This window comes from Streptomyces sp. NPDC051578, assembly GCF_044454045.1.
Lineage (GTDB): Bacteria > Actinomycetota > Actinomycetes > Streptomycetales > Streptomycetaceae > Streptomyces.
This window is the reverse complement of the sequence record NZ_JBITDH010000001.1, coordinates 1365337-1423007: the sequence shown is the minus strand read 5'-3', so window position 1 is coordinate 1423007 and position 57671 is coordinate 1365337. Positions and strand designations below refer to the sequence as shown.

At 71.8% G+C, this 57671-nt stretch carries 46 protein-coding genes and 1 riboswitch (2 of these 47 only partly in view); of the genes, 21 read left to right on the top strand and 25 right to left on the bottom strand.

The window, feature by feature from the left end; genetic code table 11:
• Both ACIA6C_RS06270 and pta read right to left on the bottom strand, forming a co-directional pair.
• Window positions 1–1136, bottom strand: partial view of an acetate kinase gene (locus ACIA6C_RS06270; protein ID WP_399273280.1) — the 5' portion only. The gene continues 79 nt to the left of window position 1, outside the view; the window shows 1136 of its 1215 coding nt (coding positions 1–1136); it begins with the start codon at window positions 1134–1136; the stop codon falls past the left edge of the window.
• A 64-nt stretch (window positions 1137–1200) separates the two neighbouring features.
• Window positions 1201–3360, bottom strand: a complete 2160-nt coding sequence (gene pta / locus ACIA6C_RS06265; RefSeq protein WP_399273278.1) for a phosphate acetyltransferase — start codon at window positions 3358–3360, stop codon at window positions 1201–1203.
• Window positions 3361–3594: 234 nt separating this feature from the next.
• Between pta and ACIA6C_RS06260 the strand changes: the two genes are divergently transcribed.
• Window positions 3595–4620 carry an ATP-dependent 6-phosphofructokinase gene (locus tag ACIA6C_RS06260; protein ID WP_399273277.1) on the top strand — a complete coding sequence of 342 codons (1026 nt, stop codon included), beginning with the start codon at window positions 3595–3597 and terminating at the stop codon, window positions 4618–4620.
• 61 nt (window positions 4621–4681) lie between these two features.
• Here ACIA6C_RS06260 and ACIA6C_RS06255 read toward each other — a convergent pair whose 3' ends face one another.
• Window positions 4682–5407 carry an XRE family transcriptional regulator gene (locus ACIA6C_RS06255; RefSeq protein WP_399273275.1) on the bottom strand — a complete coding sequence of 242 codons (726 nt, stop codon included), beginning with the start codon at window positions 5405–5407 and terminating at the stop codon, window positions 4682–4684.
• A 288-nt stretch (window positions 5408–5695) separates the two neighbouring features.
• Here ACIA6C_RS06255 and ACIA6C_RS06250 point away from each other — a divergent pair, with 288 nt between their 5' ends.
• Entirely contained in the window at window positions 5696–6085 is a 390-nt protein-coding gene (locus ACIA6C_RS06250) for a MerR family transcriptional regulator (RefSeq protein ID WP_361128463.1), read from the top strand.
• 56 nt (window positions 6086–6141) lie between these two features.
• On the top strand, window positions 6142–6495 hold the full coding sequence (locus ACIA6C_RS06245; protein ID WP_366078882.1) for a thioredoxin domain-containing protein: 354 nt from the start codon (window positions 6142–6144) through the stop codon (window positions 6493–6495).
• Here the strand turns inward: ACIA6C_RS06245 and glgB are convergent.
• The 4 genes from glgB to ACIA6C_RS06225 form a co-directional block, all read right to left on the bottom strand.
• Window positions 6485–8770: a 1,4-alpha-glucan branching enzyme gene (gene glgB / locus ACIA6C_RS06240; protein ID WP_399273272.1), complete on the bottom strand. Its 2286-nt coding sequence runs from the start codon at window positions 8768–8770 to the stop codon at window positions 6485–6487. The two genes, ACIA6C_RS06245 and glgB, sit on opposite strands and share 11 nt — an antisense overlap.
• Window positions 8767–10218, bottom strand: a complete 1452-nt coding sequence (locus ACIA6C_RS06235) for a maltokinase (RefSeq protein WP_399273270.1) — start codon at window positions 10216–10218, stop codon at window positions 8767–8769. The genes glgB and ACIA6C_RS06235 overlap by 4 nt, the downstream gene beginning before the upstream one ends.
• A 172-nt stretch (window positions 10219–10390) precedes the next feature.
• The gene (gene treS / locus ACIA6C_RS06230) at window positions 10391–12085 is read right to left on the bottom strand and encodes a maltose alpha-D-glucosyltransferase (RefSeq protein ID WP_366078879.1); all 1695 of its coding nucleotides are present in this window, start codon (window positions 12083–12085) and stop codon (window positions 10391–10393) included.
• Complete coding sequence (locus ACIA6C_RS06225) at window positions 12082–14076, bottom strand: alpha-1,4-glucan--maltose-1-phosphate maltosyltransferase (RefSeq protein ID WP_399273268.1); 1995 nt, start codon at window positions 14074–14076, stop codon at window positions 12082–12084. The genes treS and ACIA6C_RS06225 overlap by 4 nt, the downstream gene beginning before the upstream one ends.
• A gap of 499 nt (window positions 14077–14575) precedes the next feature.
• Between ACIA6C_RS06225 and glgP the strand changes: the two genes are divergently transcribed.
• Entirely contained in the window at window positions 14576–17224 is a 2649-nt protein-coding gene (glgP, locus tag ACIA6C_RS06220) for an alpha-glucan family phosphorylase (protein ID WP_399273266.1), read from the top strand.
• 136 nt (window positions 17225–17360) lie between these two features.
• Here glgP and ACIA6C_RS06215 read toward each other — a convergent pair whose 3' ends face one another.
• The gene (locus tag ACIA6C_RS06215; protein ID WP_366078876.1) at window positions 17361–18362 is read right to left on the bottom strand and encodes an AsnC family transcriptional regulator; all 1002 of its coding nucleotides are present in this window, start codon (window positions 18360–18362) and stop codon (window positions 17361–17363) included.
• Window positions 18363–18490: 128 nt separating this feature from the next.
• Here ACIA6C_RS06215 and ACIA6C_RS06210 point away from each other — a divergent pair, with 128 nt between their 5' ends.
• Entirely contained in the window at window positions 18491–20011 is a 1521-nt protein-coding gene (locus ACIA6C_RS06210; RefSeq protein WP_399273264.1) for an MFS transporter, read from the top strand.
• A 193-nt stretch (window positions 20012–20204) separates the two neighbouring features.
• Window positions 20205–21164, top strand: a complete 960-nt coding sequence (locus tag ACIA6C_RS06205; protein WP_399273262.1) for a hypothetical protein — start codon at window positions 20205–20207, stop codon at window positions 21162–21164.
• A 230-nt stretch (window positions 21165–21394) separates the two neighbouring features.
• Here ACIA6C_RS06205 and ACIA6C_RS06200 read toward each other — a convergent pair whose 3' ends face one another.
• Window positions 21395–23665, bottom strand: coding sequence for a M4 family metallopeptidase (locus ACIA6C_RS06200; RefSeq protein ID WP_399273260.1), 2271 nt, complete (start codon window positions 23663–23665; stop codon window positions 21395–21397).
• Window positions 23666–24046: 381 nt separating this feature from the next.
• On the opposite strand from ACIA6C_RS06200, the gene ACIA6C_RS06195 reads away from it, so the two are divergent.
• The gene (locus tag ACIA6C_RS06195) at window positions 24047–25531 is read left to right on the top strand and encodes a sugar transferase (protein WP_399273258.1); all 1485 of its coding nucleotides are present in this window, start codon (window positions 24047–24049) and stop codon (window positions 25529–25531) included.
• Window positions 25532–25547: 16 nt separating this feature from the next.
• Here ACIA6C_RS06195 and ACIA6C_RS06190 read toward each other — a convergent pair whose 3' ends face one another.
• Window positions 25548–26501 carry a GDP-L-fucose synthase gene (locus ACIA6C_RS06190; RefSeq protein ID WP_366079999.1) on the bottom strand — a complete coding sequence of 318 codons (954 nt, stop codon included), beginning with the start codon at window positions 26499–26501 and terminating at the stop codon, window positions 25548–25550.
• Between the two features lie 320 nt (window positions 26502–26821).
• On the opposite strand from ACIA6C_RS06190, the gene gmd reads away from it, so the two are divergent.
• The 4 genes from gmd (at window position 26822) to ACIA6C_RS06170 (ending at window position 31991) form a co-directional block, all read left to right on the top strand.
• Window positions 26822–27835, top strand: coding sequence for a GDP-mannose 4,6-dehydratase (gmd, locus tag ACIA6C_RS06185; RefSeq protein ID WP_361128431.1), 1014 nt, complete (start codon window positions 26822–26824; stop codon window positions 27833–27835).
• 246 nt (window positions 27836–28081) lie between these two features.
• Complete coding sequence (locus ACIA6C_RS06180; RefSeq protein WP_399273255.1) at window positions 28082–30862, top strand: LamG-like jellyroll fold domain-containing protein; 2781 nt, start codon at window positions 28082–28084, stop codon at window positions 30860–30862.
• 97 nt (window positions 30863–30959) lie between these two features.
• Window positions 30960–31637: a hypothetical protein gene (locus ACIA6C_RS06175; RefSeq protein ID WP_399273253.1), complete on the top strand. Its 678-nt coding sequence runs from the start codon at window positions 30960–30962 to the stop codon at window positions 31635–31637.
• A 135-nt stretch (window positions 31638–31772) separates the two neighbouring features.
• Window positions 31773–31991: a hypothetical protein gene (locus tag ACIA6C_RS06170; RefSeq protein ID WP_329198438.1), complete on the top strand. Its 219-nt coding sequence runs from the start codon at window positions 31773–31775 to the stop codon at window positions 31989–31991.
• Between the two features lie 16 nt (window positions 31992–32007).
• Here the strand turns inward: ACIA6C_RS06170 and ACIA6C_RS06165 are convergent, their stop codons facing one another.
• Window positions 32008–33135 carry a glycosyltransferase gene (locus ACIA6C_RS06165; RefSeq protein ID WP_399273251.1) on the bottom strand — a complete coding sequence of 376 codons (1128 nt, stop codon included), beginning with the start codon at window positions 33133–33135 and terminating at the stop codon, window positions 32008–32010.
• Window positions 33132–33671 carry a WcaF family extracellular polysaccharide biosynthesis acetyltransferase gene (locus ACIA6C_RS06160; RefSeq protein ID WP_399273249.1) on the bottom strand — a complete coding sequence of 180 codons (540 nt, stop codon included), beginning with the start codon at window positions 33669–33671 and terminating at the stop codon, window positions 33132–33134. Before ACIA6C_RS06160 ends, ACIA6C_RS06165 begins: the two co-directional genes overlap by 4 nt.
• Before the next feature lie 109 nt (window positions 33672–33780).
• Here ACIA6C_RS06160 and ACIA6C_RS06155 point away from each other — a divergent pair, with 109 nt between their 5' ends.
• Window positions 33781–35286, top strand: a complete 1506-nt coding sequence (locus tag ACIA6C_RS06155) for a hypothetical protein (RefSeq protein WP_366079989.1) — start codon at window positions 33781–33783, stop codon at window positions 35284–35286.
• Window positions 35287–35435: 149 nt separating this feature from the next.
• Here the strand turns inward: ACIA6C_RS06155 and ACIA6C_RS06150 are convergent, their stop codons facing one another.
• The 3 genes from ACIA6C_RS06150 to ACIA6C_RS06140 are packed head-to-tail and all read right to left on the bottom strand — an operon-like array spanning window position 35436 to window position 39630.
• Window positions 35436–36668, bottom strand: a complete 1233-nt coding sequence (locus ACIA6C_RS06150) for a hypothetical protein (protein ID WP_399273247.1) — start codon at window positions 36666–36668, stop codon at window positions 35436–35438.
• Window positions 36665–38428, bottom strand: coding sequence for a lipopolysaccharide biosynthesis protein (locus ACIA6C_RS06145; protein ID WP_399273245.1), 1764 nt, complete (start codon window positions 38426–38428; stop codon window positions 36665–36667). The genes ACIA6C_RS06150 and ACIA6C_RS06145 overlap by 4 nt, the downstream gene beginning before the upstream one ends.
• Complete coding sequence (locus tag ACIA6C_RS06140) at window positions 38425–39630, bottom strand: glycosyltransferase (protein WP_399274496.1); 1206 nt, start codon at window positions 39628–39630, stop codon at window positions 38425–38427. The genes ACIA6C_RS06145 and ACIA6C_RS06140 overlap by 4 nt, the downstream gene beginning before the upstream one ends.
• A gap of 172 nt (window positions 39631–39802) precedes the next feature.
• On the opposite strand from ACIA6C_RS06140, the gene ACIA6C_RS06135 reads away from it, so the two are divergent.
• Window positions 39803–40285, top strand: a complete 483-nt coding sequence (locus ACIA6C_RS06135) for an adenylyltransferase/cytidyltransferase family protein (protein ID WP_361128408.1) — start codon at window positions 39803–39805, stop codon at window positions 40283–40285.
• Here ACIA6C_RS06135 and ACIA6C_RS06130 read toward each other — a convergent pair.
• Entirely contained in the window at window positions 40266–41006 is a 741-nt protein-coding gene (locus ACIA6C_RS06130) for a CDP-alcohol phosphatidyltransferase family protein (protein WP_399273243.1), read from the bottom strand. The two genes, ACIA6C_RS06135 and ACIA6C_RS06130, sit on opposite strands and share 20 nt — an antisense overlap.
• 102 nt (window positions 41007–41108) lie before the next feature.
• Window positions 41109–43379 (bottom strand): glycogen debranching protein GlgX, encoded by a 2271-nt coding sequence (gene glgX, locus ACIA6C_RS06125; protein ID WP_399274494.1) that lies wholly within the window; start codon window positions 43377–43379, stop codon window positions 41109–41111.
• A 335-nt stretch (window positions 43380–43714) separates the two neighbouring features.
• Between glgX and ACIA6C_RS06120 the strand changes: the two genes are divergently transcribed.
• The 6 genes from ACIA6C_RS06120 (at window position 43715) to ACIA6C_RS06095 (ending at window position 50300) form a co-directional block, all read left to right on the top strand.
• Window positions 43715–44935, top strand: coding sequence for an Ig-like domain-containing protein (locus ACIA6C_RS06120; protein ID WP_399274492.1), 1221 nt, complete (start codon window positions 43715–43717; stop codon window positions 44933–44935).
• A 129-nt stretch (window positions 44936–45064) separates the two neighbouring features.
• Window positions 45065–46306, top strand: a complete 1242-nt coding sequence (locus ACIA6C_RS06115; protein WP_399273241.1) for an Ig-like domain-containing protein — start codon at window positions 45065–45067, stop codon at window positions 46304–46306.
• 104 nt (window positions 46307–46410) lie between these two features.
• On the top strand, window positions 46411–47178 hold the full coding sequence (locus ACIA6C_RS06110) for an enoyl-CoA hydratase-related protein (protein WP_361128403.1): 768 nt from the start codon (window positions 46411–46413) through the stop codon (window positions 47176–47178).
• 251 nt (window positions 47179–47429) lie between these two features.
• Window positions 47430–47933 carry an ATP-binding protein gene (locus ACIA6C_RS06105; RefSeq protein WP_361128400.1) on the top strand — a complete coding sequence of 168 codons (504 nt, stop codon included), beginning with the start codon at window positions 47430–47432 and terminating at the stop codon, window positions 47931–47933.
• A 403-nt stretch (window positions 47934–48336) separates the two neighbouring features.
• Window positions 48337–49116, top strand: coding sequence for a polysaccharide deacetylase family protein (locus tag ACIA6C_RS06100; protein ID WP_399273239.1), 780 nt, complete (start codon window positions 48337–48339; stop codon window positions 49114–49116).
• Window positions 49113–50300 carry a YncE family protein gene (locus tag ACIA6C_RS06095; protein WP_366079981.1) on the top strand — a complete coding sequence of 396 codons (1188 nt, stop codon included), beginning with the start codon at window positions 49113–49115 and terminating at the stop codon, window positions 50298–50300. Before ACIA6C_RS06100 ends, ACIA6C_RS06095 begins: the two co-directional genes overlap by 4 nt.
• Window positions 50301–50369: 69 nt before the next feature.
• Here ACIA6C_RS06095 and ACIA6C_RS06090 read toward each other — a convergent pair whose 3' ends face one another.
• Window positions 50370–51623 carry a cytochrome P450 gene (locus ACIA6C_RS06090; protein WP_399273236.1) on the bottom strand — a complete coding sequence of 418 codons (1254 nt, stop codon included), beginning with the start codon at window positions 51621–51623 and terminating at the stop codon, window positions 50370–50372.
• A complete protein-coding gene (locus tag ACIA6C_RS06085) occupies window positions 51604–52353 on the bottom strand; it encodes a tRNA-dependent cyclodipeptide synthase (RefSeq protein WP_399273234.1) in 750 nt (249 codons plus the stop codon). The genes ACIA6C_RS06090 and ACIA6C_RS06085 overlap by 20 nt, the downstream gene beginning before the upstream one ends.
• 250 nt (window positions 52354–52603) lie before the next feature.
• On the opposite strand from ACIA6C_RS06085, the gene ACIA6C_RS06080 reads away from it, so the two are divergent.
• A complete protein-coding gene (locus tag ACIA6C_RS06080) occupies window positions 52604–52816 on the top strand; it encodes an EF-hand domain-containing protein (RefSeq protein WP_190183507.1) in 213 nt (70 codons plus the stop codon).
• 45 nt (window positions 52817–52861) lie between these two features.
• On the opposite strand, the gene ACIA6C_RS06075 is transcribed toward ACIA6C_RS06080, so the two are convergent.
• From ACIA6C_RS06075 to ACIA6C_RS06055, 5 genes are read right to left on the bottom strand one after another with little or no spacing between them, the layout of a single operon-like run.
• Window positions 52862–53413, bottom strand: coding sequence for a PadR family transcriptional regulator (locus ACIA6C_RS06075; RefSeq protein WP_399273232.1), 552 nt, complete (start codon window positions 53411–53413; stop codon window positions 52862–52864).
• 45 nt (window positions 53414–53458) lie between these two features.
• On the bottom strand, window positions 53459–54292 hold the full coding sequence (locus tag ACIA6C_RS06070) for an energy-coupling factor ABC transporter ATP-binding protein (protein ID WP_399273230.1): 834 nt from the start codon (window positions 54290–54292) through the stop codon (window positions 53459–53461).
• Window positions 54289–55038, bottom strand: coding sequence for a cobalt ECF transporter T component CbiQ (gene cbiQ / locus ACIA6C_RS06065; protein ID WP_399273228.1), 750 nt, complete (start codon window positions 55036–55038; stop codon window positions 54289–54291). Before cbiQ ends, ACIA6C_RS06070 begins: the two co-directional genes overlap by 4 nt.
• A 3-nt stretch (window positions 55039–55041) precedes the next feature.
• A complete protein-coding gene (locus ACIA6C_RS06060; protein ID WP_399273226.1) occupies window positions 55042–55407 on the bottom strand; it encodes an energy-coupling factor ABC transporter substrate-binding protein in 366 nt (121 codons plus the stop codon).
• Window positions 55404–56099 (bottom strand): energy-coupling factor ABC transporter permease, encoded by a 696-nt coding sequence (locus ACIA6C_RS06055; protein WP_399273224.1) that lies wholly within the window; start codon window positions 56097–56099, stop codon window positions 55404–55406. The genes ACIA6C_RS06060 and ACIA6C_RS06055 overlap by 4 nt, the downstream gene beginning before the upstream one ends.
• 28 nt (window positions 56100–56127) lie before the next feature.
• A riboswitch (cobalamin riboswitch) is annotated at window positions 56128–56355 on the bottom strand.
• Window positions 56356–56437: 82 nt separating this feature from the next.
• Here ACIA6C_RS06055 and ACIA6C_RS06050 point away from each other — a divergent pair.
• The gene (locus ACIA6C_RS06050) at window positions 56438–57169 is read left to right on the top strand and encodes a flavodoxin family protein (RefSeq protein ID WP_361128372.1); all 732 of its coding nucleotides are present in this window, start codon (window positions 56438–56440) and stop codon (window positions 57167–57169) included.
• A gap of 21 nt (window positions 57170–57190) precedes the next feature.
• On the opposite strand, the gene ACIA6C_RS06045 is transcribed toward ACIA6C_RS06050, so the two are convergent.
• A protein-coding gene (locus ACIA6C_RS06045; RefSeq protein WP_399273222.1) for a hypothetical protein crosses the window boundary here: on the bottom strand, window positions 57191–57671 show its 3' portion. Its footprint extends 11 nt past the window's final position; only the last 481 of its 492 coding nucleotides appear in the window; its start codon lies off the right edge, out of view; its stop codon occupies window positions 57191–57193.

Below are 57671 nucleotides of genomic sequence, written 5' to 3'. Positions count from 1 at the left end.
GCGTACTCCGCCGAGACCAGCCGCGGCCGCGACGAGCGCGCCGCGTTGGCCTCCGGGTCGAGCGCCAGGCCCAGCGCGGCCAGCCCGTCCACCGCAGCTTCCCGGACCTGGTGGGCGTTCTCGCCGACCCCGGCCGTGAACGTCACCGCGTCCACCCGGCCGAGCACCGCCGAGTAGGCGCCGATGTACTTCTTCAGCCGGTGCACGTACGCGGCGAACGCCATAGACGCCGCCTCGTCCCCCTCGCCCGCGCGCCGCAGCACCTCCCGCATGTCGTTGTCGCCGCACATGCCCAGCAGACCGCTCTTCTTGTTCAGGAGCGAATCGATCTCATCCACCGAGAGGCCGCCTACCCGCGCGAGGTGGAAGATCACGGCCGGATCCAGGTCGCCCGACCGGGTTCCCATGACCAGCCCTTCCAGCGGGGTGAGCCCCATCGACGTCTCCACGCAGACCCCGCCCCGCACGGCCGAGGCCGAGGCCCCGTTGCCCAGGTGCAGGACGATCACGTTGACGTCCTCCACCGGCCTGCCGAGCAGGGCGGCAGTCGCCCGCGAGACGTAGGCGTGGGAGGTGCCGTGGAATCCGTAGCGCCGGATGGAGTACTTGCGGGCGGTCTCGGCGTCGATCGCGTACCGGGCCGCGTACTCCGGCACCGTCGCGTGGAACGCCGTGTCGAAGACGGCGACCTGCGGGAGATCGGCGCGCAGCGAGCGCGCCACCTCGATGCCGGTCACGTTCGCCGGGTTGTGCAGCGGGGCCAGCGGGATCAGGCTGCGGATCTCCGCCAGCACCTCGTCGTCGATCACCGTCGGCCGGGTGAACCGGGTACCGCCGTGCACCACCCGGTGGCCGACCGCGGCCAGTTCGGGGGAGTCCAGGCCCAGCCCGTCGGCGGCCAGCTCCGCCGAGACGGCCCGGAGCGCGGCCCCGTGGTCGGCGATCGCCCCGGTGCGTTCCCGCTTGCCGCCCGCGGCACCGGGTCCGGTCAGCGGCTCGTGCACGAGCCGGGACGTCTCCTCGCCGATGCGCTCGACCAGGCCGACGGCGAGGCGGGAGGAGTCCGCCATGTCGAGGAGCTGGTACTTGAGCGAGGAGGAGCCGGAGTTGAGGACGAGGATGCGTGATGCGGTCACCGGTGCGGATGCCTTCTCTGGTGGATGGGGGAGGGCGGGGGGGAAGGGGAGGCGGACGTGCGGGTCAGCCGGCCGACGGCTGCGGCACGGCGGGCGACCGGCCGGGCGACTGGGCCTGAATCGCGGTGATCGCCACCGTCGTGACGATGTCCTGGACCAGGGCCCCGCGCGACAGGTCGTTGACCGGCTTGCGCAGCCCCTGGAGCACCGGACCGACCGCGACGGCGCCCGCCGAGCGCTGCACCGCCTTGTACGTGTTGTTGCCCGTGTTCAGGTCGGGGAAGATCAGCACGCTCGCCCGCCCCGCCACCTTCGACCCGGGCAGCTTCGTCGCGGCGACGGAGGGCTCGACCGCGGCGTCGTACTGGATCGGCCCCTCGATGAGCAGGTCGGGCCGCCGCTCGCGGACGATCTCGGTGGCCTTGCGGACCTTTTCCACGTCCGCGCCGGTCCCGGAGGTGCCGGTGGAGTACGAGAGCATCGCGATCCGCGGCTCGACGCCGAAGGCGGCGGCGGTGGCGGCGGACTGGACGGCGATGTCGGCGAGCTGCTCGGCGCCCGGATCCGGGTTGACCGCGCAGTCCCCGTACACCAGGACCTGGTCGGCCAGGCACATGAAGAAGACCGAGGAGACGATGGACGCCTGCGGCTTGCCCTTCCCGTCGCCTGCCGCCTCCGTGCCTGACGCGCCTCGCGCGGCCGCCTCCGTCTTGATGATCTCGAAGGCGGGGCGGATCGTCGCGGCGGTGGAGTGCACGGCGCCGGAGACCATCCCGTCGGCCAGGCCTTCCTGGACCATCAGCGTGCCGAAGTAGTTGACGTCGGTGACCACGTCGTTGGCCAGCTCGACGGTCATGCCCTTGTGGGCCCGGGCCTTGGCGTAGTACTCGGCGAAACGTTCACGCAGGGGCGAGGTCGCCGGGTCGATCAGCTGGGCGTCCGAGATGTCGATGCCCAGGTCGGCGGCCTTCTTGAGGATCGCCGGCTCCTCGCCGAGCAAGGTCAGGTCGCAGATCCCGCGCCGCAGCACCACGTCCGCGGCGCGCAGCACGCGCTCCTCGGTGCCCTCGGGCAGCACGACCCGGCGGCGCTCGGCGCGGGCCCGCTCCAGCAGCTCGTTCTCGAACATCATCGGCGTGACGCGCTCGGAGCGGGCCACCGACAGCAGGTCACGCAGCTCGGCGGTGTCCACGTGCCGCTCGAACAGGCCGAGCGCGGTCTCCAGCTTGCGCGGGGTCGCGGAGTTCAAACGGCTCTGGAGCGAGAAGAGTTCCGCGGCCGTCGGGAAGCTGTTCCCGGCCACCGACACCACGGGAGTACCGGGAGCCAGCTTCGAGGCCAGCGTCAGGATGTCCCGGCCCGGGCGCTCGTTCAGGGTCAGCAGCACCCCGGCGATCGGCGGGGTGCCGGAGGTGTGCGCGGCCAGTGCGCCGATCACCAGGTCGGAACGGTCCCCGGGGGTGACGACCAGGCAGCCGGGGGTCAGGGCGCCGAGGAAGTTCGGCAGCATCGCGCCGCCGAACACGAAGTCGAGGGCGTCGCGCGCGAGCCCGGCCTCGTCTCCGAGCAGCACCTCGCCGCCGAGCGCGCGGGTGATCTCGGCGACGGTCGGGGCGGAGAGGGACTTGTCGTCCGGCAGGACGTAGCAGGGCACGGGGAGGCGGGCGGCCAGCCACTCGGCTATGACGTCGCGGTCCCCGGGGGCCACCCGGTTGACCGCCATGGCCACCACGTGGCAGCCCAGGCCCTCGTACGCCCGGTAGGCGTTGCGGGCCTCCGCGCGGACCGCCTCGGCGGAGTGCTTCGTGCCGCCCACGACGGGCACGACCACGGCCCCCAGCTCGTTGGCGAGGCGGGCGTTCAGCGCGAGCTCGTCCGGCAGGTTGGTGTCGGCGTAGTCGGTGCCGAGCACCAGCATGACCTCGTAGTCCCGGGCCACCCGGTGGTAGCGCTCGACCAGCCGGGACACCAGCTCGTCGGTGCCCTTCTCGGCGAGGACGGCCGAGGCCTCGTGGTACTCCATGCCGTACGCGGACGCCGCGTCCTGGTCTATCCGGTAGCGGGCCTTCAAGAGGTCGAAGAGCCGGTCGGGGCTGTCGTGCAGCAGCGGACGGTAGACGCCCACCCGGCCCGTCCGCCGGGCCAGCAGCTCCATGATCCCCAGTTCGACGACCTGCCGGCCGTCCCCCCGCTCGATACCGGTCACGTACACGCTGCGCGTCACGCGTGCTCTCCGTCCATGTTCATCGATCTCTTCGGGTCGGTTGTCCCAGTTAGGGTGGGCTTGACCTCTTGACAATACCTCTGAGCGTAGCTACGACACCTGCCGGGAAAGAGCGCCCGGCCCCGGCCCCGTGGAACAATCGGACAAGGGCCCCAGTAATACGCCTTTCATATGTACGGCCGCCCGCCCGCACGCGTACGGCCAGGTACGACCAGGAGCAGGAGACACACCACGATGCGTATCGGAGTTCTCACCGCAGGCGGCGACTGCCCAGGACTGAACGCCGTCATCCGGTCGGTCGTACACCGAGCGCTGGTCGGACACGGGGACGAAGTCATCGGCTTCGAGGACGGCTTCAAGGGTCTGCTCGACGGCCACTACCGCCCCCTGGACATCAACGCCGTCAGCGGCATCCTGGCCCGCGGCGGCACCATCCTCGGCTCGGCGCGCATGGAGCGCGCCCGGCTGCACGAAGCCGCCGAGCACGCGCAGGAATTGTCGACCCGGTACGGCATCGACGCGCTGATCCCGATCGGCGGCGAGGGCACGCTGACCGCCGCCCGGATGCTCGCCGACGCCGGGATGCCGGTCGTCGGCGTACCCAAGACCATCGACAACGACATCTCCTCCACCGACCGCACCTTCGGGTTCGACACCGCCGTGATGGTCGCGACCGAAGCCATCGACCGTCTCAAGACCACCGCCGAGTCCCACCAGCGCGTCATGGTCGTCGAGGTCATGGGCCGGCACGCGGGCTGGATCGCCCTGGAGTCCGGCATGGCCGGCGGCGCCCACGGGATCTGCCTGCCGGAGCGCCCGTTCGAGGTGGACGCCCTGGTCAAGATGGTGGAGGAGCGCTTTTCCCGTGGCAAGAAGTTCGCGGTGATCTGCGTGGCCGAGGGCGCGCACCCGGCCCAGGGCTCCATGCCGTACGAGAAGGGCGAGATCGACGCGTACGGGCACGAGCGCTTCGCCGGCATCGGCAACCGCCTGGCCGTCGAGCTGGAGCACCGCCTGGGCAAGGAGGCCCGCCCGGTCATCCTGGGCCACGTCCAGCGCGGCGGCACACCCACCGCGTACGACCGCGTCCTCGCGACCCGGTTCGGCTGGCACGCCGTCGAGGCGGTGCACCGCGGCGACTTCGGCAACATGACCGCCCTGCGCGGCACCGACATCGTCATGGCCCCCCTGGCCTCCGCCGTCACCGAACTCAAGCGGGTCCCGGACCACCGGATGTACGAGGCCGAGTCGGTCTTCTGACCGGTCCCGCCGGCGCGGGGGCGGGCGGGGTTCCGCGCGGTGTCGTACCCCGTGCGGGGCCTTACACCGTGCCGACGGCCACCGCCCAGAAGCGCTCCACGATCTGCGAGAGGTACTCCCGGCCGGAGTCGCCCGTCGCCGTCGCGCCCCCGCCACCCCAGCTCAAGGTCGCCAGCATCAGCGACTGGTACTCGCCGTGCATCTTCTCCAGCACCCGGTCCAGGTCCGCCCGGGGCACCGGCAGCAGCTTGGCGAGCGGCTTCGCGTACGCCTGCCAGCGCGTGGTCACCGCGCTGCGCAGCAGCTCGGCGAGCTCCTGCTCCTTGCCGGTGGCCCGCACGAACTGGGCCAGGTTCAGCCCCAGCGTCGCGGCGAGGGCGGCCGACTGCCGCTCGTTGCCCTTCCAGCGGCCCGAGTCCTCCATCTTCTGGTACGCGTTCGTCTCCATCCCGATGCGCCGGGCCAGGTCGTCGGGGGCCAGGCCCCGGGCCAGCCGGTGCTCCCTCAGGGTCACCGGCTCCGCGAGCAGTTCACCGGGGGCGCACCACAGCACCCCGGCAAGCGCCGTGAGTTCGGCGGAGGACGGCGAGATCTCGCCACGCTCCCATGCCATCACCGTCTCGGGCGCGACCGTCAGGCCGTACTGGGCGCGCAGGCCGAAGGCGACGTGACCGGGAGCCATGCCCAGGGCAGCGCGGAGACGACGCGCGGCGGGGGCATTGAAAGGGGGGCTGGAATGCACAGGGCACACGGTAGGAGTTGCCAAGGCATGGCGACTACAGACCATTCAAACAAGCTCATAACTCGTAGGAATGTCCTATTGAGTTCGCCGCTTTGGGTGGGTTTCCCGGCGACCGTCCGGTAATCGGATGGAGTGAAGATCCAATTCCAGCGTACGGATTTCGCCACTCGATTTCAGGGTTACCGGAACAACGGCCGAGTGATCCCCGTCACGACCTTGAACCGGCCATCCACCGCCCACGTGATCCGTACCGGGGGCCCTCGCCTACGGGGGTGGCGAGGGCCCCGAACGCCTCCTTGCCTTGACCTCGACGTCAAGGCTTACGGTCGCGGCATGCGAATCGGCGAACTGGCGGAGCGGGCCGGGACCAGCACGCGGACCCTGAGGTACTACGAGTCGCGCGGGCTGCTGCCCGCCCGGCGGACCGGCAACGGCTACCGCACCTACGACGAGGAAGACCTGCGCCTGCTGCGTCAGATCCGGGTGCTCCAGGACTTCGGCTTCGAGCTGGAGGAGACCAGGCCCTTCGTGGAGTGCCTGCGCGCCGGACATCCGGCCGGGGACTCCTGCCCGGCCTCGCTCGCCGTCTACCGGCGCAAGCTCGCCGAGCTCGACGCGGTCATCGGCCGGCTGGCCGACGTACGGGAGACGGTCGCGCGCCAGCTGGCCGAAGCCGAGGAGGCGGCCGGGGAGGCCGCCGCACCCCGCTGTGAACTGACCTGACCAGGGGCCCCGGCCGGGAGGCCGGCCGGGGCCCGGCAAGAGGACCGACCAGAGGAATGGGGAAGAAGATGAAGGCTCAAGGCGTCGCCGAAGTGACCGACGCGGACTTCGAGGCCGAGGTGCTCGGCGAACGGGGCCGCCCCGTGCTCCTGGAGTTCACCGCGGGCTGGTGCGGCCCCTGCCGGCAGATCGCGCCCGTGATCTCCGCGATCGCCGCCGAGGAGGCCGACCGGCTCAAGGTCGTGCAGATCGACGCGGACAGCAACCCCGCCACCGTCATCCGGTACGGGGTGCTGTCCCTGCCGACCCTCATCGTCTTCCGCGACGGCGAACCCGTCCGGCAGATGGTCGGGGCCCGCGCCAAGCGCAAGCTCCTCCAGGAGCTGGAGCCCGAGCTCGCTACGGCTTGAACCAGACCGTCGCCATCGGCGGCAGCGTGAGGCGCAGGCTCACCGGGCGCCCCTGGGCCGCGACCGGCTCGGGGCGCAGCGGCTGGAGGTGGCGCACCCCGCTGCCGCCGTACGCCTCGGAGTCCGTGTTGATCACCTCGTGCCACTGTGCCACCTGCTCCGGCACCCCGATCCGGTAGCCGTGCCGGACCACCGGGCAGAAGTTGGACACCGCCAGCAGCGGCGAGCCGTCCTCGGCGTACCGCAGGAACGCGAAGACGTTGTCGTCCGAGGCGTCCGCCTCCACCCACGCGAACCCCTCCGGTACGGTGTCCCGCTCCCACAGCGCGGGCGTCGCCGTGTAGGTGCGGTTCAGGTCCCGCACGAGGTCGCGCACGCCCCGGTGGTCACCGGCCGCCGAGTACCCGGGGTCCACCAGCCACCAGTCCGGCCCGTGCTCCTCCGACCACTCCGCCCCCTGCGCGAACTCCTGTCCCATGAACAGCAGTTGCTTGCCCGGGTGGGCCCACATGAAGCCCAGGTACGCGCGGTGCGAGGCCCGCTGCTGCCACCAGTCGCCGGGCATCTTCGACACCAGCGCGCCCTTGCCGTGCACCACCTCGTCGTGCGAGATCGGCAGCACGTAGTTCTCGCTGTACGCGTAGATCATCCCGAACGTCATGTCGTGGTGGTGGTACTTGCGGTGCACCGGCTCCTTCGACACGTAGCGCAGCGTGTCGTGCATCCAGCCCATGTTCCACTTGAGGCCGAAGCCCAGCCCGCCCGCGTCCGTCGGCCGGGTCACGCCCTCCCATGCCGTGGACTCCTCCGCGATCGTCACCACGCCCGGGCAGCGCCGGTACACGGTCGCGTTCATCTCCTGGAGCAGCGCCACCGCGTCCCAGTTCTCCCGCCCGCCGTGCTCGTTCGGGAGCCACTGGCCTTCCTCGCGCGAGTAGTCGAGGTAGAGCATCGAGGCCACCGCGTCCACCCGCAGCCCGTCGATGTGGAACTCCTCGCACCAGTACACGGCGTTGGCGACGAGGAAGTTGCGCACCTCCTTGCGGCCGTAGTCGAACTCCAGCGTCCCCCAGTCCGGGTGGGCGGCCCGCCGCGGGTCGTGGTGCTCGTACAGCGGCCTGCCGTCGAACTCGGCCAGCGCCCACTCGTCGCGCGGGAAGTGCGCCGGGACCCAGTCGACGATCACGCCGATCCCGGCCCGGTGCAGCGAGTCCACGAGGAACCGGAAGTCGTCCGGGGTGCCCATCCGCGAGGTCGGCGCGTAGTAGCCGGTGACCTGGTAGCCCCAGGACCCGCCGAACGGGTGCTCGGCGACCGGCATCAGCTCCACGTGCGTGAAGCCCAGCTCCCGCACGTACGCGGGGAGCTGCTCGGCGAGCTCGCGGTACGAGAGCCCGGGCCGCCACGACGGCAGGTGCACCTCGTAGACGGACATCGGCGACAGGTGGGCCGGCCGGGCGCCGCGCGTGGCCATCCACTCGGAGTCCTGCCAGGTGTGGTGGGAGTCGGTGACGATCGAGGCGGTCGCCGGCGGGACCTCCGCGCGCCGGGCCATCGGGTCGGCGCGTACCGTGTGGCCGCCGTCGGGGCGGGTGATGTCGTACTTGTAGAGGGTGCCCTCGCCGACCCCCGGCAGGAACAGCTCCCACACCCCGGTCGAGCCGAGCGAGCGCATCGGGTACGCGCCCGAGTCCCAGTACGAGAAGTCCCCCATCAGCCTCACGCCCTGGGCGTTGGGCGCCCACACCGTGAAGCGGGTGCCGCTCACGCCCTGGTGTTCCATGACCCGGGACCCCAGTGCCGTCCACAGTTCCTCGTGGCGGCCCTCGCCGATCAGGTGGAGGTCCAGCTCGCCCAGCGCCGGCAGGAACCGGTAGGGGTCGTGTACCTCGGCCCCGTCGCCGTCGTACCCGACGAGCAGGCGGTACTCGGGCACCTCGGGCAGGGGCAGCAGCCCGGAGAACAGGCCGTCGCCCTCGTCGTCGAGCTCGGCCCGCAGCTCGCCGGCGAGGACGGTGACGGACTTCGCGTACGGGCGCAGCGCGCGGAAGACCACCCCGCCGGGCCCGGGCCGGGCGCCCAGTACGGCGTGCGGGTCGTGGTGGCGGCCCTCCAGCAGCCGGGCCCGCTCCCCGGCGTCGAGCACGGGCGCCGGCGAGACGCCCTGGGGCGCGGCGGGCCGCCGGGCGCGGGGGGCACGAGCCTTCCTCGCGGGCTCGGGGGCGGTAGCGGCTTCGTCGCGGACGGTCGGTGACGGCTGTCGTGCGGCGCTCACGCGAGCGGCCTCCTCGGGGGCTTCGGATGGGGCTGGGGGTGGGCGGCGCCGCCCGGGACGGGCGGCAGCCGGTGGGCCGGCCGCTGGGGCTCCGAAAGCCGCCGGATCGCCGCCATCGGGACGTGCAGCCAGTCGGGGCGGTGCCGGGACTCGTAGCGGGCCTCGTACACCGCCTTGTCGGTCTCGTACGCCCGCAGCAGGACGGGGTCCTCCCGCGGGTCGCGCCCGGTGGTGCGCGCGTAGCCCTCGCAGAACGCGGCCCGGCAGTCGTCGGCCCACGCGGGGGCGAACGGCCGGTGCGAGCGGGCGGCGTAGTCGAAGGAACGCAGTATCCCGGCGATGTCGCGCACCGCCGGTTCGGGGCGGCGGCGGTCGGCCAGCGGCCGGGCCGGTTCGCCCTCGAAGTCGATCAGCGCCCAGCTGCCGTCGGGGGTCCGCAGGGTCTGCCCCAGGTGCAGGTCCCCGTGGATCCGCTGGGCGGCGACCCCGGCGCCCCGGGAGGCGGCCAGCGCGTCGAACGCCCCGCGCAGCCCCGCCTCGTAGGGCAGCAGCGCGGGCACCTCGCGGGCGGTGGCGGCCAGCCGGGCCGTCATCCCGGCGGCGAGCCGGGCGGTCTGCTCCGGATCCAGGGCCACGGTGGGCAGGGCGTCGGCGAGCGCGCTGTGGACCTCGGCGGTGGCCCGGCCCAGCGCGTGCGCCTCGGCGGTGAAGTCGGCCCCTGCGCCGAGCCGGCGCAGGGCGAGCTGCCACCCGTCGTCGGAGCCCCGCAGGTACGGCTGGAGCACGCCCAGGGTCAGCGGTTCGGAGCCGGGCAGTTCGGCCTCGTACCAGGCGACGGGCGCGGGTACCCGGGCGCAGCCGACGGCGGCCAGGGCCCGGGGCAGTTCCAGATCGGGGTTGACCCCGGGGCCGACCCGGCGGAACACCTTGAGGATGTGTGAATCCCCGTAGATCAGCGAGGAGTTGGTCTGTTCTCCGGACAGCGGCCGGGGCGCGGGCGCCGCCGGGATCAGCGCGTGCGGGTCCCGCTCGAAGCGCAGCGGGCCGAGCGCGCCCGGCGAGCGCAATCGTTCCAGCAGCAGCGCCGCGAGCCTCGGATCGCCGAGGCCCTCGTAGACGGCGTGCCCCGCGTACGGGCCCTGCTCGGCGTACCCGATCAGCGCGGGCGCGAGCGCCGGAGGCAGGTTGGGGCGTACCCCGAGCAGCAGCTGGTAGCAGTCCGAACTGCCCTCGGCGTCCACCCCGACCAGCAGGTGGAGCAGCCCGGGCGAGGCCCCGGGCGGCAGCAGTTCGACGGCCGAGACCAGCCGGAGCCGGGTGATGGGGCGTCCCTTGCCGGCGAACCAGCGCTGTTTCGGCAGCCAGGCCCGCAGCATGGGCTCCAGCGGTCCGAGCGGGACTCCTGCCAGGCTTCCCTGGCGGCTCCGGGCGGATGCAGCCTCCGACATGGCGTCGCGTCCTTTCCCCGGGCCGTCACAGAATGCGCAGAGTGTCCCGGATGGCGATGGTTGCTGTCCGGCGGTGTGCGAGTGTCGGGTCAGGATGATCCGTACAGGGGCGGGCGATTGACCCATTCGCGCGCCCGCCCCGTACCGCCGTTACCCGCTTTTCGGTGCCGGACTACTCAGTGCGCAGGCGGAACCACAGAAAGCCATGGCCCGCGAGCGTGAGCAGGTACGGCCATTCGCCGATCGGCGGGAACCGCACATCGCCCGTGAGTTCGACGGGCACCCGCCCGTTGAACGAGCGCAGGTCCAGCTCGGTGGGCTGGGCGAAGCGCGAGAAGTTGTGCACGCACAGCACGAGGTCGTCTCCGTACTCGCGCAGGAACGCGAGCACCGCCGGGTTGGTCGACGGCAGTTCGGTGTACGACCCGAGCCCGAAGGCGGGGTTGGCCTTGCGGACTTCGATGAGCCGGCGCGTCCAGTGCAGGAGCGAGGAGGGCGATGCCATCGCCGCCTCGACGCTGGTGACCTGGTACCCGTAGACGGGGTCCATGATGACCGGCAGGTTCAGCCTGCCCGGATCGCAGGAGGAGAAACCGGCGTTGCGGTCCGGCGTCCACTGCATGGGCGTGCGCACGCCGTCCCGGTCACCCAGCCAGATGTTGTCGCCCATGCCGATCTCGTCGCCGTAGTAGAGCACCGGTGATCCGGGCAGCGACAGGAGCAGGGCGGTGAACAGCTCCATCTGGTTGCGGTCGTTGTCCAGGAGCGGGGCGAGCCGGCGCCTGATGCCGATGTTGGCCCGCATCCGCGGGTCCTTGGCGTACTCGGAGTACATGTAGTCGCGCTCTTCGTCCGTGACCATTTCGAGGGTGAGCTCGTCGTGGTTGCGCAGGAAGATGCCCCACTGGCAGTTCGCCGGGATCGCCGGGGTCTTGGCCAGGATTTCGGAGACGGGGTAGCGGGACTCTCTTCGCACCGCCATGAAGATGCGCGGCATGACGGGGAAGTGGAACGCCATGTGGCACTCGTCCCCGCCCTTGGTGAAGTCCCCGAAGTAGTCGACCACGTCCTCGGGCCACTGGTTGGCCTCGGCGAGCAGGACGGTGTCGGGGTAGTGCGCGTCGATCTCGGCCCGGACCCGCTTGAGGAGCGCGTGGGTGCGCGGCAGGTTCTCGCAGTTGGTTCCCTCCTCGGCGTACAGGTAGGGCACGGCGTCGAGGCGGAAGCCGTCGATGCCGAGGTCCAGCCAGAAGCGCAGCGCCGAGATGATCTCCTCGACCACGGCCGGGTTCTCGTAGTTGAGGTCCGGCTGGTGCGAGAAGAAGCGGTGCCAGTAGTACTGCTTGCGCAGCGGGTCGTACGTCCAGTTCGAGGTCTCGGTGTCGACGAAGATGATGCGGGCGTCCTGGTACTGCTTGTCGTTGTCGGCCCACATGTAGTAGTCGCCGTACGGCCCGTCCGGGTCCTTGCGCGACTGCTGGAACCACTCGTGCTGGTCGCTCGTGTGGTTCATGACGAAGTCGATGATCACCCGCATGCCGCGCTGGTGCGCGGCGTCCACGAACTCCACGAAGTCGGCGAGGTCGCCGAACTCGGGCAGCACCGACGTGTAGTCGGACACGTCGTAGCCCCCGTCGCGCAGCGGCGAGGCGAAGAACGGCGGAAGCCAGAGGCAGTCCACGCCCAGCCACTGGAGGTAGTCGAGTTTGGACGTGAGTCCCTGCAGGTCGCCGACGCCGTCGCCGTTGCTGTCCTGGAACGAGCGGACGAGGACTTCGTAGAACACCGCCCGCTTGAACCAGTCGGGGTCGCGGTCCTTGGCGGGGGTGTCCTCGAACATGTCGGGGACGGGATCGTTGATCATCATGTGATGGGTGACCCTCCGGTGGGCGGGGACGGTCGCAGAGCGGCCAGCACGTGCGCGGGCGTCCTGCCCGGCTCTAGGCGCACGTAGTTCGCCCTGCCCCAGTGATAGGTCTCGCCGGTGAGCTCGTCGCGCACCGCGAGGGACCCGTGCCAGTCGAGGCCGAGTACCGGCATGTCCAACGAGACGGTCGCCTCCTGGGTGTGGTGCGGATCGAGGTTGACGACCACCAGTACGGAATTGGCTCCGGCGTGCTTCGAATAGGCGATCACCTGTTCGTTGTCGGTCGAATGGAAGTGGAGGTCGCGCAGCTGCTGGAGGGCGGGATTGCGGCGGCGGACCCGGTTCAAGGTGGTGATCAGCGGGGCGATGGTGCGGCCCTCACGTTCGGCGGCGGTCCAGTCGCGTGGCCGGAACTCGTACTTCTCGGAGTTCAGGTACTCCTCGCTGCCCGGCCTGACCGGCTCGTTCTCGCAGAGCTCGTACCCGGCGTAGATCCCCCAGGTGGGGGACAGGGTGGCGGCGAGCACGGCCCGCACCTCGAAGGCGGGACGTCCGCCGTGCTGAAGGTACTCGTGCAGGATGTCCGGCGTGTTGACGAAGAAATTCGGCCGCATGACGGCCGCCGAACGGTCGTCGGTGAGCTCGGTCAGGTACTCCGTCAGCTCCGCCTTGGTGTTGCGCCAGGTGAAGTACGTGTAGGACTGCTGGAAGCCGACGGCGGCCAGGGCGCGCATCATCGCGGGGCGGGTGAAGGCCTCCGCCAGGAAGATCACGTCGGGGTCGGTCTTGTTGATGTCCGCGATCACCTTCTGCCAGAAGACGACGGGCTTGGTGTGCGGATTGTCGACGCGGAAGATCCGGACGCCGTGGTCCATCCAGTGCCGCAGGATCCGGACCGTCTCCTCGACGATCCCGGCCATGTCGGTGTCGAAATGGATCGGGAAGATGTCCTGGTACTTCTTCGGAGGGTTCTCGGCGTACGCGATCGTCCCGTCCGCGCGGTGACGGAACCACTCCGGTCGCTTCTCCACCCACGGATGGTCCGGCGAGCACTGGAGCGCGAAGTCCAGGGCGATCTCCATCCGGAGCTCACGGGCCCGCGCCACGAAGGCGTCGAAGTCCTCGATGGTGCCCAGCTCCGGGTGGACGGCGTCGTGGCCGCCCTCGGTCGACCCGATGGCCCACGGCACACCCGGATCCCAACTACCCGCTGAGAGAGTGTTGTTGGGGCCCTTGCGGTAGGTGCTGCCGATGGGGTGGATCGGCGGCAGGTACACGACGTCGAAGCCCATCGCGGCGATCGCCGGCAGCCGCTCGGCGGCCGTCCGGAAGGTCCCGCTCACCGGGGCCGAGCCGGGCTCCACCACCGCTCCCTCGGAGCGGGGGAACATCTCGTACCAGGAGCCGAAGAGGGCCCGCTTGCGCTCGACCAGCAGCGGCAGCGGCTTGGCGGCGCTGACCAGCTCCCGGTACGGGCGCCGCGCGAGGGCCTCGGTCACCGGCGCCGCGAGGGCCGCCGCGTACCGTACGGAGACCTCCCGGTCCTCGTCGCGCATCGCCTCGGCGGCGGCCAGCACGTGCGCGCGCCCGTCCTTCTTGGGGATCTTCGCACCGGCCCGCGCGTACAGCTCCGCGCCTTCGAGCAGCATCAGCCCGGTGTCGATCCCCGCGGGGATCTTGATGGCGGCGTGCGAGCGCCAGGTGGCGATGGGGTCGCTCCACGCCTCGACGGTGTACGTCCACCGTCCCTCCGTGTCGGCGCAGACCCGGGCGCCCCACCGGTCGGTACCGGGAGCGAGTTCGTGCATCGGCACGGGTGGCCGCAGCCGTCCGCTCGGGTCTCGGAGTACGACGTGGGCGGAAACGGCGTCGTGGCCCTCGCGGAACACGGTGGCCGAGATCCGGAAGACCTCGTCCACGACCGCCTTGGCGGGTCTGGCGCCGCAGTCGACGGCAGGGCGGACGTCCAGCACGGGAATGCGACCGATCATGATGGGATCACCTGGGGGCAGTTCGCGGGGCTAGGTGTGGGCGGTCCGGCAGACGGGGCAGCCGGCAGTGCACGCTCTGTTCGCTCTGTTTCTAGCCGTTCAGAAGACGGCTGGGCTGCGGGCATGGCCGCTCCTGTCCGCGTTCACTCGGGTGGCGGGAGAGGTGGTGGGCGGTGTGCGCCGTGCGTGTACCCGGGGAGCCCTTCCCACTCTCGTCCCGCCCAATCCGCGTGCTTGGTTAACTACTCGTACGTAGTGGCACGCCGATAACCAAGCCCCGGCTCGACATCCGCCGAGGCTCCGTCAAGTCGGTTGGAAACTCCCGGACCTACACCGGTATACCCCCTTCGCGGCCCGCCCGCCTGTTGGCGTCGTGGCCGCGCGGCGCCTTCGCGGGCTAGCCTCGTGGCTCCGGAAGTGGATCCAAAGTGGACGGATGCGCGGGTGCACAGCGTGGTGCGGCCGCTCCGATCCGCAATCCCCTGCGAAGGTGGAACACGTGAAGGCTATCCGTCGATTCACCGTGCGCCCCGTCCTCCCCGAGCCGCTGCTGCCACTCGCCGACCTCGCGCGCAACCTGCGCTGGTCTTGGCACGCGGAAACCCGCGAACTCTTCCAATCCGTCGACCCCGAGGGCTGGCAGGCCGCTGCCGGCGACCCCGTGCGACTGCTCGGGGCCGTGTCAGCCGGCCGCCTGGAGGAGCTCGCCGGCGACCGGCGGTTCCTGCGGCGGCTGGCCGTGGCCGCCGCAGACCTCGATGACTACGTCCACGGCGGGAGGTGGTACCAGACCCACGAGAACGGCGGGGACCTGCCCGCCGCCATCGCCTACTTCTCGCCCGAGTTCGGGATCACCGCAGCCCTGCCGCAGTATTCCGGCGGGCTCGGGATCCTCGCCGGCGACCACCTCAAGGCCGCCAGCGACCTCGGCGTCCCCCTCATCGGCGTGGGACTGCTCTACCGCCACGGCTATTTCCGCCAGTCCCTCTCCCGTGACGGCTGGCAGCAGGAGCACTACCCCGTCCTCGATCCCAACGAGCTCCCCGTCGCCCTCGTCCGCGAGGCCGACGCCACGCCCGCCCGGGTGACCCTGAGCCTTCCGGGCGGCCGGTCGTTGCACGCGCACATCTGGCAAGCCCGCGTGGGCCGGGTCCCGCTGCTGCTGCTCGACTCCGACGTCGAGGACAACGACACCGCCGCCCGCGAGGTGACCGACCGGCTCTACGGCGGCGGCAGCGACCACCGGCTGCTCCAGGAGATGCTGCTCGGCATCGGCGGCGTCCGCGCCGTGCGGACGTACTGCCGGCTGACCGGTCACGCCGACCCCGAGGTGTTCCACACCAACGAGGGACACGCCGGATTCCTCGGCCTCGAACGCATAAGGGAACTCGAAGGTGACCGGGGGCTCGGCTTCGACGCCGCCGTGGAGGCGGTCCGCGCCGGCACCGTGTTCACGACGCACACCCCCGTCCCCGCCGGCATCGACCGCTTCGACCGCGCCCTGGTCGCCCGGCACTTCGGCGAGGGTGGCGAGCTGCCCGGCGTACCCGTCGAGCGGATCCTCGAACTGGGCGCGGAGTCCTACCCCGGAGGCGACCCCGGGGTGTTCAACATGGCCGTCATGGGCCTGCGCCTCGCCCAGCGCGCCAACGGCGTCTCCACCCTGCACGGCGCCGTCAGCCGGGGCATGTTCGCCGGACTGTGGCCCGGCTTCGACCCCGTCGACGTGCCGATCACCTCCATCACCAACGGCGTCCACGCGCCGACCTGGGTGGCGCCCGAGGTCATGCGGCTCGGCGCGCGCCAGATCGGGGCCGGCCGGACCGAGGACGCGCTCTCCGTCGGCGGGTCCCCGCGCTGGGACGCCGTGGCGGGCATCCCCGACCAGGAGGTCTGGGACCTGCGCCGGGTGCTCCGCGAGCAGCTGGTCCAGGAGGTGCGCGACCGGCTGCGGGCCTCCTGGAAGCAGCGCGGGGCCGCGGACGCCGAGCTGGGCTGGGTGGACGGCGTACTCGACCCCGACGTGCTGACCATCGGCTTCGCCCGCCGCGTCCCCTCCTACAAGCGGCTCACGCTGATGCTGCGCGATCCGGAGCGGCTGCGCCGGCTGCTGCTGGACCCGGACCGGCCGGTCCAGATCGTGGTGGCGGGCAAGGCGCACCCCGCCGACGACGGCGGCAAGCGCCTCGTCCAGGAACTGGTGCGGTTCTCCGACGACCCGCGGGTGCGCCACCGCATCGTCTTCCTGCCCGACTACGGCATGGCCATGGCGCAGAAGCTCTACCCGGGCTGCGACATCTGGCTGAACAACCCGCTGCGCCCGCTGGAGGCCTGCGGTACGAGCGGGATGAAGGCCGCGCTCAACGGCTGCCTCAACCTCTCCGTGCTCGACGGCTGGTGGGACGAGTGGTTCGAGCCCGACTTCGGCTGGGCCATCCCCACCGCCGACGGGGCCGGGACGGACATCGAGCGGCGCGACGACCTGGAGGCGAACGCCCTCTACGAGCTGATCGAGAGCCGGGTCGCCCCCCGCTTCTACGACCGGGCCGGGCGCAGCGGACTGCCCGAGCGGTGGATCGAGATGGTCCGGCGCACCCTGGTCTCCCTGGGGCCGAAGGTGCTCGCGGGGCGGATGGTGCGGGAGTACGTGGAGCGGCTCTACGCCCCCGCGGCGCTCGCCCACCGCGCCCTCGACCCGGAGGCGGCCCGGGACCTCGCCTGGTGGAAGGGCCGGGTCCGCGCGGCCTGGCCCCGGGTCACCGTCGAGCACGTGGAGGCGCTCGCCGCAGCGCCCGTCGGCGGGACCGCCGAGCTCGGGGCCACGCTCACCCTGCGGGTGCGGGTGGCGCTGGACACGCTCGCGCCGGAGGACGTGGAGGTGCAGGCCGTCGCCGGCCGGGTGGACGCGCAGGACGTGATCCAGGCCGCCCGGACATTCCCGCTGAAACCGGCCTCCGGGCCCGACCTGGAGGGCCGCTGGGTCTACGAGGGGCCGCTCGCCCTGGACCGTACGGGGCCCTTCGGCTACACCGTACGGATCCTGCCCGCGCACCCGCTGCTGGCGAGCCCGGCCGAACTGGGCCTGGTCGCGGGCCCGCAGGACGCCGGCGCCGACGCGGACGTGGCGGGCGGGGTACTGCTGAGGTGAGACCGGCGGGGGCGGGCGGCGGGGGCCCGTAGGGGCAGGCCCGAGGGCCACGGGCCCGAGCGGCAGGGTCCGAGCCGCAGGGCCCGAGCCGCAAGGCCGGGGGGCCGGGGCCTGAGCGCCCGCCTGCGCGGCAGGCCTAGGGGTCGACCAGCCGCCCGTCCTCCACCAGCATCCCGGCCCGCTTGATGTTCCGCAGGGTCGGGATCACCTCGACCCGCTCGATGCCGGGCACGGCGCCGATCCGTTCCGTCAGGTACGTGTACAGCGCGTCCGTGTCCCGGCAGACCACGACCGCCAGCAGGTTCGCCGCCCCGGTCACCGCGGCGGCGAACGGCACCTCCTCGTGCCGGGCGACCGCCGCGCCCACCTCCGCCAGCCGCGCGGGCGCCGCCGTCAGCATCAAGGTGGCCTCCGCCTCGTAGCCCAGCCGGGTGGGGACGAGCTCCACGTCCAGGTAGAGGGCCCCGAGCTCCCGCAGCCGCTCCAGGCGGCGACGCGCCGTGGACTCCGACAGGCCCGACGCGCGCGCCAGTTCGGGGTAGCCGGCCCTCCCGTCCCGGCCGAGCACCGACAGCAGCGCCAGCTCGACCTCGTCCAGGGTGTGCCGCTCCAGCCCCGGCAGGACCGGCGGCCGCTCCAGCGCCGCGACCTGCTCGGGCCGCAGCACGTCCAGCCCGCACCACCGCTCCGGTCCGCCGACGAAGATCCGCAGCAGCGTGTGCGCGCTGACCCCGGTCACCCGGCGGGTGCGCGGGAGCTTGTCCAGCAGCAGGCCGTCGCGGTCGGCGCGGGTGCGGGCCTTGGTCAGACAGTGGATCTCCGTCCCGCCCGAGCCCAGCTTGACCCAGGAGATGTCCGGCCGGCGGGCCAGCGCCTCGGCCACCACCAGCGCCGCGTCGGGCGCGCACTGCACGCGCAGCCATGACTCGAACAGCCCGACGCGGCGCCCCTGGGGCATGCCGATCACCCGGATCAGGCCGCCGGTCCGCATCCGCCGGTAACGGCGCACCACCGTTTGGTCGGAGACCTCCAGCACCTCGGCGAGCCGGCTGAACGGAGCCCGCCCGTCGATCATCAACGCCTGGATCAGGGAGCGGTCGAGGAGGTCGAGCTCCTCGTTCGGCACGGTCCGGTTCATGCTTTCCATCATCCCAGAGCCGCCCATGACAGAAATCCGTCGGCAGACCGGGGCCGGGTGTGGGATGCGGGGCCGGCGCTGAGACCTTGGGGTCACCGATGACGCGAAACCCCCACAAGGAGAGATTCATGCGTAAGTGGCTGCCGCTGACTGCGGTCTGTCTGGGGGCCTTCATGCTCCTGGTCGACGTCACGATCGTGACCGTCGCCCTGCCGGACATGGCCGCCGACATGCACACCGGGTTCTCGGCCCTCCAATGGGTGATGGACGTCTACGCGCTGGCGCTGGCGGCCCTGCTGCTCGGCGCGGGCTCCCTCGCCGACCGGATCGGCCGGCGCCGCGTCTACCTGGGCGGCCTCGTGCTCTTCGCCGCCGCCTCGCTGGCCTGCGGCCTGGCCACCGGCCCCGCCGTCCTGATCACCTTCCGCGCCGTACAGGGCCTCGGCGGAGCGGCGATGTTCGCCACCACCATGGCCCTGCTCAGCGCCGCGTACCAGGGCCGCGACCGCGGCGTCGCCTTCGGCGTGTGGGGCGCGGTCAACGGAGCCGCCGCCGCGGCCGGGCCGATCATCGGCGGGCTGCTGACCGAGCACTTCGGCTGGCGCTGGATCTTCTACATCAACCTGCCCGTCTGCGCCCTGGCCGTGTACGTCACCCTCAAGGCGGTCGCCGATTCCCGAGACCCGCACGCCAAGGGCCTCGACCTGCCCGGCATGACCGCCTTCACCGCGGGCGCGGGGATCGTCACGTACGCACTGATCCGGGCCGGCGAGAACGGCTGGACCTCCGCCGCCACCCTCGGCCTCCTCGGCCTCGGCGCGGCCGCCTTCGCCGTCTTCGTGCTCGTCGAACTGCGCACCGCCCGCCCGATGCTGGACCTCTCGCTGTTCCGCAGCAGGACCTTCGTCGGTGTCATGGCCGCCGCGCTGCTGCTGTCCGGGGCGGCGTTCTCGTACCTGATGTACGTCTCCCTTTGGCTCCAGTCCGTCGAGGGGATGAGCCCGGTCGGCGCGGGCCTGGTGGTGGTGCCGCTGAGCCTGGCCTCGTTCCTCGTCTCGGCGCTGGCCGGGCGGCTCCTGCACGGTGCCCCGGCGCGGCTGACCGTAGGCGGCGGGCTGGCGCTCATCGGGGCGGGCGCGCTGCTCCAGGCCTGGATGCTGGACGCCGGTGACGGCTGGCCGGCGCTGGTCCCGGGCCTGGTGATGACGGGGGCCGGGGTGGGTGCGGCGATCCCGTCGCTGGCGGCCACGGCGATGGGGGCGGTGGCCCCGGCCCGGGCGGGCATGGCCGGAGGCGCGCTGAACACGGCGCGGCAGCTGGGGATGGCCTTCGGCATCGCGGTGCTCGGCTCCCTCTTCCACGCCGGGCTGGCGGACGGGCTCGCCGGATCCGGTCAGGCGCGCGGTACCGCCGAAGCGCTCGCGTCCGGCGGCGCGGGGCGGCTGCTGGCGGCGGCCCCGGCAGCGAAGGCGTGGGTGGAGGCGGCCTTCGTGAACGGGCTGCGGGAGACCTTCGTGGCCTCGGGGGTGATGGGTCTGCTGGGCGCCCTCGCCGTCGTGTTGCTGATCCGCTCGGCGGGGCGGAGCGCGGGCGCGCCGCAGGCCGGTGGCCGGCCCGCGGAGGCCGTGGCGGTGCCGGACCCGGTCTGAGCGCGGGACGCGGCGGCAGCCGCGGGGCCCGCCGCCGCGGTGACTGCCGTATCGGCCCCGCGGACCGATCCAGGAGGGTGAACCTTCGACCGCGCTGGCCATGCTGAATCGTTTTGTCCGAATCGTCCGCTCTTACGCTCCCGCTGGAAGCCACCGGACCCGGCGTTCCAGCCGACCAGAGAACGGACTCTTCATGCGTGCTCGTACCACCGCCGCCGCACTCCTCGGTGCCCTTGCCCTCGTCCTGCCCACCGCGGGCGCCACCGTGGCGGCGGATCACGACGACGATGACGGCCGCCGCCCGCTGGGCCGCCTGGAGTACCTCGTCGACGACGACGACGAGGTGGGCGGCGACGAGCACCGCCAGATCCGCCCGGCGGACAACGACACCTGCTACAGGCTGACGGGCACCTCGTGGGAGAACCCGGCGACCACCGTGCGCAACGAGACGGAGTCGCTGGCGGTGCTGTTCCGGGACCGTGAGTGCGGCGAGCGGGCGGAGCGGGTGCTGGCGCCGGGGGAGCGGGCGCACGGCGTCCAGGTCCGCTCGGTGCTCTTCAAGCCGGTGGACGACGAGGACAACGAGGGCCGCCACGACGGACGCAACGACGGCTGGAACAACGGGCGCCACGACGGGAACGACGACGAGTCGGGCAACGGCGACGAGGACCGGGGCCGCCGCCGCGAAGCCGGGCCGGGCATGGCGGGGGCGCCGGTGCAGAGCGGCGCCAAGCCGGCCGTGCAGGAGATGGTGAAGCCGCCCGTGGACGAGCCGGCCGCGCAGCCGGCCGACGAGCAGCCCCGCGAGGAGCAGGCCCGCGACGAGCAGGCGCCTCAGGAGCAGCAGGCGCGCGACGAGCAGGCCCGCGAGGAGCAGGCCCGCGACGAGCAGGCGCCTCAGGAGCAGCAGGCGCGTGACGAGCAGGCGCGTGACGAGCAGGCCCGCGAGGAGCAGGCCCGTCAGGACCAGGCCCAGCGCGAGGAACTGGCCCGCCAGGAGGAGATGGCCCGTCAGGACCAGGCGCAGCGGGACGAGCAGGCGCGCATGGAGCAGCAGGCCCGCGAGGAGCAGGACCGGCGCGAAGAGGAGCAGGGCCGCGCCGGCGAGCAGGGTCCCGACATGTTCGACCGCATCTTCGGCGCCATCGACTGACCTGACCTGACCTGACCTGACCTGACCCGGCCTGACTTGCAGCCGCGGGGCGGGCGGACCGCACGACGCGCAAGAGCCCGGCACCCCCGTGGTGCCGGGCCCTTGCACGTCGCGGACACGTCGTTCAAGCCCTATGGAACAGGGCCGCCCGGGGAGGTCGTCTCCCGGGCGGCCCCGCGATCAATCGGACGAGCCGGGTTTCGGCTCGGCCCCCGTCACCCCTGTCGGGGTCAGAAGGTGAGCTTCCAGCTGTTGATGTAGCCGGTGTCCGCGGAGGCGAGGTCCGCCACCCGCAGCTTCCAGACACCCTGGGCGACCTCGGAGGAGGCGTTCACGGTGAAGCTCTGGACGATGTTGTCCGCGCTGCCGCCGGTGCGGTTGCGCAGGTTGTAGACGGAGCCGTCGGGGGCGACCAGGTCGACCCGCAGGTCACCGACGTAGGTGTGGACGATGTTGACGTCCACCTTGAGGGTGCTCGGGGCGTTGCCCGTGCGGGTCACCGTGATCGGGGACTCGACGGTCGAGTTGTCCGCGATCTGGTAGTCGTTCGTGTTCTCGAACACGTTCTGCTCGACCGTGCCGACGGTCCAGGTGAAGGACGCCGTACCCGTCTTGCCCGCGGAGTCGGTCACCGTGACGGTCACGTTGGACGTGCCCGCGGTGGTGGCGGTACCCGAGATCAGACCGGTGGAGGAGTTGATCGACAGGCCGGCCGGCAGACCGGTCGCCGCGTAGCTGAGCGCACCCGGGTTGGTGCTGGTCGCCTGGACCTGAAGGCTCACAGCGGTGTTGACCTGGGTGGTCTGGTTGGCGATCGGGGTGACCGAGACGCCGGAGGTGATGCGGGCCCCGACGTTGATGCCCGCCCAGGCGTTGGCCACGTTGTTGTACGTGGTCGAGCCCTGGCCGTACAGGTCGGCGGCGGCCTGGAGGGTCGCGGTACGGGCGGCCGCGTAGTTGGTGTTCGACTTGAAGTAGCCGACCGTCAGCGCGCGGAACCAGATCTTCGCGGCGGCGTCGCGGCCGATCGCGGTGACCGGGAGGTTGTCGGAGGTCGGCGAGTTGTAGCTGACCCCGTTGATGACCTTGGCGCCGGAGCCCTCGGACATCAGGTAGTAGACGTGGTTCGCCGGGCCCGAGGAGTAGTGGACGTCGAGGCCGCCGAGGCTGGAGGACCAGTAGTCCTTGGACCCGCCGTCCTTGCTCGGCTTGTCCATGTAGCGCAGCGGGGTGCCGTCGCCGTTGATGTCGATCTTCTCGCCGACCAGGTAGTCGCCGACGTCCTGCGGGTTGTTGGCGTAGAACTCGACGTTCGCCGCCATGATGTCGGAGGTCGCCTCGTTCAGACCCCCGGGCTCACCGCTGTAGGTCATGTTGCCGGTGACCGAGGTCAGACCGTGCGTCATCTCGTGCGCGGCCACGTCGATGGACGTCAGCGGGTGCGTGTTGCTGGTGCCGTCGCCGTACGTCATGCAGAAGCAGCCGTCGTCCCAGAACGCGTTGACGTAGGCGTTGCCGTAGTGGACCCGGCTGTACGGGGCGACGCCGTCGTTGCGCAGGCCGTTGCGGCCGTGCACGTTCTTGTAGTAGTCCCACGTCAGCTGGGCGCCGTAGTGGGCGTCCGCGCCGGCGGTCTCCCGGTTGGAGGCGGCGCCGTTGCCCCAGACGTCGGTGGTGTTGGTGAAGAGCGTGCCGGTGCCGGAGCTGCCGCCCTTGAGGTCGTAGGTCTTGTGGCCGCCGCGGCCGGCGTCGGTCAGCGTGTAGTTGCTGCCCGACTGCGAGGTGCCCATCGTGACCTGGCCGCTGTACATGGTGTTGCCGGTGCCGGTCTCGATGGCCTGCCACTGGGTGATCTTCGCGCCGGTCTTGGCGTCGGTGACCACGTGCAGTTCGCTCGGGGTGCCGTCGTCCTGGAGGCCGCCGACGACGGTCTCGAAGGCGAGGACCGGCGCGCCCTCGGCCGCCCAGATCACCTTGCGGGCGTTCTTGGAGGGCTTGGCCTGCTTGGCGCCCGCGGCGTTGGCCGAGGAGACGGCCTGGCTCTCGGCCGCCGAGGGGGCGACGGAGGGGCTGGTGTCCGCCACGCTGATCTCGTGGTTGGTGGCCTTGGTCACGCTCTTGGTGACGCCGCCCTTGGCGTGGACCGTCAGGTCACCGCCGAGCACGGGTATGCCGTCGTAGGTGCGCTCGTACGTGGTGTGGGTGGTGCCGTCGGCGTCCTGGACCACATCGCGGACGACCAGGCGCTCCTTGCCGCCGAGGCCGAGGGCCTTGGCCGCCTGCACCGTGGTCGAGTTGGCGTCGGCGAGGAGCGTCGCACGCTCCGAAGCGCTGAGCAGGCGGGCGGCCGCGCCCGGGTTGGGCTGAGCCGCCTTGGTGGACTGCGACGACGCTGTGGCGTCGGCGCTGGCGGATCCGGCCTGAATGCCTACGGCGAGCAGGGCCGCGGCGGCGACGAGGGCGCCGGCCGCGGTGGCGCGCCGCTGGGGGGTGTGACTCAACGCAAACTCCTTCTGCAAGGGGGGTTCCGGACGGCTGGGTGGGCCACCGGGCAGATCAGGGCTGGTGCGATGAACGGTCGAAGAGTGTCACCTGCGGGCGTCGATGTCAGGGCCACATCAAAAGGTTGGCTGGAAACAGTCCGTTGTCCGAAGAGACGTATCCGGTATCCGAACCATTCACTTTTGTATGAGAGAAGCCGCCGAAACATCCGGAACTACAGATACCGGTTGCTAACACTTGAGCAACGAGGGACCTCGTTAACGCAAACGGCATTTACCGTACGGGTGTTTGTCGTACTGTTTCCCGGTGCGTCAGATGCCCGTCGCCAGGGGAAGCCGCGGGCACACGCCACTGTCATAGACCACGTGCCAGGGGGGCCCATGAGGCATGTCCATTTTCCTGCGCAAAGAGTGGCCGGGGCGGCCGTCGATCCGATCGCGTCGAGTTCCGCGCCCCCGGGCCGGCTCGGCGACAAGGCCCGCTGGTACCTTCCCGCGGCGGTCACGGCCGACTTCCTGGGTGCGGCCGTCCCCGTAGGACTCGTCTTCGACGCGGCGCAGCAGGCCCGGCCCGTCTACTGCGCAGTCGGTGCGGCCCTCGCGTGGACGGCGGTACAGGCGCTGCGTCGACGGTACGCGACCCGGGTGCTCGGTGAGTCCCGCGGAGTGCTGCCCGTCGTGCACGACTGGCTGATTCTGATCGGCGTCCTCGCCGTCGCCCGCGTGGTGACCGGCGAAAGCACCCCGCGGCTGGCGGCGCTGGGGGCGCTGCTGCCCGCCCTGCTCATCACCGTCGCCTGCCACAAGCTGACCTACCGCCACCTCTTCGCCGCCCGCAGGGAGGCCCAGGCGGTCAGCCGGGTCCTGGTCGTCGGCGAACCCGAGGCCGCCGAAGGGGTGATCGCGCACCTCGCCTCGCGCACCGACCACCCCTACGTGGTCGTCGGCGTCGTCCCGGTCGGCGAAGGCCGGCTGGACGGCGGTGTGCCCGTCGCGGCGCGGCTGGACGCGGTCTCGTATGGCCGGAACGAGGACGCCACCGCCGTGCTCGGCGCCGTCCGCACCCACCACGCCGACCTGGTGCTCGTGGCTCCGGGCGTGCGGATCGCCGGGGAGCGGCTGCGCCGGATCGCCTGGGCGCTGCACGACGCCGGGCTGGAACTGGCCGTCTTCCCCGGTCTGGTGGAGATATCCGTCAAGCGGCTGGAGACCCTCTCCGCGGGCGGGCTCGCCGTGCTGCGGATCGCGCCGCCCGTGCGCAGGGGCGTGCAGCCGCTGCTCAAGGCGGCGCTGGACCGGGCGGGGGCCGCCGTCGGACTGCTGCTGCTGTCGCCGCTCTTCCTCGCGCTGGTGCTGGCGATACGTCTCGGCTCGCGCGGGCCGGCCTTCTACAGCCAGCGCCGGATCGGGCGCGACGGGGTCCCGTTCGTCATGTGGAAGTTCCGCACGATGGTCGTGGACGCCGACCGGCTGAAGGCGGAGCTGGCGGGGGCCAACGAGAACGACGGCCTGATGTTCAAGATGCGCAGGGACCCCCGTGTCACCCGGGTGGGCCGGCTGCTGCGCCGGACCTCGATGGACGAACTGCCCCAGCTGTTCAACGTGCTGACGGGCAGCATGTCCCTCGTCGGCCCGCGCCCGCCGCTGCCCGAGGAGGTGGCCCGGTACGACGAGACCGAGCTGCGCCGGCTGACCGTGCGGCCGGGTATGACGGGTCTGTGGCAGATCAGCGGCCGGTCGGACCTGTCCTGGGACGAAACGATTCAGCTCGATCTGCAGTACGTCGACAACTGGTCCTTCACCAGCGATGTCGACGTCATGGGCCGTACGCTCCGCGCCGTCGTCGACGGCCGCGGAGCGTACTGAGGGGCCGGCCTTGCGATCAGCGCGACGTCTGCGAGTCGAGCCACCAGCGGTAGGTGGACGCGATGCCGTCGCGCAGCGGGATGCCGGGCTTCCAGCCCAGCGACGTCAGGCGGCTGACGTCCAGCAGCTTGCGGGGCGTCCCGTCCGGCTTGGAGGTGTCCCAGGCGAGCCGGCCCTCGAAGCCGGTCACCTCGGCGACCGTCTCGGCCAGTGCCTTGATGGTGAGGTCCTCGCCGCAGCCGATGTTGACGGGCTCGTCGCCGTCGTAGCGCTCCAGCAGCACCGCGCAGGCGGCGGCGAGGTCGTCCACGTGCAGGAACTCGCGGCGCGGGGTGCCCGATCCCCACAGCGTCACCTCCTCGCGCCCCTCGGCCGCCGCCTCGTGGAAGCGGCGGATCAGGGCGGGCAGGACGTGCGAGGACTCCAGGTCGAAGTTGTCCCCCGGGCCGTACAGGTTCGTGGGCATGGCCGAGACGTACGAGGCGCCGTACTGCTTGCGGTACGACTGGACCTGCACGATCCCGGCGATCTTGGCGAGGGCGTAGGCCTCGTTGGTCGGCTCCAGCGGGCCGGTCAGCAGGGCGTCCTCGCTGATGGGCTGCGGGGCCAGCTTCGGGTAGATGCAGGAGGAGCCCAGGAACAGCAGCCGGCCCACCCCGGCGGCGTGCGCCCCGGCGATGACGCTGAGCTGGATCTTGAGGTTGTCCTCCAGGAACTGCACCGGGTAGGTGCTGTTGGCCATGATCCCGCCGACCTTGGCGGCGGCCAGCACCACGGCGTCGGGGCGGACGTCCCGCAGGTACGCCTCGGTCGCGGCGCCGTCGCGCAGGTCGAGCTCGGCGCGGCTGCGGGTGAGCACCTCGTGGCCGTCGGCGGTCAGCCGCCGGGCGACCGCGGACCCCACGAGGCCGCGGTGGCCGGCGACGAAGACGCGGGCGTGCGGGGGCAGGAGCGGCAGCGAACTTGTCATACCGCCGATGATGCCAGTCCGCTGCCCCGGGTTTACGGGGGAGGGGCGGCCCGGGGCCGCGGGGGCCTTCGGCGGTGCGGCCGGGGCCGAATGCGGTGGGGGAGGTTCCGGAACGGGCGTGTACGGTACCCATCCGGCCCCCGGGGCCGGGCCCTCGGCGTTGCGCGCGCCGCGGCCGAGGGCCCGCCCGCCCCGCACTGCGGGCCGCCGCCCTCCACGGCGCGGCGGGCCCGCCGCACACCATGAGGCGCAGCCTCGACAGGGCCGGTGGAAGACCGCCGGCCGGCACGACAGACCGCAACGACAACCAGGGGGACCCTATGGGCAAGACCGCACTGATCACCGGCGTCACCGGGCAGGACGGCTCGTACCTCGCCGAGCTCCTGCTCTCCAAGGGGTACACGGTGCACGGGCTCGTGCGGCGCTCCTCCAGCTTCAACACGGAGCGGATCGACCACATCTACCAGGACCCGCAGACCGAGAACCGCTCCCTCGTGCTGCACCACGCGGACCTGTCCGACGGCGTCGCCCTGGTGAACCTGCTGCGCGACATACGCCCCGACGAGGTCTACAACCTCGGTGCGCAGTCGCACGTCCGCGTCTCCTTCGACGCACCCCTCTACACCGGTGACGTCACCGGCCTCGGCGCGCTGCGCCTGCTGGAGGCCATCCGCGCCAGCGGCGTGGACACCCGTATCTACCAGGCCTCGTCCTCGGAGATGTTCGGCTCCACCCCGCCGCCGCAGAACGAGCAGACGCCGTTCCACCCCCGCAGCCCCTACGGCGCGGCCAAGGTCTTCGCGTACTGGACGACGGTGAACTACCGTGAGGCGTACGACATGTTCGCGGTGAACGGGATCCTCTTCAACCACGAGTCCCCGCGCCGCGGCGAGACCTTCGTGACCCGCAAGATCACCCGCGCGGTCGCCCGGATCAAGGCCGGTCTCCAGGACCACCTCTACCTCGGCAACCTCGACGCCGTCCGCGACTGGGGCTACGCGCCGGAGTACGTCGACGCCATGTGGCGGATGCTCCAGCAGGACGAGCCCACCGACTACGTGGTCGCCACCGGGGTCGCCGCGACCGTCCGCGAGTTCGTCGAATCCTCCTTCGGCCACGCCGGCCTCGACTGGACCGAGCACGTGCGCTACGACCCGAAGTACGAGCGCCCCAGCGAGGTCGACGCCCTCATCGGCGACGCCTCCAAGGCGCAGGAGATCCTCGGCTGGAAGCCGACGGTCCTGGTGGCCGAACTCGCTCGGATCATGGTCGACGCCGACATCCGGCAGGTGGAGGACCAGTTGGCGGGCGTAACGGTCCGCATCGACCGCTAGAAGCCTTATATTTCCCCTAGATTTGCCGTGTCCCGGTCATGACGTGCAGGTCCCTGCCCCCGTGACCGGGGCAAACCTGCCGTATGTCCGCCGTGCGCCCTCCGTGTGGAACCTGTTGATTCCAAGTTGGTATGCAATGGGTCAAGTGAGGTGACCGGGCCCTCGCGTGAGCCCTAGTCTGCGCCAGTACATATGGCTGTTCGGATAGTTCCAGCCATCAAACCGGGCGATTGCCCTGGGGGGCTCATGCGTAGATCCAGAGGGCTGACTGCTGCCCTCGTCCTGTCACTGGCCGGGGCCGGCACCGGCTTGGGCCTGGTGCTGATGCCCGAGGCGTCCGCCATCACGCCGCCCGTGGCATTCACCGCCGACGAACTGCCGACCTGGCAGCCCAACGGCATCGTCTGGGCGATGGCCCAGGCGAACGGCACCGTCTTCGCCGGCGGCACCTTCTCGACGGTCCGCCCGCCGGACGGCAGCGGCAGCGGCACCGAGCAGGAAGCGGTGAACTTCGTGGCGCTCGACGCCGCGACGGGCGCCCCCACCTCCTGCAAGCTGGCCTTCACCGTCGGCGACGGCAGCGCGACCGTGCGGACCCTGGCCGTCTCGAAGGACAAGAAGACCCTGTACGCGGGCGGCTACTTCGGCGCCGTCAACGGCACGCCGGTCTCCAGCGTCGCCGCGATCGACATCGAGACCTGCACCCCCAAGGCTTCGTTCCACCCGAGCTTCCCCGCCACCGTGCGCGCGTTCGCCGTCAGCGACGACACGCTGTACGCGGCCGGCGACTTCACCACCGTCGAGGGCCAGACCCGCGAGCGGTTCGCCGCGGTCGACGCCACCTCCGGTGCCCTGAGGCCCTTCGTCGCCAACGCCGACGAGCCCGGCCGCGCGGTCGCGGTCACCCCCGACGGCAAGAACGTGCTGCTGGGCGGTGACTTCTTCACGGTCAACGGCCAGAACACGCACGCGCTGGCGGTCGTGAACTCCGCGACGGGCGCAGTCGCCAAGACGTACGGCAACATCCCGTCCAACTCGGTCGTCAAGTCGATCGCGACCGACGCGACCGGCTTCTACACGGGCAACGAGGGCTCCGGCGGCGGCGTCTTTGACGGCCGCATCGGTCTCAACCTCAGCGACTTCAGCGAGAAGTGGCGGGACCGCTGCCTCGGCGCGACCCAGTTCGTCCTGCCGTACGACGGAGTGCTCTACAGCTCCTCGCACGCCCACGACTGCACGCTCAACGGCGAGTACCCCGACGGCCGCCGTCACCACCTGCTGGCCCAGCCCACCGACTACCAGGGCGCGCCCCCCGCCCCGGTGGACGGTTTCGTGGCCAGCCCCCGCAAGCTCGGCTGGTTCCCCGACACCAACGACGGCCTCGGCGAGGGCATCGGCCCGCGCGTCATGGCGGTCGCCGACAAGGGCGACACCAAGTACATGTGGGTGGGCGGCGAGTTCACCACCGTCAACGGCGTCGCGCAGCAGGGCCTCACCCGCTTCGCCTCCACCGGTGACGTCGGCGCCCCGACCACCCCGGTCGCCAGCGCCGCGAGCGTCAAGCCCGGCGAGGTCCAGGTCCGCTGGCGCACCAGCTACGACGAGGACGACAGCAAGCTGACCTACCGGATCTACCGCAACGGCTCCTCGACCCCGGCGCACACCATGACCGCCGACTCCCTGGAGTTCGAGCGGCAGCAGGCCTCCTGGACCGACACCACGGTCAAGGCCGGCCAGTCCTACACCTACCGCGTGACCGCGACCGACGCCGCGGGCAACACCAGCGCGCTGTCGGCCACCGCCTCGGTGACCGTCCCCGCCTCGGTCCAGTCGTACCCGAACCAGGTGCGCGCCGACGGCGCCAACCTGTACTGGCGCTACGACGACACCGTCAGCCCCTACGTCGCCGACTCCTCCACCGGCGGCAACACCAGCGGCATCCAGCTGAACGCCCCGGCCCTGCGCCAGACGCCCGGTGCCGTCTCCGGCGCCAGCACCGCGATGGGCTTCAACGGCAGCAGCCAGCAGGTGTACAGCGACCACCGCCAGACGGTCGGCGGCAGCTACACCATCGAGACCTGGTTCAAGACGAACACCACGCGCGGCGGCAAGCTGATCGGCTTCGGCGACAACACCGACCGCAACAGCGGCTCGTACGACAAGCAGCTGTACATGACCAACGCGGGCCGTCTGGTCTTCGGCGTGTACAACGGCTCGACCCGGACCATCTCCACCGGCCTGTTCGAGACGTACAACGACAACAAGTGGCACCACGTCGTCGGCACTCAGGGCCCCTCGGGCATGGCGCTGTACGTCGACGGTCAGAACAAGGGCACGCTGAACGTCACGGGCTCCCAGCAGTACGCCGGTTTCTGGCACGTGGGCGGCGACAACCTCAGCAGCTGGCCGAACCGTCCGACGAGCAACTTCTTCGCCGGGCAGATCGACGAGACGGCCGTCTACCCGACGGCGCTGACCCAGGCCCAGGTCAAGAACCACTACGACCTTGCCAAGGCCCCCACCGACACGGTCTCCAAGGTCGTGGCGACCGAGGACACCTACATCAACCAGGGCGCCCCGAGCCAGGCCTACGGCACGTCCACCTCGCTCGCGGTGCGCGGCACCTCGGCGTACGAGACGTACCTGCGCTTCAACCTGCCGGCCGCCCCGGCCGGGACGGTCCTCAAGGCGGCCTCGCTCCAGGTCAAGACCACGACGCAGACCGGCGCCGGTACGGCCGACACCGTGACCGTGGTACCGGTCACCGGCACCTGGAGCGCCGCGGGCACGACGTTCAACACCAAGCCGACCCTCGGCACCACCCCGCTCGGATCCCTCGCGGGCGCTCCGGACGGCTCGGCGATCCAGAACGTCGAACTGGACACCACCGCCGTCTCCGCGGTGCTGGGCACCGGCTACAGCATGGCCCTGACGAGCACGGGCACCGACCCGCTGTGGATCTGGTCCTCGGAGGCCACGGCCGCGGACGCCGCACCGCAGCTGATCCTCACCTTCGGCCCCAAGTAACGGCCGAGCCACCACCCGCCTGACGGAGTACGGGGCCTGCCCGCGCGGCAGGCCCCGTACTCCTTTGTCCACCACCGGCAAGTACGGGAGCCCCCTGATGTACCGACGCTCCGCAGCGGCTGCTGTTCTGCTGGCCGCCGCCCTGACCCTGACCGCCTGCAGTTCGGACGGCGACGTGAAGGCCGACCCGGCGGGCGCCAAGCCGAAGCCGCCGGCCGCCTCCCCGGCGCCGGACCCCGCCGACAGCCCGGGCGCGCCGGCCTCACCCGGGGCGAAGCCGTCCGGTCCGGTCCTCCCCGACTCGAAGCTCGTCCCCAAGACGGGCAGTTTCACCGAGACGGAGAAGAAGTACCTGAGCGGCCGGGTCCCGGAGAAGATGGACCCCGCGGCCGTCCTCCAGACGGGTCAGGAGTCCTGCCAGCGGGTGGAGCGCACGGCGAAGCACGACAAGGACGCGGCCACCGGGGCCATCGTCGCGGGTGAGATCCCGGGTGCGAAGGACGCCATCCCGTTCCTGTGCCCGGAGCAGAAGCCGATCCTGGCCGCCGCCGAGAAGGGCTTCGGCGACGGCCGCCACCAGTCGCCCGCCCCGGGCACCTACCGGGCGCTGACCCAGAGCACCACCTGCTCCTGGGAGGCGAAGGGCAGTGACGGATCGGTCCTCGCCTCGGGCCCCGCGGCCCCGCCGAAGGCCGGTGACAAGATCACGGCGACGATCCCGGCGGGAACCGCCGAGTTCGACTCGACCGCCTGCTACGCCTGGATCCCCGCGTAGGCGGGCACGACCGTACGAGAACGCCCCCGCGGGCCGGACCACCGCCGCGGGGGCGTTTGCGTGCCGGGGCGTTTCCATGTCCGGCGCGGGGGTAGTCGCGCCGTCACAACACCACGAACGTGGAGGCGACTTGACATGCGAGGCATTGGCGGCTGCATAGCCCTGATCGTGGTGGGGGCCATCCTCACCTTCGCGAGCGACTGGCGGATGGAGGGGGTCAACCTCCCCCTCGTCGGCCTGATCATGATGGCGGCGGGCGCGATCGGCCTGGCCGTGTACTCCAGCGTGCTGCGCCGCCGCCGGGCGGCCGGGGTGCTCCCCGTGGTCGAGGAGCGGGGCCGCGACATCATCTGACGCACGCCCCGGGGGCTCACGCCCCCGCGCCGCGTGCGGACCCGTACACCGGCAGGAGGGTGTCCAGCACCGCGTCCATGGAGAACGACTCCGCCGCCAGCTTCCGGGCGGCGACCGAGGCCGACCGGTTCGCGTCCGGGTCCAGGAGGGCGAGGACCGCTTCGGCGACTCCCGCCGGACCCGGCTCCACCGCCCGCCCGGCCCCCGCCGCGGCGATGTCCCGGGCCAGGCCGTTGGAGTGGGTCACCACCGACGGCACTCCCACCGCCAGCGCCTCCAGCACCGACATGGGGAACGGCTCCTCCACCGAAGGCAGCACGTACACGTGGGCCCGGCGCAGCTCCGCCAAGACCTCCGCGCCCGACAGGGGCCCGGGAACCGTGAACCGCGCGCCCAGCCCCAGCTCCGCGATCCGCGCCCGGACCGCCTCCAGTTCACCCTCGTCGGGGCCCGCCACCACGAACTCCGCGTCCGGATGCGCCGCCAGTACCGCCGGGGCCGCGTCCACGAAGTCCACCGGCCGCTTTCGGGCCTGCAGGCGCGCCGAGTACAGGATGCGCGGGGCACCCGCCGGCGCCGGGCGCTCCTCCTGCGCCGGGGTGCCGTTGACCAGCCGTACCGCCGTGGCCAGCGCGGGCGGGCCCACCACCGCGTTCAGTCCCTCGCGCTCGTGGGGGGTCAGGTACAGCACCGCGTCCGCGCCGCGCAGCAGCCGGCGCACCGCCACCGCGTCCAGCACCTTGGCCAGCAGCCTCCCGCTCGGGTCCACCATGCCGTGGGTCTGGAGCACCAGCGGCTTGCGGGCCCGCAGCGCGGCCAGCGCCACCGGCAGCGTCACCAGGTCCCGCGCGAGGTGGACGTGGACCACGTCGGCGTCCCGCACCAGCCGCCCCGCCGAGGCGAGGAGCGCCGGGGAGGTCATCCCGCTGAAACCCAGCGGCAGCAGCCTGCGGGCGGGGAACAGCTTCGCGGGCACCCCTTCCACGGAGGTGGGCCAGGGATCGGGGAACCCCTCGCCGAGGGCCAGCAGCCGCGCCTCGTGACCGCGCGCCCGCAACCCCTTCGCCAGGTTCAGCGCGACCCGGACGGGTCCGCCGAAGGCGTGCGAGGGGGAGTGCAGCGTCACGGCGTGCAGGACTCTCACTTCGGCTCCTCCACCGGGCGGCGACGCCCGTCCTGGGTCTGCAGGGTCAGCGCGGGCAGGTCCTTGTGGACCACCGCGCCCGCGCCCGCCACGGCGCACCGCCCGATCGTCACACCCGCCAGCACGGTGGCCCGTACGGCCACCCACGCGCCGTCCTCCACCACGATCGGCGCGTTGCGGTAGCGGAAGTCGGCGGCCCGGTGGTCGTGCGAGCCGGTGCACAGCATCGCCTCCTGCGAGACGCACACGTTCGCACCGATGGTCACCGGCTCCAGGTTCAGCAGCCAGGCGCCCTCGCCGATCCACGCGTGGTCGCCGACCGTCAGCTTCCACGGCCACAGCACCCGTACCTTGTGCCGGATCAGCACGCCCTCGCCGATCCGCGCACCGAACGCGCGCAGCAGCGCCACCCGCAGCCGGGCCGGACAGAACCACGCCATGAAGAGCGTGTTCATCACCGCGAACCAGAGCGCCTGCGTCAGCAGCCCGCGCCCCTTGTCGTACCCGGCCAGCGTGAAGGAAGGAAGATCACGCAACAGTCGCCCCTCATCGTCCGCCCCCGACAACCACCCCGCGGCGCCTCCCCGGGCGCCGCCCGCTCAGACTAGACTGCGCGCGGACCAGGCACATGGGGTGGGGGCAACAGTGGCAACGGACATACGCAACCCCCGCGTCGCGGTACCGGCGCCGCCGGACGAGGCCCAGTGGGGCCGTGTCACCACCCCCCGTACGCTGCTCTCGCGCGCGCTGTCCGTCCCGCTGATCCTCGGGTTCACCGTGTTCCTCCCGCTCTTCGTCGCCGTCCAGCCCGGCGACGGCCAGCGTGACGCCGCCTTCTGGCTCCAACTGCTGCTCACGATGTACGCGGGCGCCCGGCTTTCCGCGATGGTCCTGACCAGCCGGCGCAAACTGCTCCAGGGCTCGTTCTGGCTGTTCGTCTACATGGCGATGGGCGTGGCCCCACTCGCCCAGGCCGTCCTCGGGCGGGTCCCGACACCCGTCGTCGGGCCCCGCTACGACCTCACGACCGCCATCGGTCTCGTCCTGCTGGGCTGTACCGCCTTCGACGTCGGCGTACTGCTGGCCCGGCACCGGCCGACGGGGCGGGCGGGCGGCTCGCAGAAGGAGAAGCGGCCGGTCCTCGCGCACCGGCGGCGCCTGCAACTGCTCACCGCGCTCGCGTTCCTGTGCAGCGCGGCGTTCATCGTGAAGCTGGGCGGCCCGGCGGTCTTCTTCTCCAGCCGACAGGAGATCATCGCGGGCATCGAGGAGGCGGGCGTCTCCAACGGCGACGGCCAGGCGGGCCAGGCCCTGCTGCGCGGCTTCGGCACGGTACCGGCGCTGCTGGCGCTGCTGCTGTACACGCGCTGGCTGATCACCTCGAAGTACGCCCGCCGCAAGGTGTCGGTCATCGTGACGTGGGGCGGGCTCGCGCTGCTGAACCTGGTGGTCAACAACCCGATCTCCAACCCGCGCTACTGGTTCCTGACGGTCATGTTCGCGCTGCTGTTCACCGTCTTCCCGGTGAGTGCGGCGATGTACCGGGTGGCGCTGTCGATGGCCGTGGTGGTCGCGCTGCTCGTCTTCCCGTTCGCGGACCGCTTCCGGTACGACGAGAAGAACTACAAGCCGGTCGAGACGACGTCCTTCCTGGAGCCGATGGCCCTCAAGGACTACGACCAGATCGGCATGTTCGCGAACACGATCACCTACTCGGACTCCGGTCCCGGCCACTTGTACGGGCGGCAGCTCGCGGGCTCGGTGTTCTTCGCGGTGCCACGGTCGGTGTGGGCGGGGAAGCCGAAGGACACGGGCGTGATGATCGGGGAGTGGATGGGGACGGTCAACACCAACCTCTCGTCCCCGATCTGGGCGGAGCTGTGGGTGGACTTCGGCTCGCTGGGCATGGGCGCGGGACTGCTGGGGATGGGGTACGCGGCCGCCCGGGTGGACCGCCGGTACGCGAAGCGGGCCACGAGGCGGTCGCCGCCGGGCAGCCTGATCTCGGTGGTGGTCCCGCTGGTGGCGGGCTACTCCTTCATCCTCCTGCGGGGCCCCCTGCTCCAGGCGTCGGGGCGGATCGCCATCGCGGCCCTCTGCCTGGCGCTGGTCGCGACGTTCCGCGATGACAAGTCGGCCCGCCTCCGCTGACGCCGGGCCGGTGCGGCCGCCCCGTTGCCGCCGGCACCGCGTGGCGCCGGAGCCCGGTCAGTCGCGAGGCCGCAGCCCGGTCGGGCACGAGGCCGCAGCCCGGTCGGGCACGAGGCCGGGGCCCGCTCGGTTGCGAGGCCGGGGCCCGCTCAGGCGGGTTCCGGGGCCGAGGCCGGGGCCCGGGCCGGTTCGGAGGCCGGGAGGCGGGAGACGCGCGTCCAGGCCGCCGCGGCCTTCGCGGCCGAGCCGGCCGCCAGACCCCAGGCGGCGCCCGCCACACCCCACGCCGCGTACCCGCCCAGCAGCACAGCCACCGACAGCAGCGAGAACACCACCTGCAACGACAGCGTCGCCTTCGGGTTCAGCACCCGCAGCGTCAGCAGCGCGCACGTCCCCAGGCCCATCACCGCGTACTGCGCACCCGTCGCGGGCAGCAGGGCGGACGCCGCCGCCCACGTGTCGCCCAGCAACTGCCGCCCCACCGACCCCGGCAGCGCGTACAGCACCGCGCCCCACCCCGCGCCGAGCGCCGCCAGCACCCCGCCCATGACCAGGGTCATCCGGACCACGCCCCGCTTGCCCGACGCCCGCCCGACCACCGGCGGCCCGAACGCGTTCGCCGAGTTGAACAGCACGTTCAGCGGCCCGAAAAGGGTCGTGGCGCCCCGCAGCGCGCCCACCGCCAGCGGCGTAGCGAACACCCCGAGCCCCAGCACCGCCAGCTGGCTGGAGCCGTTGCCCACCGCGAACTCGACCACGAACCGCTGACCCAGGTGCCCGCGCCGCACGTACGGCCGCAGCTCCACCCGCGCCCCGCGCACGTAGGGCCGCAGCAGCCACAGCCCCAGGCCGAGCGCCGGCAGCGCCGACACCCCCCACACCAGCACCAGCCGCCCCGCGGAGGCCCCTTCGGGCTGCGCGAGCAGCGCGCCGACCACGCCGCCCAGCCGCAGTACATCGGCGGCCAGCGCCCGCTCCGGCACGCGCAGCGCCGAGAAGCAGTACCGCAGCCCGTCCTGTACGAGCACCAGCGGCAGTACGAGCCCCAGCGCGAGGAACGCCCAGCCTCCGGCCCCCGGAAGCACCAGGCCCACCAGGGCCAACACCGCGCCGGCGACGCACGAGGCGGCCGCCGTGAAGGCGAGACCCGAACGGCACGCCGCGCCGAGGCGTTCGGCGGACTTCTCCAGCACCACCGTCTGGCCGACGTACGCCATGTTCAGTCCGAGGAGCACCGTGAAGGTCACGTACACCATCGAGAAGTCGGCGAAGCCGGACGCCGACGACAGCCGGGCGGCCAGCACCAGTACCAGGATGTTGGTTGCGCTGGAAGCGGCCTGGTCCAGGACCGAGGCGACGGCCGCAAGACCCCCGCGCCTCACCGCCGGCCCGTGCGGACCGTACGCAGGGCGACGGTGTCGGTGCCGTCACCGGGGATGTGCTGCTCGGCCTCCGCGACCTCGTACGGAATCGGCTGCGGCGCCGACGTGCCGACCGGGGCCGGCGTCGCGGCCGGGGCGGCGGGGTCCGCCTTGCCCTTGCCCTTGCCGCGCCCGCCGCGCTTGTCTCCGGGCAGCGGCGCGTGCAGCACCGCGCCGAGCACGGTCCCGCCGGCGCCGCTGATGAGTTCCCGGATGCGGGACAGGTCGCTGCGGTGCACCGCCCTCGGGTCGCAGACCACGAGCACGCCGTCCACGCGGTCGACCAGCGCGAGCGCGTCGGCGTACGAGAGCACGGGCGGCGCGAGCACCACGACGGTGGAGTTCGGCGAGTCGGCTTCGGAGATCAGCCGGGTGGCGCGCGGCGAGGTCAGCGCGCGGGCGACGTTGCGGACCCGCTCGCCGGGGATCAGGTCGAAGGCGCCCGACTCCCCGGCGTCCACGACGAGCTGGCGCCCGTCGGGCCAGTCGGAGTCGCCCTGCTGTCCGGGCCGGCCGCCCGTGCCGGGGCCGCCCGGCATCTGGCTCCAGCGCGGCCGCCCGCCGGCGTCGGTCGGCAACTGGCTGGCCAGTACCGGAGTGCGCAGGTCGGCCTCGATCAGCAGGACGTCCTTGCCGGTCTCCGCGAAGGAGGCGGCCAGGTTCACGGCGACCGCCGCGGCGGTCTCGCTGCTGCCGCGCGGCGCGACCACCAGCAGCCGGCGCCGGTCGGCGAAGCGGGAGTCGTAGGCGAGCCGGAAGGCCACCGACCGGAACTCCTCCGCCAGGCGCGGGTCCTCCTCACCGGCGGCGAGCAGCGGACCGCCACCGGACTTGTCCCGCGGCAGGGAGCCCAGTACGGGCGCCCGCAGGGCCCGCGCCACATCGCCCTCGGAGCGCGGCGCGGGGTCGAAGACGAGCCGCACCCAGGCGGCGAGCAGACCGAGCGCCAGACCCACGGCCGCGCCGAGCGCGAGGGACATCGGCAGGCCCGGCCCGTCGGAGTCGCCGGGCGCGGTCGCGGGGCTGGTGACCCGGCCCGGGGCCATGTCCAGCGCCTGCAGCTTGGCGATGTTGCTGTTGAGGGTGTTGACCTTGCTCTGCAGGTCGGTCTTGGAGGAGTACGCCGCGTCGCGCCCCGGCCCGGAGGGCATGGCGTTGATCTGCTTGACGAGCTCGTCCAGCTGCTTGGCGACCGGATCGCGCTGGTCCTGGTAGCCCTTGACCATCTTGTCGCGGGTGACGTCGAGGGACTCCTGCCGCTTGAGCAGGTACGCCGCGGTCATCGCGTTGGCGCGCTTCGCGGCCTCCCGGGGGGTGGACGCGGTGTACGTGAAGCGGAGCACCATCGTCTGCGGCGGGTTGGTGACCTGGAGGCCACTGCGCAGGGCGGGGACGCCGGAGTCGGGGACGCCGAGCTTCTTCGCCGCCTCGTCGGCCGTGGAGGAGCTGAGCGCCACCTGGCGCTCCGAGCCGATGTTGATCGCCTTGTCGGGCGCCAGGCTCGGGTTGAAGGGGTCGTCGGTGGGTGCGCGGAGCACGACGTCGGCGGTCGCGACATAGGTGTCCGCCGTGGATATGCCGAGGTAGACGCCGCCCAGCAGTCCGATGCCGACGCCCGCGCCGAGGAGCCGGCGGTAGCGCAGGAGCTGTCGGAACTGGTCCCGCAGGAGGTCCGGTTCGTCCTCGGCGGGGGCCGCTGCCGGCCGGTTCGTCTCGATCACGGCCGGGAACCCCCAAGTGCTTCGTCCATCAGTGCGTCGATGCGGGCCAGTCCCGCTTCGCGGCTCAGGTGGGCCGCCACGTGGACGGGCCCGGCGGCGCCCAGCGCGTCCGCGGCCACCGGGTCCTCGGCCAGCGCAAGTACGGCCTTGAGCAGCGCGTGCGGGTCCTCCGGCGGTACGAGCACCCCCGCGCCGGAACGTTCCACCTCCTGGGCGGTCCCGCCCTGCGCCGCGACGGACGCGACGACGGGCCGGCCGGCCTGGAAGTACGAGGTCAGCTTGGAGGGCACGCTCATGTCGAGCACCGCCGCGTGCTGGGTCACCGCGAGCACGTCCGCCGCCGCGAGGATATCGGGGAACTCGCCGTCGGCGGCAGGGGGGATGATGTCGAGGTTCGGTACGTCGGCCGCGAGGTCGGCGAGGGCCCCGCGCTGGCTGCCGTCTCCCATCAGGACGAAGCGGACGTCCGGGTCGAGGCGGGCCGCTCCCACGAGGACTTCGAGCCCCTGTTTGAGGCCCATGTTCCCGGAGTGCAGGACCACCGTCTGGCCCGGAGCCCAGCCGAGGTGACGGCGGGTCTCGCCGCGCGGCTTGGTCGGCACGGCCACGTGGGACCAGTTGGGCACCAGGCGGATCTTCTCCTCGGGCACGCCCATCCCGACGACCCGGTCCACGAAGGTCTCGTGGATGACGCCGACCAGGGTGGCGCGTGTGAGCGCGTAGGCCTCGGCGCGCCCGGCCAGCGCGGCCGCCTTGTCGCCGCCGCTGATCCCGCTCTGCGCGGCGGCGGCCCCCATCAGGTCCTGGACGACCGGGACGTAGGGGACCTTCCACTTCGCGGCCAGCCGCGCCGCGAGCACCCCGCCGGCCAGGCTGGGCATCTGGGCGAGGATCGCGTCGGGCTTCGGCATCCGGGGCGGGGCCACGGCGCCGTGCAGCAGGATCGATCCTTCGAACAGGGCCCGTCGCACGGCGGTCTGGCGGGGCGGCACGGTGTGCGCACGCCGGTGCACGGTGACACCCGCGCGCTGCTCCGTGCGCCGGAGCGCCCCCTTGTACTCCGGCTCCAGCGACCAGGCCGGATAGTGCGGCATGCCCGCGAGTACGTGCGTCTCGTGGCCGAGATCCGCCCAGTGCTCCGCGATCTGGGTGGCGTACGGCCCAATCCCCGCGTGCTCGGGAGCGTAATTGGTGGAAACCAGCAGCAGTCGCCGGTGACCGGATCTGGACACTGAACGTCCCCTTCTCCCCTGGATGATGCGCTCGTCACCCTATTCGTTCACCGGCGTGGTGCGGAACGTGCACGCTATTGTCTGCTAATCCGCCACGCCGGGGGGTGTGGCTTCTGGGGGGTAAGAGATGACGGAGCAGGACATGTCCGACCTTGGCACGCCCACGCGCAGGCCGTATCGAGTCGGCTACGCGCCCGGCGCCTACGATCTGTTCCATATCGGGCATCTCAACATCCTCCGGCACGCCCGCAGTCAGTGCGACTACCTGGTGGCCGGGGTGGTCTCCGACGAGATGGCCGAACTCGCCAAGGGCCGCCGGCCGATGATCCCGCTCGTCGAACGGCTGGAGATCGTCCGCAGCGTCAAGTACGTGGACGCCGCCTTCGTGGAGACGGTCCCCGACAAGGTGGAGACCTGGAAGCAGGTCCGCTTCGACGTCATCTTCAAGGGCGACGACTGGCGCGGCACCCCCAAGGGCGACCGGCTGGAGAAGGACTTCGCCGAGCACGGGGTCGACGTCGTCTACTTCCCCTACACGGTCCACACCTCCAGCACCCAGCTGCGCCGGGCGCTGGACGCGCTGGCCCAGCCGCTCCCGGAGCCCTTCACCGCGGAACTGCGCTGAGCTCCCGGAACCACTTCGCGAGGAACGCCAGCAGGAACAGCGCGGCGACCGCGCCCAGGCCCGCGTACGCCCAGCGGAACAGCCCGCCACCGCCGAGCAGCAGGAACACCAGGCAGAACACCCCGTAATCCACGGGCAGCAACGCCACGGCGCGCAGCGTCGACGGGGCGGCGGCGGGGCTCCCCGGCGCCGGCCTCGGCTTGAGCTTCTCGGTGAGCAGCCCGCCGAAGAAGGTGACGACGGCCGCGAACTGGAAGCCGAGCGGCACCAGGAGCCAGCCGCCGGACGCCGTCCCGTCGGCGCCCGCGGTCCCGTAGGCGTCGGGGAAGCGGTAGAAGGCGATCAGCACGCAGGTGTGGAGCGCGGTCAACTTGGCGCAGTCCACGACGTGGTCGAGCCACTCGCCCGAGGCGCTGCCGCCCCCGCGCAGCCGGGCCAGCTGTCCGTCCGCCGAGTCGAAGGCGAAGCCCACCGCGAGCGCGGCCCACACCGCGACCCCCAGCCCCCACGAGGGCGCGGCCAGCGCCACCGCCGAAACGGCGGCGAAGCTGAACGCGGCGCTGACCAGCGTCACCTGGTTCGGGGTGAGGCCGAGCGCGTACGAACCGGCGGCCAGGTACCGTCCGGCGGGCCGGTTGACGAACCGCGAGTAGAGCGACACCCCCTTCGCCGACTTCTGCGCCCCGCGCAGCTCCCGCAGCGCGGTCCCGACTCTCGGCATGGACGCAAGCCCCCTTCGCGACGCGCAAGTGTGTGCGACGTGTGTGTGTACGAAGGGCACATCATCGCAGGGCGCACACCGCTTCCGGCTCCGGATGCGCCCTTACGTCTTGAAGCGGTGGTCGGCCGGGCCGGGCGGAGCCCCCGCGCCTTCGCCCGCCACCCGCAGCAGCAGCACCGCCCGCGCCGGCACCGTCAGTCGCTCCCCGCCCCGGTGACGGGTGCCGGGCGCCGCCGCCTGCTCCTCCCGCGAGGTGTCGAGCACCAGCTCGTACGACGCCGCCCACGGCGCGCCCGGCAGCATCCACTCCACCGGCCGGTCCCCGGCGTGCAGCAACGCCAGGAAGCTGTCGTCGCTCACCTGCCGCCCCCGCTCGTCCCGGCCCGGGATGTCCCGGCCCGACAGGTACAGGCCCAGCGCCGCGGCGGGCGCGTACCAGTCCCGCTCCGTCATCTCCGTACCCGCCGGGGTGAACCACGCCAGGTCGCGCAGGCCGTCCGCGTCCTGCGCGCGCCCCGAGAAGAACGCCCGCCTGCGCAGCACCGGATGCTCCCGGCGCAGCGCCGTCAGGCGGGTGGTCAGGGCGAACAGTTCCCGCCAGGCCGGGTCCTCCAGCAGCGACCAGTCCAGCCAGCTCGTCGCGTTGTCCTGGCAGTACGCGTTGTTGTTGCCGCCCTGCGTCCGGCCGAACTCGTCGCCCGCGACCAGCATCGGCACGCCGGTCGACAGCAGCAGCGTGGTGAGCAGGTTGCGCAGCTGCCGCCGGCGCAGCGCCCCGATCCTGGGGTCGTCCGTCTCGCCCTCCGCCCCGCAGTTCCACGACCGGTTGTCGTTGGTGCCGTCGCGGCCGTCCTCGCCGTTGGCCTCGTTGTGCTTGCGCTCGTACGACACCAGGTCCCGCAGCGTGAAACCGTCGTGCGCGCTCACGAAGTTCACCGAGGCGTACGGGCGCCGGCCGCCCCACGCGTAGAGGTCGCTCGACCCCGACAGCCGGTACCCCAGGTCCCGTACGTCGGGCAGCGCGCCGCGCCAGAAGTCCCGCACGGCGTCCCGGTAGCGGTCGTTCCACTCCGTCCACAGCGGCGGGAAGGCGCCCACCTGGTAGCCGCCCGAGCCCACGTCCCACGGCTCCGCGATCAGCTTGACCCGCCGCAGCACCGGGTCCTGGGCGATCACCGCGAGGAACGGCGAGAGCATGTCCACGTCGTGCATCGAGCGGGCCAGGGCCGCCGCCAGGTCGAAACGGAAGCCGTCGACCCCCATCTCCGTCACCCAGTACCGCAGCGAATCGGTGATCAGCCGCAGCACGTTCGGCCGCCCGGCGTGCAGGGTGTTGCCGCAGCCCGTGTAGTCCGCGTACCGGCGCTGGTCGTTCTGGAGCCGGTAGTAGCCCCGGTTGTCGATCCCGCGCAGCGACAGGGTCGGCCCCAGTTCGCCCGCTTCCGCCGTGTGGTTGTAGACCACGTCGAGGATGACCTCGATCCCGGCCGCGTGCAGCGCCCGCACCATCCGTTTGAATTCGCCGACCTGCTGGCCGGCCGTGCCGCTCGACGAGTACGCGGCGTGCGGGGCGAAGTAGCCGATCGAGTTGTAGCCCCAGTAGTTGCGCATCCCCCGGCGCAGCAGGTGGTCCTCGTGCGCGAACTGGTGCACCGGCAGCAGCTCCACCGCCGTCACCCCGAGCCGGGTCAGGTGCTCGATCGCCGCGGGATGGGCGAGCCCCGCGTAGGTGCCGCGCAGCTGCTCCGGAACACCCGGATGGCGCATCGTGAACCCGCGCACGTGCAGCTCGTAGATCACCGAGTCGGCCCACGGGGTCTTCGGCCGGACGTCGTCCGCCCAGTCGTCGTCATCGTGGACCACAACCCCCTTGGGGACGTGCGGGGCCGAGTCCCGGTCGTCGCGCACGGTGTCCGCGATGTACTGCTGCGGCCAGTCCCGCACGTGGCCGTACACCTCCGGCGGCAGCGCGCCGTAGTCGTTGCCCGGCAGCGCGTCCACCGCCCGGGCGTACGGGTCCAGGAGCAGCTTCGCCGGGTTGTGGCGGGCCCCCGTCCAGGGGTCCCAGCGGCCGTGCACCCGGAACCCGTACCGCTGCCCGGGCCGCACGCCGGGGAGGAAGCCGTGCCAGATCTCGTGGGTGAGTTCCGTCAGGGAGCAGCGGGTCTCGGCGCCCCGCCCGTCGAACAGGCAGAGCTCCACCGCCTCGGCGCCCGGAGCCCACAGCGCGAAGTTGGTGCCCGCGGTCCCGTCGGGGCCCGACCGGTAGCGGGCGCCCAGCGGGTGCGAGGAGCCGGGCCACACCGGCGGCCCGGGGGGCACCGGCACCCGCGCGGTGCGGCCCGCGGGCCGGCCGGCGACCTGCCCCTTGATTCCGTTGACCCCGTTGGCTCCGTTGACCAGGGCGTTCGGCCGGTCCTGCGGGTGCCCGTCCGCTCGCCCGCCGACGGGCGGCGCGGGCGCGCTCCCGTCGACCCGTACCTCTCCGGCGACGGTTTCCACCGCCTCTTGCTCGGCTGCGCTCGACACTGCCCGCCTCCACGGCTCTCGGTACCTGCGGGGGCAGGGGAGTGCGGCCCCGGCGTCCCGGCCCGGGCCCGCCCCCGTCTGGTCCTTCACACTGTTCTGCCCGCACTGCCCCGCCCGGAACGTCGCCCGCGCCCACGTTTCCCCCCAAGGGGGCCGGTCGTTGGAAGGGCGTGACTCTTCTGACGAGGCGGGCAGCGGCGGGCTTGGCGGCCGCCGCGGTAGGGGCGGCCCTGCTGGGCGGTCTGAGCGGCTGCACCGAGGACGGCCGTTCACCGGTCGAGATCCAGCTTCCCGGGAAACCCCGGTCGCCGGACGAGGCCATCCGGATCACCCCCGAGGACAACGCCAAGGGGGTCCCCGCCGACGGCCCGCTGACCGTCAAGGTCAGCGAGGGACGGCTGGAGCGGGTGGTCGTCACGAAGGTCGAGGACGCCCAGGAGGAGCGGGTCCCGGGGGACATCGCCGAGGACGGGCTCAGCTGGAGCCCCGACCCGGCGGCCGGACGGCTCGCGCTCGCGGCCAAGTACACCGTCGACGTCGTGGCTCTCGACGGACACGACCGCCGGCAGGCCCGGCACACCACCTTCACCACCTATGTGCCCGAGGAGCGGTTCATCGGCTACTTCCGGCCCGAGAACCGCTCCACCGTGGGCACCGGCATGATCGTCTCCTTCCGGTTCAACCGCTCCATCAAGCAGCGCGCCGCCGTGGAACGGGCCATCACCGTCACCGCCGTCCCCACGGTGAAAATCGTCGGCCACTGGTTCGGCAACGACCGCCTCGACTTCCGGCCCAAGGAGTACTGGGCGCCCGGCACCGAGGTCACGGTCCGGATGAACCTCCGCGACGTCGAGGGCTCGCCCGGCGCGTACGGCATCCAGGACAAGACGGTCACCTTCAAGGTCGGCCGTTCGCAGGTCTCCACCGTGGACGCCGCCGCGCACACCATGGAGGTCCGCCGCGAGGGCCGGCTGCTGCAGACGCTGCCCATCACCGCGGGCGCGCCCAAGAACACCACCTACAACGGCAAGATGGTGGTGATGGAGATGTTCGACGTCACGCGCATGAACGGTCAGACCGTCGGCTTCGGCGGCGAGTACGACATCCCCGACGTCCCCCACGCCATGCGGCTCACCACCTCGGGCACCTTCCTGCACGGCAACTACTGGGCCAGCCCGGACACCTTTGGCACCCTCAACACCAGCCACGGCTGCGTGGGCCTGCGCGACGACAAGGGCGGCGGCTCCGACACCCCGGCGGGCTGGTTCTTCGACCGCTCGCTCGTCGGGGACGTGGTCGAGGTGGTCAACTCGCAGGACAAGACGGTGGCGCCGGACAACGGCCTGGGCGGCTGGAACCTGTCCTGGGCCGACTGGGCGGCGGGCTCCGCGACCGGCTGAGGACCGGTCGGCGGGGGCGGGGCACGGCCCGCGCTCCAGTTGGGACGGAACGGTGACAAGACCGTGCCTTCACGTGATCTCCCCATGTGATTTCCTGTCGGCAAGCGCGCGACTGTCCGCGCGGGGGACATGGGGAGAACAAGAGTGAACCTGCAGCCGATTCGCGGCCGCGTCCGCACCGGCCTGCCGGCCCTTCTGCTGGGAGCGGCGCTGCTGTTCACCAGCGCGTGCAGTGGCGGCGGAGACAGCGGGGGCGGCGCCGGTGACAACGCCGGCGGCAAGGGCGGCGGCAAGACCGGCACCGAGGCGTCCAAGGCCGTGGTCAACGTCAAGCCGGACGACGGCTCCAAGGAGGTCGCCACGAACGGCGTCCTCAAGATATCCAGCACCGGCGGCAAGCTCACCACGGTGACCGTCGCCGACACCAAGGGCAACGCGGTCGACGGCAAGATGGGCGCCGACGGCGCGAGCTGGGAGCCCTCGCGCAACCTCGCCGCGGCCACCGAGTACAAGGTGCACGTGGTCGCCAAGGACGAGGCCGGCCGGGAGTCGGCGAAGGACACCACGTTCACCACCCTCACGCCGACGAACACCTTCGTCGGCCACTACACGCCCGAGGACGGGGAGACCGTCGGCGTGGGCATGCCCGTGTCGATCAACTTCACCCGGGGCATCACCAACACCGAGGCGGTCGAGAAGGCCATCACCGTCACGGCGGAGCCGAACGTGCAGGTCGAGGGCCACTGGTTCGGCAACGACCGCCTCGACTTCCGCCCCGAGAAGTACTGGGCCGCCGGCACCAAGGTCACCGTGAAGATCGCCCTGGACGGGGTCGAAGGCCGTCCCGGCGTCTACGGCAAGCAGACCCGTACCGTCCACTTCACCATCGGCCGCTCCCAGGTCTCCACCGTCGACGCGAGCGCGCACACGATGGAGGTCGTCCGGGACGGCCAGGTGCTCAAGAACCTGCCGATCACCGCGGGAGCCCCGTCGACGACCACGTACAACGGGCAGATGGTCATCAGCGAGAAGTACAAGGTGACCCGGATGAACGGCGCCACCGTCGGCTTCGGCGGCGAGTACGACATCTCCGACGTCCCGCACGCCATGCGCCTGTCGAACTCCGGCACCTTCGTGCACGGCAACTACTGGGCCTCCAGCAGCACGTTCGGCTCGGAGAACGTTAGCCACGGCTGCGTCGGACTCAAGGACGCGCGCGGCGCCGGGGACGACGACCAGCCCGCCGCCTGGTTCTTCAACGAGTCCCTGATCGGCGACGTGGTCGTCGTGAAGAACTCCAAGGACAAGCAGATCGCCCCGGACAACGGCCTCAACGGCTGGAACATGGACTGGTCGGAGTGGATCAAGTAGTCCGCTCGCCCCGGGTGGTCCTCTCCCGTACGTGATCCGGTGGCCCGGTGCTGTGACCCACAGCACCGGGCCACTCGGCGTTAACCGGCACTAACCTTCCCCGTATGACCCTCTCTCTCGAAGTCTCCGAAGGCGTCGGCACCCTGCGTCTGGACCGGCCGCCCATGAACGCCCTGGACATCGCCACCCAGGACCGGCTGCGCGAGCTCGCGGTGGAGGCCACCGACCGCGCCGACGTCCGCGCGGTGGTCGTCTACGGCGGCGAGAAGGTGTTCGCGGCCGGCGCGGACATCAAGGAGATGCAGACGATGGACCACGCGGCCATGGTCGCCCGCTCCCGTGGGCTCCAGGACGCCTTCACCGCCGTCGCGCGCATTCCCAAGCCGGTCGTCGCGGCCGTTACCGGCTACGCCCTCGGCGGCGGCTGCGAGCTCGCGCTGTGCGCCGACTACCGGATCGCGGCGGACAACGCCAAGCTCGGCCAGCCCGAGATCCTGCTCGGCCTGATCCCGGGCGCCGGCGGCACCCAGCGGCTGTCCCGGCTGATCGGCCCCTCCAAGGCCAAGGACCTCATCTTCACCGGCCGCATGGTCAAGGCGGACGAGGCGCTCGCCCTCGGGCTCGTGGACCGGGTCGTGCCGGCCGCCGAGGTGTACGAGCAGGCGCACGCCTGGGCGGCGAAGCTCGCGCAGGGCCCGGCCCTCGCGCTGCGCGCCGCCAAGGAGTGCGTGGACGCCGGGCTGGAGGCGGACATCGACACGGGGCTCACCATCGAACGCAACTGGTTCGCGGGCCTGTTCGCCACCGAGGACCGCGAGCGCGGTATGCGCAGCTTCGTCGAGGAGGGTCCGGGCAAGGCCAAGTTCCTCTGAGGCGTGAGCGGTTGTGGCCGGTTCCTCCTTGGGAGTGGATTAGCCAGGCCTTAAGGGAGCCTTAAGCCGCATCGGTGATCCACTCATCGTGATCACCGGTGCGCACCGCGTCACCCCAGGTCGGACCGGTGGCGTGGCCCCCTGGTTGCCTTGTGCATATGCCGGAACGCCCCCTGGGAATCGGTGGATCCCGGGGGGTGTTTTCCCGCGGAACGGCCCGGAGCGGCGATGCGGCCGTCCATGATGGGTGCATGGCGGGCCTGGAGGGTGTGGAGCAGCCGCGGCAACGCGGCAGCGCTTCGGCGGTACGGATCGCGGCGGCTCTTGAGGAGGAACAGGGCCTCAGGGCACTGGAGTTGTACGGGAACCCCGCCGAGGCGGAGGTCACGCTGCCGTCCATGCCCGAATCCGCCGGTACGGCCCGCCGGCTGACCCAGTCCGTGGTGGTCCGGCTGTGGGGCCTGTCCCCGCAGATCGCCGAGCACACCGTCCTGCTGGTCTCCGAGCTCGTCGGCAACGCCGTGCGGCACACCGGGGCGCGGTCGTTCGGGTTACGGCTGGTGCGCCGTCGCGGGTGGATCCGGGTGGAGGTGCGTGACCCCTCGCGCGGGCTGCCCTGTCTGATGCCGGTCCACGAGATGGACACCACGGGCCGGGGGCTCTTCCTTGTGGACAAGCTGTCCGACCGCTGGGGCGCCGACCTGCTGCCGCGCGGGAAGATCACCTGGTTCGAGATGCGGGTGGCCGACCGCTGAGGCGCCGCGGCCGCCGGGGCGCGGCGCCGCCGGAACGCCAGAAACCCCCTGTCGCCGTGTCGGGCGCCGCGGGGGTTTCATGGGTGCGCCGAGGATCCAGGGGGGTGTGATCCTCGGCGATGGACTTCGCTCGGGTCAAAGGGAAGCCGTGATTCCGACTATGGCAGACGAGCGACCAAATGCCAAAACCGCAAACTCAGACATAAGTGTGTATAACCTAAGAGTTCACAGCTAAATCCTAGGTGAGGTGGCCCACTCGCCTCGTAATCGATGAATAAGTATCGACCGTTCTGCGTAAATCGTTGATCACATAGCGGGCGTCCGGCTCGCCGGAGCCCGCTCGGGCAAGGCGTGAAATGGGTCAATCAGCACGTACAGGGACATCCGGACCTTAAATGGGCGGGTGCACTGCTACCCGGACCGTCGATCCGCCCTCCTCGCCGGTGCCGCGGTCGCCGCCGGTGCCCTCACCGCCGCCTGTGGGACCGCGACGCCGCCCAAGACGCCCGCCCCCGCCGCCCCGACCCCGGCCAAGCCCGCCCCGGCGGCCGCCGCCCCGGGCCCGCGCCGGTTCGCCGGTCAGCCCGTGGAGATCGGGCACGGCTCCCGGGACCGCCCCCGCATCGCGCTCACCTTCCACGGCAACGGCGACCCGGCGACCGGGCGCGCGGTCCTCGCCGAGGCGGAGCGCGCGGGCGCGCGGGTCACCGTACTGGCGATCGGCACCTGGCTCGACGAGCACCCCGACATGGCCCGCCGGGTCCTGGACGGCGGCCACGAGCTCGGCAACCACACCCAGCGCCACCTCGCGATCAACTCCATGTCCGAAGACGAGGCCTACGCGGAGATCACCGGGTGCGCCCAGCGCCTCAAGCGCCTCACCGGCTCCATCGGCACCTGGTTCCGCCCCTCGCAGACCCAGTACGCGACCCCCCTCGTCCAGAAGCTCGCCCAGAGGGCGGGCTACCCGCACGTCCTCTCGTACGACGTGGACTCCCTCGACTTCACCTCGCCCGGCGCCGCGGCCGTCATCCGCAACGTCACCGGGACGATCCACGCCGGATCGGTGGTGAGCCTGCACTTCGGCTACGCGGACACGGTCGACGCGATGCCGCCCCTCCTCGAAGAACTCGCGCGACGCCAACTGCGCGCGGTGACCACCACGGAGCTGCTGACCCCATGACGACGATTCGCCTTCCACGGAAGGCCACCGTGCTGCTTGCCGGACTGGTTCTCGCGGCCCTGGCCGGGTGCGGGGCCGGGGACAAGGGCGCGAGCGAGGCGCTCGGCACCAAGGGGCCCGCCCGGCCGGCCAAGGCGGAACCCGCGGCGCCGCCCGGACTGGCCGGTATGCCCCCGGTGCTCGACCCCCACGACGTCTACGCGGCCGACCGGCCGAACCAGCTCTCCCCGGTCGTCAAGAACTTCCCTTCCCGTGTCTACGTACCGAACACCGGCTCCAACACCGTGTCCGTCATCGACCCGAAGACGTACAAGGTCATCGACACCATCCCGGTCGGCGTCCAGCCCCAGCACGTGGTGCCGTCCTGGGACATGAAGACCCTGTGGGTCAACAACAACCGCGGCCACACGCTCACCCCGATCAACCCGGCCACCGGCGAGGCGGGCGAGCCCGTGGAGGTGCACGACCCGTACAACCTGTACTTCACCCCCAACGGCAAGTACGCCGTCGTGATGGCCTCCATGGACCGCGAGCTGGTCTTCCGCGACCCGCACACCATGAACCGGGTCAAGACGGTCCCGGTGACCTGTTACGGCGTCAACCACGCGGACTTCTCGCTCGACGGCCGGTACTTCATCGTCAGCTGCGAGTTCTCCGGAGAGCTGCTCAAGGTCGACACCGAGAAGATGGAGGTCGTCGGCCAGCAGAAGCTGCCCTTCGAAGGCGCCATGCCGCAGGACGTCAAAGTCTCGCCGGACGGGAAGACCTTCTACGTCGCGGACATGATGGCGCACGGCATGTGGGTGCTCAGCGGCGACAAGTTCGGGGCGCCGAAGCTGCTGCCCACCGGGAAGGGCTGCCACGGCCTGTACGTCAGCCGCGACTCGAAGGAGATGTACATCTCCAACCGGGGCGAGGGCAGCATCTCGGTCTTCGATTTCAAGGCGAACAAGCTCACCAAGAAGTGGGAGCTCCCGGACGGCGGCAGCCCCGACATGGGCGGGGTCTCCGCCGACGGCAAGGTGCTGTGGCTTTCGGGCCGCTACAACTCGGAGGTGTACGCGATCGACACGAAGACCGGCGAGGAGCTGGCCCGCATCCCCGTCGGCTCCGGCCCGCACGGCCTCGCCGTCTACCCCCAGCCCGGCCGCTACTCGCTCGGCCACACCGGCATCTTCCGCTAGACCGCGGCGCGGTGGTGCCCCGGGAGCCCGCACGGCCCCCGGGGCACCACCGTTCCCGCCGACGCGACGTCACCAGGCGACGGGAAGCCGCTCGGGAAGCCGCTTGATGAAGCCCGTACGCCAGACGAGGTTCTCGGCCGGTACCGCCAGCCGCAGCCCCGGGAGCCGCTCCACCAGCACCTCCAGCGCGATCTCCGCGTGCGCCCGGGCCAGCGCGGTCGCCGGGCAGAAGTGCCGCCCGGCCCCGAAGGCCAGATGGGTGCCCGCGTCCTGACGTTCCAGGTCCAGCTCGTCCGGGTTCTCGAAGGCCTCCGGGTCGAAGTTGGCCCCCTCCAGCAGGACGAGGACCAGCTCGCCCTCCTTCACCAGGACGTCCCCCACCTGCACGTCGGCCAGGGCGATGCGCGGCAGGCCGTCACCCACGGACAGGTTCCAGCGCAGCAGCTCCTCCACCGCTCCGCCCATCCGCTCCGGATGCGCCCGCAGGTACCCGATGAGTTCCGGACGCTGGAGCAGTGCGAGGACCGCGAGCACCAGGAACGCGGAGGTGGACACCGCGCCCGCCCCGAAGAGCGAGACGGCGACCGTCGCGAACATGTCGTCGCTCAGGTGCGCCGACTCGGGGTCGGCCTCCTTGAGCCCGGCGAACCTGCCGAGGAGCCCCGTACGCTCCTCGGCCGGCAGCGCGAGCTGGACGTTCAGCTGCCCCGCGAAGTAGGCGACGTCCTTGTACCAGTTCAGCGCGGAGTCGGCGAACGGCTCGCGTGCGGTCATGAACGCGACGTCCAGCCCCGACATCAGCCGGCGCCGGTCCTCGAAGGGGACACCCAGCACCTGGCAGTGCAGCGCCGCCGAGAAGGGGTCGGCGAACCCCGCCCGGAGGTCCGCCGGACCGCCCTCTGCCACGATCTGGTCGACGAGCTCCCCGGCCTTGGCGCGCAGCCACTCCTGGAGGCCCTTCTGGCGCGGGTTCAGCGCCTTCATCACCGCGTTGCGCAGCCCGGCGCTGTTGATGTTGCCCATGTTGTTGACGACCTCGGGCGGGATCGTCAGCGCGTACTGGCGGGGGACTCCGGGGTTCGCGGTGTCCTTGAGGCTGAACCGCTCGTCCTCCAGCACCTGCTTGGCCAGCGCGTAGCTGCTGACGAGCCACGCCGGGTCCCCGGTCAGCGTGCGGACCTTGGCCACCGGCGCCTTCTCGCGCAGCCAGGCGCACTCCTCGGGGAGCACGTCACCCCGCCGTGACAGCGGGAAGTCGAGGAGCGCCCCACCGGTCCCCGCGTCCCGTCCGCCCCCGCGTCCCTCAAGCTGCTCGACGCTCATCGGCGGTCCCTTCGGTCGGTGCGTGGTCCACGGCTCTCGCGTGCTCGGGGCGTACGACGGCGTACGCCTGGTTGCGGGTCGCGCGCAGGCCACCGCCGCGCGCGTACAGGACATCGGTCATCGGCATCTTGACGTGATAGGCCGCCACGGAGGACGGCACGTCGAGAATGCTCGGGGTGTCCACGAAGAACGGCAGCTCCGCCGCCATGTAATCGAAACAGACCTGCAACTGTGCGTCTGTGATGGATTCACCTTCCGGCAACTTCGATCCGACGAATTGGAGAGCCATTTCCTCGCATCCCTTACGGAACTCGTCATCCGTCTCCAGGAAATGCCGAACCCGTCGGTGCAACAGCTGGTACACCGGGTTGGACTGGAAGTCCGAAAGTGCCCTCACGCGTATTTCGGCGTGAGTGGACGCTGAATCCTCGACACCTTTGACAATCCTTCGCCGCACTGCCTTGATCTCCTTCGCGGCCCGCTTGCCCGCGTGTTCCGGGGTGTAGCCGAAGGCGGCGAACATCCGGTCCACGTGGAGGTCCGCGTAGACGAAGTCGACCTGCGCGAAGCGGGTCGCAGCCCATCGGGCAAGACTGCTGATGCGCTCGGAGCTGAAGTAGCTGTTTCCGGGGCTCACTCCGATGAGCACATGGTCGCCGTCTTCCCAGATGTGGCGGCAAGTGCGGGTGAAGGGCAGAACTTCGAATGATGCGTCAGTTGTGATCGTCACCTGGATCGCCCTTTATGCCGCTTGTCCCTGGGAGCCCTGCGCTCCTGGTGTGGCGGCAATGCCGGTACGTTATGCCGTGATCCCGGAGCGTGACAAGTGGCGGCTGGATTTGTTGGCTGGAATTATCGCTTCCGGATGGCGGAAGAGTAAATGAATTCCTTTCTGCCGGCCGAACGGGACCCGGGGTGAGGGCGACCCGCCGGGGGCGCTACCCTGAGCCGTCAACAAGCACCGAGAAGGGGTGGACCCAGTGGCGGACATCGAGAGCGCGCGGGCGACGTTCGGCAAGTTCGACGCGGACGGCGACGGCTTCGTCACGGCCGACGAGTACAGCGCGGCCATGAAGGCCATGGGTGACGCGTACGTCACCGGCGCCGTCGCGGACGCCGTCATCGCCGCCAAGGACGCGAACGGCGACGGCCTGCTGAGCTTCGACGAGTTCTGGAACGCCCTGAACAAGTAGCAAGTGGCGGACGCGGGGCGGGGCCGCGTCACGCGGGCGGCCCCGTCAGGTCGCCGGCGGCCCCGTCATGTCGTCGACCTCGGCCAGCGCCTCCTCCAGCCAGCGCAGCCAGAACGTCTCCAGGCCGATCCCGCCGCGCAGCACGAGCCGGCGCAGCCGGTCCTCGTCGGAGTCCCGCCCCGGCGGGAAGTCCTTCGCCTCGATCGCCTCGTACTCGGCCAGCTGCCCCTGGTGCAGCTCCAGATGGCGCCGCAGCTCCCCGGCCAGCCCCTGCGGGCCCACGACGCCGGCCGCCCGCACCCGCAGCAGCAGCGGATCCCGGATCGCCTTCGGGTCCTGGCTCTCGCCGACCCACCGGGCCAGCTCCGCGCTCCCGGCGGGCAGTACCTCGTACTCCTTCTTCTGCCCCCGCACGGGCACCTCGCTGGGCAGCGCGCGGATCAGCCCGGCCTCCTCCAGCCGGCCCAGCTCACGGTAGATCTGCTGGTGCGTCGCAGACCAGAAGTACCCGATCGACTTGTCGAACCGCCGGGTCAGCTCCAGCCCGGACGAAGGCTTTTCGAGCAGGGCGGTGAGGATGGCGTGCGGGAGCGACATGCGCTCATCCTAGGTTCGCGCCCCGGCGCCGGGCCGCGTTGCGGTTCAGGACGGTGCCCCGGCCCAGGCGGACAGCGCCTGCGGCGTCCTCGGCCCCGGCGCGTCCTCGTCCAGCAGGCCCCGCGCCCGCAGGAACGCCGTCACCGCCGGGGACCACGCCTGGCGCAGCCCCGCCGACGCCAGCAGCTCCGGGTCCGACAGCAGGGCCGCGGCCGGCCCGACGCGGATGCCCGAGGGGGTGAGGACCGCCGCGTCGTCGGCCCAGCGCACCGCGAGGTCGACGTCGTGCGTGGCCATCACCACCGTCGTACCGTTCGCGCGCAGCCCCGCCAGCACCTCCAGCAACCGCTCCTGCCCGTTCGGGTCCAGTCCGGCCGTCGGCTCGTCCAGGATCAGCACCCGCGGCGCCATCGCCACCGCACCCGCGATCGCCGCCCGCTTGCGCTGCCCGTACGAGAGCAGGTGCGTCGGCCGGTCCCGCAGGGCGGTGATGTCCAGCGCGGTGAGCGCCGAGTCGACCCGCTGCCGTACCTCGGCCAGGGACAGGCCCATGTTCATCGGGCCGAAGGACACGTCCTGCTCGACCGAGGCCGCGAACAGCTGGTCGTCCGGGTCCTGCACGACCAGCTGTACGCAGCCGCGCAGCCGGGTCAGCCCCGCCCGGTCGTGGCGCACCGCAGCGCCGTCCAGCCGCAGTTCGCCCGCGCCCGGCCGCAGGCCGCCGCTCAGCAGCCGCATCAGCGTGGTCTTGCCGCTGCCGTTGCGGCCCAGCAGGACCAGCGCCCGGTCCCGCGCGATGGTGAAGTCGACGCCGGACAGCACCTGCGGTCCGTCCTCGTACGCGTAGCCCGCGCCCACCAGTTCCACCAACGGGTTCACAGGTACAGCCCTTCCAAGATGAGAGTCACGGCGACCAGCGCGCCCAGCAGGGCCGCCGACGCCACCAGGAACCGCCACGACAGCGCCGCCCCGGGCACCAGCACCCGCAGCGCCCCGTCGTAGCCCCGCCCGGCCAGCCCCTCCTGGAGCCGCGCCGCGCGGTCGAAGGCCCGTACGAACGAGGTGGCGGCCAGCCCGGCCAGCGAACGCCACAGCGCCGCCCGGCCGGTGTGCCCCAGCCGGGCCGCCTGCGCCCGGCGCACCTGGGCCACCGAGTCCAGCAGCAGGAACCCGATCCGGTACATGACCAGGGCTACGTCCACCACCGGCGCCGGGACCCCGGCCCGCACCAGCCGGGGCAGCACGTCCGACACCGGGGTGGTGAAGGCGAACAGCAGCACCCCGAGCGAAGCCGCCGACGTGCGCAGCAGCAGCTCCGCCGCGTGCCGGGCGCCGTCCGGGGCGAGGGAGACCGGGCCCGCCGGGCCGCCCACCGCGAGCAGCAGGGGCAGCGCCCCTGTGACGCAGAAGCCCAGCGGGATCCGGAAGGCCCGCCACAGCTGCCGTCCGGCGACCCCGGCCGGACCGAGCAGCACGGCCAGGGTCGCCGCCGCCACCAGCGGACCGCCGGGCCAGGGCGGCAGGGCGACGGCGGTGACGGTCAGCCCGAGCCCGAGCAGCGCCTTCTCCAGCGGATGGCGGTGGCGCCAGCGGCTGCCGTGCGCCGCCACGTCGATGGGCAGCACCGGCTAGGACTGTTCGCCCGGGGGCTGCCCGCCCGGGGACCGCCGGCCGGGCGACGGTTCGCCCTGGCTCTGGGCGAGCCCCTGGCGACGGCCCTTGCGCAGGCCGAAGTAGTAGGCGAGCACGCCCGCGCCGAGGGCAGCCTGGAGCGCGAACAGAGCCGACTCCACTTCCGCGGAGGGAGGTTCGTACAGCGGCGAGAACCACGGCTTGTAGTCCGGCTCGATCTCGGTGATCGCCGACTCGGCCTGGCTGTCGGCGCCCGCGAACGGCTCCTCCTTGCCGTCGCCCATGCCCAGCGCGACGGGCAGCACGGCGAGCGCCGCGACCAGGAGCAGCAGCAGGGCGTTGATCTTCGCGTTGCGGCTCATCGGGCGGCCTCCGGGCGCGCGGCGCCGCCGGTCAGCCCGGCGACGCCGAGCCGGACCAGGTCGGACTTGCTGGACTGCATCAGCAGCCGCATGACGAGGACGGTCAGCAGGCCCTCGCTCACGGCCAGCGGGATCTGCGTGACCGCGAATATCCCGCCGAACTTCGCGAGCGCGCCGAGGAATCCGCTCGACGGGTCCGGGAAGGCCAGCGCCAGCTGGACGCTGGTCACGCAGTAGGTGACGAGGTCGGCGAAGAACGCGCCGAAGAAGACGGTCACCATCAGCGGCACGTCGAACCGCTTGAGCAGCCGGTAGACGCCGTACCCCGCCCAGGGGCCGGCGATCGCCATCGAGAAGACGTTCGCACCGAGCGTGGTGAGCCCGCCGTGCGCGAGCAGCAGGGCCTGGAACAGCAGGGTGATGGTCCCGAGCACCGTCATGACCGGCGGCCGGAACAGGATCGCGCCCAGCCCCGTCCCGGTGGGGTGCGAACAACTGCCCGTCACCGAGGGAATCTTGAGGGCGGACAGGACGAACGTGAACGCCCCGGACGCACCGAGCAGCAGCGTGCTCTCCGGGTTGGCCCTCACCTCGCGGGTCAGGGCGCGGGCACCGTGTACGACGAACGGCGCCGACGCGACGCCCCAGGCGACCGCGTGCAACGGGGGCAGGAAGCCCTCGGCGATATGCATGACTGTGGAGACCTCTCCAGCACCTCGTGGATGGACGACGCGCCCCGGCCGGTCTCCTGGCTCACGGGTACTGCTGTCCTGACTCCGCCTTCCCGGGGCCGTGCGGTCTCCCGCGCGGGTCCCAGTGGCTTCCCGCGGTGGGGGCACCTCCCGGACGGAGTCTGGGGGAGAGTGGAGCCGGACTTCCCGATCACAGTGGCGAGGGCCGCACCGGTTTCCCACCGGTTTCCCGAACACCAAGGCCCCATGACCCTAGTCGCCCGCCCGGACGGGTCACAACCCGCCCCTTCCGGGCGCGCCCCTTGGCGTCCGGATCCGGTGCGGCGCACGGTGGTGCGGTGGCCGACGACTCCCGATCCGCGCAGACCCCCCGCTACGGCGACCTGAGCGCCCTCTTCGTGAACTGCACCCTCAAGCGGTCCCCGGAGACCAGCAACACCGAGGGCCTGATCTCCCGGAGCCGGGCGGTCATGGAGGCCGCCGGCGCCCGGACCGAACTCGTCCGCGCCGTCGACCACGACATCGCCACCGGTGTCTGGCCCGACATGACCGAGCACGGCTGGGAGAGCGACGAGTGGCCCGTCCTCTACAGCCGGATCATGGACGCCGACATCCTGGTGCTGTGCGGCCCGATCTGGCTCGGGGACAACAGCTCCGTGATGAAGCAGGTCATCGAGAGGCTGTACGCCTGCTCCTCGCTGCTCAACGACCGCGGCCAGTACGCCTATTACGGCCGGGTCGGCGGGGCGCTCATCACCGGCAACGAGGACGGCGTCAAGCACTGCGCCATGAACATCCTCTACAGCCTCCAGCACCTCGGCTACGCGATCCCGCCGCAGGCCGACGCCGGGTGGATCGGCGAGGCCGGGCCGGGGCCCTCGTACCTGGACCCCGGCTCGGGCGGTCCCGAGAACGACTTCACCAACCGGAACACGACCTTCATGAGCTGGAACCTCATGCACCTGGCCGCCCTCCTGAAGCGGGCGGGCGGCATCCCGGCACACGGCAACCAGCGTTCGCAGTGGGACGCCGGGTGCCGTTTCGACTTCCCGAACCCCGAGCACCGCTAGCCCGGGGCCCGGGAGCGGGGTTCAGCAGGCGGCCGGGTGCGTAAAGTCCAGTACGAACCGCTCCGGGGCGTGCAGCACGCTCGTGTTGTAGGTGGGCGGGGTGTCGAAGGCCGCGCCGAAGGTGACGTACCCCTCGAAGTCGCCGGTCTTGGCGATGCCCTTGAGCTTGGGAAGGTCGATCTGCTGGAGCGCCGGACCCACGTAGACGTTGTGACCGGCGGAGTCGTGCGCGGCGGCGGGGTGCAGCCTGATCTCCAGGAAGTACCGGCCCGGCAGCGGGACGGGCTTGCCGGACCCGTCGTAGACCAGCTCGGAGACGGGCGTGACGGTAACCGGCGGGGCGGCTCCCTGGAGGTCGATGACGAGCCGGTCGTAGGTGCAGTGCCCGCCCCAGCGGGCGTTGGTGACCAGCGTGGTGGAGGCGGCGGAGGCCGGCGCGGCGAGCGCGACCCCGGCGGTGAGCAGGGCGCCCGCGAGCAGGGCGGTGACCTGACGGCGACGT

Excerpts from the sequence above, each read along its gene's own strand:
- ACIA6C_RS06135 (WP_361128408.1), top strand. The coding sequence starts at position 39,803 with ATGTCCGACCTTGGCACGCCCACGCGCAGGCCGTATCGAGTCGGCTAC.
- ACIA6C_RS06245 (WP_366078882.1), top strand. The coding sequence starts at position 6,142 with ATGGGGAAGAAGATGAAGGCTCAAGGCGTCGCCGAAGTGACCGACGCG.
- ACIA6C_RS06255 (WP_399273275.1), bottom strand. The coding sequence starts at position 5,407 with ATGGTCTGTAGTCGCCATGCCTTGGCAACTCCTACCGTGTGCCCTGTG.
- ACIA6C_RS06055 (WP_399273224.1), bottom strand. The coding sequence starts at position 56,099 with ATGCATATCGCCGAGGGCTTCCTGCCCCCGTTGCACGCGGTCGCCTGG.
- ACIA6C_RS06225 (WP_399273268.1), bottom strand. The coding sequence starts at position 14,076 with ATGATCGGTCGCATTCCCGTGCTGGACGTCCGCCCTGCCGTCGACTGC.
- ACIA6C_RS06090 (WP_399273236.1), bottom strand. The coding sequence starts at position 51,623 with ATGAGCGTCGAGCAGCTTGAGGGACGCGGGGGCGGACGGGACGCGGGG.
- treS (WP_366078879.1), bottom strand. The coding sequence starts at position 12,085 with ATGATGATCAACGATCCCGTCCCCGACATGTTCGAGGACACCCCCGCC.
- ACIA6C_RS06115 (WP_399273241.1), top strand. The coding sequence starts at position 45,065 with ATGGGGAGAACAAGAGTGAACCTGCAGCCGATTCGCGGCCGCGTCCGC.
- ACIA6C_RS06180 (WP_399273255.1), top strand. The coding sequence starts at position 28,082 with ATGCGTAGATCCAGAGGGCTGACTGCTGCCCTCGTCCTGTCACTGGCC.
- ACIA6C_RS06095 (WP_366079981.1), top strand. The coding sequence starts at position 49,113 with ATGACGACGATTCGCCTTCCACGGAAGGCCACCGTGCTGCTTGCCGGA.
- ACIA6C_RS06205 (WP_399273262.1), top strand. The coding sequence starts at position 20,205 with ATGCGTGCTCGTACCACCGCCGCCGCACTCCTCGGTGCCCTTGCCCTC.
- ACIA6C_RS06210 (WP_399273264.1), top strand. The coding sequence starts at position 18,491 with ATGCGTAAGTGGCTGCCGCTGACTGCGGTCTGTCTGGGGGCCTTCATG.
- ACIA6C_RS06215 (WP_366078876.1), bottom strand. The coding sequence starts at position 18,362 with ATGAACCGGACCGTGCCGAACGAGGAGCTCGACCTCCTCGACCGCTCC.
- ACIA6C_RS06235 (WP_399273270.1), bottom strand. The coding sequence starts at position 10,218 with ATGTCGGAGGCTGCATCCGCCCGGAGCCGCCAGGGAAGCCTGGCAGGA.
- ACIA6C_RS06195 (WP_399273258.1), top strand. The coding sequence starts at position 24,047 with ATGAGGCATGTCCATTTTCCTGCGCAAAGAGTGGCCGGGGCGGCCGTC.
- ACIA6C_RS06130 (WP_399273243.1), bottom strand. The coding sequence starts at position 41,006 with ATGCCGAGAGTCGGGACCGCGCTGCGGGAGCTGCGCGGGGCGCAGAAG.
- ACIA6C_RS06250 (WP_361128463.1), top strand. The coding sequence starts at position 5,696 with ATGCGAATCGGCGAACTGGCGGAGCGGGCCGGGACCAGCACGCGGACC.
- ACIA6C_RS06260 (WP_399273277.1), top strand. The coding sequence starts at position 3,595 with ATGCGTATCGGAGTTCTCACCGCAGGCGGCGACTGCCCAGGACTGAAC.
- ACIA6C_RS06075 (WP_399273232.1), bottom strand. The coding sequence starts at position 53,413 with ATGTCGCTCCCGCACGCCATCCTCACCGCCCTGCTCGAAAAGCCTTCG.
- ACIA6C_RS06110 (WP_361128403.1), top strand. The coding sequence starts at position 46,411 with ATGACCCTCTCTCTCGAAGTCTCCGAAGGCGTCGGCACCCTGCGTCTG.
- ACIA6C_RS06170 (WP_329198438.1), top strand. The coding sequence starts at position 31,773 with ATGCGAGGCATTGGCGGCTGCATAGCCCTGATCGTGGTGGGGGCCATC.
- ACIA6C_RS06060 (WP_399273226.1), bottom strand. The coding sequence starts at position 55,407 with ATGAGCCGCAACGCGAAGATCAACGCCCTGCTGCTGCTCCTGGTCGCG.
- gmd (WP_361128431.1), top strand. The coding sequence starts at position 26,822 with ATGGGCAAGACCGCACTGATCACCGGCGTCACCGGGCAGGACGGCTCG.
- ACIA6C_RS06105 (WP_361128400.1), top strand. The coding sequence starts at position 47,430 with ATGGCGGGCCTGGAGGGTGTGGAGCAGCCGCGGCAACGCGGCAGCGCT.
- ACIA6C_RS06190 (WP_366079999.1), bottom strand. The coding sequence starts at position 26,501 with ATGACAAGTTCGCTGCCGCTCCTGCCCCCGCACGCCCGCGTCTTCGTC.
- ACIA6C_RS06175 (WP_399273253.1), top strand. The coding sequence starts at position 30,960 with ATGTACCGACGCTCCGCAGCGGCTGCTGTTCTGCTGGCCGCCGCCCTG.